We start from the raw sequence: 57,671 nt of genomic DNA, 5'->3' as shown, positions 1-57,671 counted from the left end.
TTTCGCTATCAGAACTGGTATGGCTGGCAGGTAATCTTTTATGCAGTGGTTCCGCTTTACATTCTGGTAGGCGTACTGCTCTTCCTATACCTAAGGCGTTTTCGCAGGCTGCACGTTCCGCTGCGCGATTTCTTTTACCGCAACCTGGTTTTTCCTTTTGCCTTTCTGCTACTGCTGGGTATCGTCTCCTTTATGTTCAGCGCCGATCGCTATAACCAGGAAGAAGACCCGATGCTGCAGGAGTCGCCTATACCTGCAGATGGAGCCGCTGCCGAAGACACCACCGGTATGTGGCGTGCTTACTGATCAGGTATAGGGTTGATTATAAGGAAGAATATTGGTAGTTTCAGATATATGAAACAAGCGCTCCTTTTCTCCCTTTTCTTCTTGCTCACCCTTATAGTGCAGGCCCAAACCTTGAAAGGCCGCGTAGTGGATGCCGCTACAAACGATCCCATAGAGTTTGTGTCGGTATACCTGAACACCACCACACGTGGCACAAATACCAATGAGAAAGGCGAATTTGCGCTGGCAATGCCTGCAGCAGGTACTTACGAAGTCATTGTCTCCTACCTGGGCTACGAGCCGCTAATATACACGGTCCAAGCTGATAGCTTGCCTCCTGCCGTTCTCTTTAAGTTGACTCCCAAAGCCCACATGCTGGGCGTAGTAGAAGTGCAAGGAAAGCGGGATGCCCTGTGGTATGATAACCTGGAGGTGTTCAAAAAGAATTTTCTTGGCAGGAGCTGGATTGCAAGAGGCTGTAAGCTGTTAAACCCGGAAGTGCTGACGATTGGTTTTGACCCACAAAGCGGCGTATTGTCTGTCACCGCCAGGGAGCCGCTGCTGATTGAAAACAGTTTGCTCGGCTACAAGATCGAGTACTTGCTGACGGACTTTACCTACCGAACAAAAGAAGGATATGTGAGCTTTGAGGGATATCCGCGCTACGAGCCGATGACGGGCAGTAAAAGCAAACAACGCCGCTGGGAGAAGAACAGAGAATCGGCCTATAAAGGCTCCGCCATGCACTTTGCCAGAACACTGCAGCAGAAGCGACTGGAAGAAGAGGGCTTTAACTTGCGCCGCCTCTATCGCTTACCTAACCCCAACCGGCCTACAGATGAAGAAATAGCTGAGGCGCGTGCCTTCGTGCGAGCCAACGGCAACACCATCACTACCTCCGACAGCATCGGCGACATCCTCAGCCGGGCCCGTTTGCCACGTTTTATTGAGCAGTTGGACAAAAACCCGGTGCCTTACCGTGAGTACCTGACGCTTGACAATGGCAGAGCCCGCTTGTCTTTTGAGCAGTTTATGCAGGTAGTGTTCACAGGTGAGCAGGAAGAACCCGCCTATGTCAGCAGCACCATTAATATTCTAAATGGGGGCAGCGCCCGTAAGCCTACCTACCAGACATCAGTTTTCTCGCTGCAGGCAGACACTGTAGATGTAGAAGCGTCCGGAAATTTTCTGAACCCACTTGACGTGTTGTTTGAAGGATACTGGGCCTGGGAAAAAGTAGGAGATATGCTGCCCCTCGACTATGGCCTTTAACCCAGCAACTGATTTCGCTTAGGTATGGCTAAACTCTTTGGCTAAACCTGCTACTCAGCACAACTTTGATCCATCATTTGTAATTGCTCTACCGGGAAACCTTTGCTGTTGGCCAATTGCTCCAGTCTGGCATAAGTAGCCTCATCCATCGTCGGAGTGCGGGACAGGAACCAGAGGCTTTCGCGGTCAGGTGAGCCTACCATCACGTAGCGGTAATCCGGATCAAGCTCCAAAATCCAGTAGTCGCCTTTGAAAGGCCATAAGAACTGCACTTTGAGTTTACTGTTGTTACTGCCCTCTACCGGAAAAGCCTTTCCGTTCACATCGCTTACTTCTCCTTCTTTCAGGCAAGAATTATATACCTCCACATAGCCTTTTTCAGCATTGAGTTTATACTCGGCCGTGGTACATTGGCAACCTTTGGAAAAGCGCTGCGGAATGGAGGCGATCTCATACCACTTGCCCATGTAGCGCTCCAGGTCCACACGCGGCACTGTCTCAAGCGGGGCATTTGTGCTGCTGCAACTGCTGATGATGAATGTGCCGAGCAGCACAGCACCGGCAGTAAAGAGTAACTGTTTCTTTTTTGTGAAAGCCATTTCTGTAACGTGTTACAGTTGCTTGGCCATTTTGTAATGCTGAATAGAGCCAAACAACAGGTATGTTTTTTCTACTACTTCATACCCGTTGCGACGGTAAAAGTTTACGGCATTTTCGCGTGCCTGCAGTGTTATGGACGTAGCGCCTAACTTACGTGCACGGTCTTCGAGGTAGCTGATCAACTGGTCGCCGAGGCGCTGACCCTGCTTGTCTCCCCGCACACCCATAAAGCGGATTTGTCCTTCCTGCGGCGTGTTCAGGTGCAGGCGACATACGCCCAGAGCTTCTCCTTCGTCATCCACGAGCATGGCGTGTATAGCCTGTTCATCGTCTTCTGCCCGTTCACTGCCTTCAGGCTGGTCCCACGGTTTGCGCAGGGTGTCGTAACGGAGTTGGTAGTATTGTTTGAATTGTTCGGGAGTAGCGGGTTCTATAACTTTCATTTGGTTTTTTGTCTGATCTGGTAAGCTGGATTGCCTTTAAAAATCTGTAAGCATTTCAGCGAAGCAATTTAGCAACCAACTGCCAACAATCAGCAATTCCACCATTCAACAATTTAACCATTTGGCAATTCATCCATTTAAATAACTTTGTAGGTTATAAATCGTGTAAATCTTATCATTTAACCTAACCCGAAAAACTATGGCATCTTTCGATATCATCAGCAAAGTAGACCCGCAAACGATGGACAATGCGGTGAATGTGGCTCGCAAGGAAATCATGAACCGCTATGACTTTCGCGACACCAAAGGCACGCTGGAGTTCGACAAGAAAAACAACGAAGTGCACATCAGCATGGAAAACGATATGCGCCTGCAGCACACTGAGGACGTCCTGATCGGCAAAATGGTGAAACAGGGCCTTGACGCTACTGCCCTCGACTTTTCCAAAGAGCCCTACGCATCCGGTGCTATGGTGAAGAAAGACATCAAAGTGAAAGCCGGCATCGACAAGGAGACATCCAAGAAGATCATGAAGATCATCAAAGACAGCAAGGCGAAAGTATCGGCTGCCATGATGGATGAAACCATTCGGGTGACAGGCAAAAAAATTGATGACTTGCAGCAAGTCATCGCGCTTCTGCGTACAAACGCCGAAGAAATAGGCATGCCGCTTCAGTATGTTAATATGAAGTCATAATCCCCTCACCTTACTCACCTTATACCTTATGTTTGACATATTCGCTAATCCAGACACCTGGATAAGTCTGCTGACGCTGACCTTTATGGAGGTAGTGCTCGGTATCGACAACATCGTATTCATTTCGATCATTGTAGGCCGGCTACCCAGGGAGCAGCAGGCCAAGGGACGTAACATCGGCTTGACACTGGCACTTGTTTTCCGCATTATCCTCCTGATGTTCATCACCTGGATCGTGAGCGCCAGTAACCCGATTTTCTCCATCAACCTGCCGTTTACCGACGAGGACTTCCCCGTGTCGTGGCGCGACATCATCCTGTTTGCCGGTGGTCTGTTCCTGCTAGCCAAGTCCGTAACTGAGATACACAACAAGCTGGAAGGCGAGGTAGAGGGTCACAATGCCGGACAAGGTACAGCTACACTAGGCAAAGTGCTCATCCAGATCATCCTCATCGATATCGTGTTCTCCTTTGACTCCATCCTGACAGCTGTTGGTTTGGCGCAGGAGGTACTGGTCATGATCATTGCCGTGATCATTGCAATGGGCATCATGCTGATTTTCGCCAAATACGTGAGTGACTTTGTGAACAAGCACCCAACTGTGAAAATGCTGGCGCTGTCCTTCCTGATTCTGATCGGCTTTATGCTGGTGGTGGAAGCGCTGCACCAGCACATTCCGAAAGGCTACATCTACTTTGCGATGTTCTTCTCGCTGATGGTGGAGATGCTGAACCTGAAACTGCGCAAGAAAACCGAGCCAGTGCACCTACGCCAGAACGAGGTATTGCCGGAAGGGGATCCTTCACTGTAGATTTAAACAGAATGCTGTTATTAAAAGCCCTGCCAGGTATACTGGCGGGGCTTTTATTTTGCGTGCTGTAGAGTTGCTGCCACGGTTTTATCAGCACCATCCGAAATAATCATGCCCGTATACCTGCGTCTTTCTTAATCGGAACTGTGGTGGCAAATAAAGGCAGGAGGCTATTATATATAGGAATTTACTATATTAACCGTATTGAACCACCCTATACCTGGCCATGTCAAAAAGACCTTATCTCATCTCGCTTTTTCTATTAGTTGCCCTGGTAGGGCTGAGCATGTATAGCGTAAGCCTGATGCGTGCGCCCGAAGCTTTGCCAGCTGATGCGCCGGATACAGCTTTTTCGGCGGAACGGGCCATGGCGCATGTGCGGAAGGTAGCCAGCCGGCCGCACGCGATGGGTACACCGGGGCATGCTGAGGCACGGCGGTATTTGCTGAAGCAGATGGAGATGCTAGGGCTACAGCCGGAGGTGCAGGAAGAGGTGGTCGTGAACCCAGTAGGCGAAACCAGCAATGTGGGCTATGTATACAACCTCCTGGGACGAATAAAAGGAACGCAACCCGGAAGTAAAGCTGTGCTGGTAATGGCGCATTACGACTCCCAGCCAAATACCCCGGGCGCCGGGGATGATGGCGCAGGTATAGCCGCCATGCTCGAGACGGCCCGTGCCCTGCAAATGGGTAAACCGTTGCTGCACGATGTTATTTTCCTGATGACCGACGGGGAGGAGTATGGCTTGTATGGGGCCAAGGCTTTTCTGAAGCACCCTTGGGCACGAGAGGTCGGCGTAGTGATCAATGTGGAGGGGCGTGGCAACGCAGGCCCGAGCATGACCTTCGAGATAAGCCCTGAAAACGGTTGGATCGTGGAGCAGTTCGCAGCTGCAGTGCCATATCCTTTTGCCAGCTCCATGATGTACGAGGTATACCGCAACCTTCCCAACAACACCGACTTCACCGTGTTTCGCGATGCTGGGTATACAGGCGTGAATTCCGCTTTTATAGATGGCTTTGTGCACTACCACAAAATGACCGACTCACCCGAGAACCTGGATCGCAACAGCCTGCAGCACCACGGCAGCAACATGCTGGCGCTGGTACAGCATCTGGGCAATGTCCCGCTCGACAATACCAAGGCGCAGGACAAGATCTTTTTCAACCCGGCTGGGAGTTGGCTGGTGCAGTACCCAGTTGAAATGAACCTGGTGTGGGCAATGCTTACCACTGTGCTCGTGCTGGCATCCATCGTGGTGGGAATTCGCAAAAAGGCTTTCTCAGGGCTGCAGCTGCTCGGTGGTTTTATGGGTTTCTTGCTGATACTAGGTATAGTAGTAGGACTTTTCTTTCCGATTAACAATTTTGTGAAAGGAATGCTGCCCTACAGCCATGACATGAACGGGATATACAGCGCTGACCATTTCTTTATGGGCTACCTCTTGCTGACGCTCGGCCTCATGCTTTTATTAAGCTGGCTGCTCCTGCGCTGGATGTCAGTGTTTGCGTTGGCTATGGGTGTATGCCTGCACTGGTTCTTGCTGATGGCTGTGGCCTTTGTGCTGGTGCCCGCAGCTTCCTACCTTTTCATGTTTCCATTGCTTTTTTGCCTGATTGCCTTTTTGATTCTTTTCTGGAAAGGGCTGCACCAGCAGCCTGTTGGCTGGGGCTATGTGCTGATCTTACTGGCAGGTATGGTGCCCGCCATCTTTATGGTGATGCCTTTGGTGCGTTTCCTGTTTGTGGTATTTGCCTTGCAGATGCCTGTGGCGATGGTGGCTACCTTGCTATTGCTGGCCGGTCTGGCTATACCTATGCTGGTGGTCATCGAGCGCAGCTTTGGCTGGCGCACCTTGCCTCTGCTACCGGCGCTACTACTTTTTGTAGGCGGCATCCAACTATTCCGGGCCATTGAGGCAGAGAAGCCAAGCGAAACCCAACCATTGCACAGCCACGTGAGCTACTACCTCAACGCCGACAATAGTGTGGCCGTGTGGGCCTCAGCCTTTCAGCGCACCGACGACTGGAACCAGCAGTTCTTTCCTAACCACACCACTGGAGCACTGACCGAAATATACCCAATGGCGGCGCGGCAGTACCTGAAAAATGAAGCGGACCCTATACCTGTGCAAGTGCCTGTCGCCAGTCTCGTGAATGAAGGTATAGCGCCCGGCGAGCGAGTGTTGACTATTCGGTTGCAATCCCCGCGTGGCGCAGCACACCTGGATCTGGTACTGCAGCCTTCGGAAGAAGGTGGCCTGCTGGAAACCTCTCTGAATGGGGAGGCACTCACCCTGGGGCCTATGGAAACAGCGCAAGGACCGGTTTACTTTGCCAAGGTACACGGTCTGCCTGACTCTAAAGAAGTAGAGCTGAAAGTTCGCTTGAAACAAAGCAGTAGTCTGCAGCTATACCTATACGATGTAAGTATTGGCCTTCCGCAGCAGCTGGTGCGTGAGCCGATGCCGACTCATGTTATACCGGAGCAGGGCCGCGAAAGTAACCTGATGTTGGTGCGGAAGTCGTACCGGTTTTAAACTTGTGAAGGGATTGCTGTACTTTTAAGTGTTTTTGAGGGTATGGCATAACTTGTGAAGCATAGCACACGGTATAGCTATTGTCTACACCTTGTGCACCCTTACCTATGCTCACCGATAAACTACTGACACTGGCCTTCGGGCTTCTGCTATTATGCATGATCGCCTGTGGCGATAACTCCAATACTGAACAAGCAGTTACTGATGTACCTCCGTCTGTGAAAGAGATGAGCCGCAGTGCCGCCTTTCTAGACTATGCCGCCAGCACCACTATGTTGCAGGCCGAACTGGCACAACTGGCTACAGAGCGGGCCCAATCCGATGAGGTAAAAGCACTCAGTGCGGAGATGGTGAATTTTTATAATGATGCGATGAAGCAACTGCAGCAAGTTGCAAAAGTAGAGGGGCTTTATACAAGTTTGCCCGATTCGCTGGGTTCAGCTGACAGGGCGACCATCGCTGAGTTCAGAAAGCTGACCGGAAGTGATTTTGACGAGCGCTACAAGCAGTATGTGTACACGTCCCAGCAGTCGCAACTGGACCACTATAGAGAGATGCTGCTAAGAGCGGAGGAAGAGGAAATTCGCAATTGGGTAAATGAGATGCAGCTGCAATTGCGGGCACGCCTGCAACTTGCTACGCAGTATGACACTGCCAGATAGGGAAATAGAGGATGGAGCTTTTCTAGCTCCAGAGGTCAGCTGCTTTACGGGCCATCCGGAAGAAAAGGTCTCGTTCCAGGCCTGCCACCTGACGTGCCTCACACTCCGAGTAGCCGTTTTCGGATGCGTTCAGGTAATCGTAGTACAGCTGTGCCAGCTCAAGCGAGTCGTCTTCAAACTGCTCGGTCATGTTTTCACGCTGCAGTTTTTCGGGCTCAAATATCTTGGAAGGGTATAACTTGTCCAACTGGTAGATCAGGTACTTCTGTGACGTGTTATCAGATCGCTTGTTGCCCCCGCCCAGCAACTGCTCTAGCGGCAAATCGTCATCATCCTCATACTCATCCTCAAATTCATCGTCCACAGCCAGTGGTTCGTACACCACCAGGTCAAAGCCGGTTAGCTCGAGGTAATCATCAAACTGCTCTTTTATTGGCACCAGGGTAGGTGATTCGTGCTCACTGTTAAGCACGTTGGCCATGTGCAAAGCAATCTCTTTGCCCTTATCGCCAGCACCGATCAGGATTTGATTGAACTGCGTGAAGTCACAACCCAGATAAATGAACTTGTACTCATCATCGAGCACGGTAAAGCACCACAAGGTGATGAACTCCGTGTCGTCTATTACGACTGTGTCTATATAGAGCTCATTAATCTGGATATAGTAAGGTGAGTACTGCGGAGAGTCCATGACTGATTCGGCTTTTGTTGTACAGTATTTGCGTATACGCAGTTTGTTTGCACATGGCAAAGTTTCTATATAGAAAATGAGCGAAGGGCCTTAATCTTCGTGTCGGTAAATATAGTACAATACCCCACCAAGCGCCGTGATACCCGCCCGTATACCCCAACCTATACCTTCGCCCCACTGGTTTACCCAGTTTAATGCCAACAAATTGGCTCCTGTAAAACCAATAACGAGCGAAACCAGCCCAGCAAGAAGAAGAAAGAGTCCGATGAATTTCATGATAGCTTTTTATAAGATGAATAACCTGAAATGCAGAAGTATGTTATAACAAAGAAGGCTCTGTTTTAACAGTCTCTATATAGTCCACTTTAAATATAATAAATATTATTTTCAGCACAAGTTTTCTACAAAAAAAGCCTTGTGGTGTCTACTGCCAGGTATAGGACAAAAGCCTGAATCAGGACCAGATGCGCTCCATGAAGCGTTGTGCATTTTTGAAGGCGAGCTTCTCTAGTTGCTTCTGTGAAAGCGTTTCTTGCAGCTTATCCAGCAGGAAACTATAGCTCGTTCCTGCCTGCTCGTGTTCCTGAAAATAAAAAGGAATGCGTGTCGGATCAGGGAAATCGGAGGTATAAAAATAGTCGGCACCAAAAGAGATGGCATCTTCAGCGCCTTTCCCAAATCCATACAGAATGTGCTCCACCAAGGCGTCAGGTTTTTCGTCGTTCACAAAGGCACGCAAGAAGTTCATGCCGATGAGCCCTTTCCTGTGAATGATTTCCTGCACTAATTCATCCGGCAGGTTACGGTTGTGCACCCACACCGGTCTGAAGTTAGAGTGGCTGGCCATGATAGGAATGTCGAGTCGCTCCCGGTCAATATGCTCCAGCATGTCGAAAGCCAGGGCATCGCTGGTATGGGAAAGGTCTACAGCGATGCGGCGGCCGTGCAGGTAATCCAGCAGCATTTTGCCATCACGGGTAATCCCATCTGCGGTTGAGTTGCCTCCTCCGAAGCGATTACCGAGGTGGTGCGTGAAGCTGATGTAAAGCAGACGGCCTACAGTGTCGATGATCTTCTCGAGCTTCTTGAATCCATCTTCCAGCGGTTCGTCCTCTTCGCAAAAGCCCGAGGCGTTCTCAATCGCCGCCACCATACCTATATTGCCTTGGCCTGAGAGCGCTTTCTGTAGTGCGTCTGGGTCAGATACTGCAGTCAGGCAGCTCTTATCATCCTGAGCCAGTTTTTGGAATATTTCAGCCTGCAGATGGGCATAGTTGGTGCTTCCAGGTGCGGTGGCGCAGTAGATGGCCATGGTTTGTAAGCGTACGTTGCCTTGGGTGAGGGCCGGGAGTGCACAGCCGATTTCGGCTACATTGTCAATGGCCGAACCAGGTACATCCGACAGGTATACCAGTAGGTCACAGTGCAGGTCTACAATAGGCAGTCGGGCAGGAGGTGTCATAAAGTTGGTTTTTGTTCGGTGTAAGATACGGAGAAGCAGGGTACAAGGTATACCAACAGGGTTCTCTGACTCAGAACAGAAAAGAAATGAAAAAGCCGGAGATCTCTCCCCGGCTCAGTGCTTAAAGCTATTCTTTAGCTGATTTTAATAATCGAAACCATCGTCACCGCCGCCCTGCTCGTCGCGTTGGCGACGGCGCTCCCGGTTACTGTCTTCGCTATTGAGGCGGTAGGTAAACCCGATAAAGGCAATGCGTGTCTGGCGCTTATTGTTGTTCGTCTGCTCGAAGCCAGGTCCAAAGCTCTCGAAGTTAAACTCGCGTGTGTCGAAGATGTCAGATACCCGGAATGTAAAAGTGCCCTTCTTATTGAGCACGTCTTTCTTCAGGCCCAGGTCCACGGCATAGATTTCCTGCATCTGCCCCTGTATGTCTGCCATTGGGGCGCGGTAATTGGCCGACACCTGTATGGCCAGGTCCTTCCAAACGGTCATGGTGGAGTTGAGCTTTGAGTTCCAGGTCCACTGATCGTTACTCAACTCGGTATCACCACCTGCATCATTTAATTCTACCCGGAAGCCCGATACGCTGGCGTTCAGTTTCCACCACTTAACCGGATTGTAAGTGCCTATTAGCTCCACGCCATAAGACGAGCCGCTGGCAAGGTTCAGGAAAGTAGTGGATGTTACACCAGAAACCGGATCGAACCTGCGGAATCGCTGAATCTGATCGTTAGTGCGGCGATAGAATATGGTGGTATTAAAGGAAGAGTTGTCCCAATACTTGAGGTAGCCCAACTCAAGGGAATTGATGAATTCAGGCAATAGCTCTGGGTTGCCACGTCGTAGGTTAAGTGTATCAGAATAGTCGGGAAAAGGATTGAGTGACCAGGCACGTGGGCGGTTAATGCGGCGGCTGTAGCTGAACTGCAGTTTGTTGTCGCGAGAAAAATCCTTGGTTACAAATAAGCTTGGGAAGAGACTAAAATAATCGTTTCTAAACACACCGTTTTCCCGTGCGCGCTGATCTGATTTGGTGAAGGTTTGCTCTGCCCGTAAGCCTGCCTGAAAGCTCACGCTGCCTATCTTATTGCTATAGTTGCTATATAAGGCGTGTACTTGTTCATCATACACGAAGAGGTTTGTCAGGGTGTCAATTATCATCCACTGGTTAGTTTCAGGCTGGAAAAAGGCAACCCTATTATCATTGTCAAGCAGTTGGAAACTGCTGCGGAAGCCTCCCTCAAAACGGCTGTTCTCATTGATCGGGTGTACGTAGTCCGACTGTGCCACAATGCGGCGGGATTGATCGTCGGTGGTAATGCGCTGCTGGGTTAGGTCATCTACAGGTAATCCCTTGTCGAGTGTCAACCGCTGCATGATGTTGTCCACTTCATCGCTGAAGCGCTCTGTGTAGATCAGGTCGGCGGTCCACTCGCGACCTTTCTGGTCAAAGGTGCGGCGGTAGCCCAGGTTGTAGTCCATCACGCCGTCATCTTCGGTGCCGCGTGTCTCACGCAGATTCAGACGCGTCAGGTTCATCTCGCCATCCAGGTTGCGGTTCAGAATACTGTTAAAACCCCGCTCGTCGCCGGTTCGGTACATGGCAGAAGCGGAGACAGTGTTTTTAGGATTAATGTAGTAGTCTGTTCCAAACCGGAAGCTATGCGAAATATCGGTACGTCGGTTAGTGCCCAGGTCTTCCCGGAAAGTGCCTTCTTCTATATTCGTTAGAAAAGACTGGCGCACACCCGGACGGTAACTTCTGCGGAAATCATAGCCGCCGTTGAAGTTCCACTTGTAGTGGCGGTAGTTCAGGTTGAGGGAACTGTTGTAGTTCTCGTAAGTACCGACGTTTACAGTGGCGGTACCATTGAAACCCGGCTTCATGTTTTTCTTCAGTATCAGGTTGATCACACCGGAAGTACCTTCCGGGTCATATTTGGAGGAAGGGTTAGTGATCAGTTCCACGCTCTCGATCATGCTGGCCGGAATCTGATCGAGGGTCAGGTTAGAAAGTGCCGTACGCTTGCCGTCTACCAGTATGGTCACATTTGTGCTTCCCCTGAGGCTTACGTTGCCATCAAGGTCCACATCTACAGAAGGCACATTCTGCATGGCATCGGCCACACTACCACCCTGAGCGGCAATGTTCTGCTCCATGTTCACCACTTTTTTGTCGAGCTCAAATTCTACCATGGGCCGTTCTGTTACGATCTGTACTTCCTTGAGTCGCGTCGAGCCCCCTTTGACAGGTATGGTGCCAAGCCGAACGTTGCTGTCCGTATTGGTTACGCTGATATTGGAGATGAATCGTGTGGGGTAGCCTACAGAGGAGATGCGGAGTATAAATTGTCCCTGCGGTACACGGTCTAGCTCGAACTTGCCATCCATATCGGAAGTGGCGCCGGTCACCAGGCTAGAGTCGCGGGCAGTGAGGAGTACGATATTGGCGAAGCCCAGAGGAGCTTTTGAATCAGCATCTTGTACCGTGCCGGATACTTTGCCACGGGTACTGTTATTTTGGGTGGATTGGTCCTGCGCTTGCAGGTTGGGCAGTGCGGTTAAGTATAGAAAAGCAATAAATAGAAATGGTAGAACGTACTTTCTCATAATTTGAATGATGGGTATTTCAAAAAGGGCTTAGCTGCTTCAGGGTGAGAAGCGATAGGGTCGTGTAGGAAATTGTGCCGGGGCTGGCTGTTGCTTTCTATGGGTAAAGGTGACAGTTCGCCCCGGCTTCAACTATTAGCCACAAGTAGGACAAGCGGGGAGGGCAAAGGTTTAATCGGGGAGATATATTTTCTTCTGAAAGAAGCAGGCTTAGTACAACTTAGTCGCACTTTTAATGTTAAAAAACTGTAGTACAGTTAGTTGTGAATTAAGGCTGTTTTAAAAAATTGTTGTTAAAACTTCATTTTTAAAAAATGATCATAAAATACCTGCCTTCTATTGAGTAGTCAGCAGGCATTTTATGTGAGAATTACCGCATCACTTTACTTAAAAAGTCCCAAACGACTACTCCTGTAGCCACAGAAATATTGAGTGAGTGCTTTGTGCCAAACTGTGGAATTTCGAGCACAAAATCAGAGTGGTTAATGACCTCCTGCTCCACGCCAAACACTTCATTGCCGAGCACCAAGGCATAATGCTGATCCTGTTCAGGTATAAATTCATTTAGTTTCAGGCTGTTTTCGGCCTGCTCCACCGAACCAATCTTATAGCCTTGTGCTTTCAGTTGCTTGACTAACTCCAACGTGTCAGACACATGCTCCCATTCTACCGAATCCGTAGCGCCTAAAGCTGTTTTTTCGATGTCACGGTGCGGTGGCGTGCCGGTGATGCCGCATAGGTATACCTTTTCGACCATAAAGGAGTCGGCCGTGCGGAAAACAGAGCCCACATTATTGAGGCTGCGGACATTGTCGAGCACCAAGACTAACGGTATTTTTTTCTTATTTTTGAATTCTTCAACCGAGTCGCGGTTGAGGTCGTCCATGGAAAGTTTACGCATTGGGTTATTAGTAATGGGTGTTGGGGCAAAGATACAAAAAGGGTTGTCTGGATCAGGATTTACAGGATTTTAGGATTTGCAGGATTCTCTCAGATGATTAACTCAGCCTGACCCTCCTTTTTAGAGGGCCCCTTCCCCAGACGGGAATTTCTGTGCTACCAGTTGTAAGGTATAAGCTCTGTTCAAAACCACATAAACCACTGGCACGCATTGCCAGGTAACTTGCACTGAACCTATGAAACAGGCGGCTGTGCCAGGTGCACCAACTGACTACCCACTGTTTGAGCGTTCAGCGAGTGGGGGTAGGGGCCCTCGATTTGGGGAGTCTTGACTTTTTTGTTTACTTTTTGTGTCAAGACAAAAAGTGAGTGCCCGCCGTACAGGCGAAACAGCAGCCCGGCTGGTTAAGCCAAGCTATGCAACAAAACAGTAGCTATACCTGGCAACGCTGTACCTGACAAAAGGGCCAGAGGCCTCATCATAGTAGAGACGAGCGAGGTCGTCCCGAATCAAGTCCGGGGTCTTCGGCTCGCGCCATAATGATTTAAGATTAACCGGGATCAGTCCCAACAAAGATATACAGGTATGAAAGGAGGAGACAACGGCACAGTAACCCCACTGATGAAACAATACAACGCCATCAAGGCGAAGCATCCGGGGGCGCTGCTGCTTTTCAGGGTAGGGGACTTTTACGAAACCTTTGGCGAAGACGCCGTTAGGGCCAGCAAGATACTTGATATCGTGCTGACCAAGCGCGGTGCTGGCTCATCTTCTGAGACGGCGCTGGCCGGTTTCCCGCATCACTCACTCGATACCTACTTGCCCAAACTGGTGCGGGCTGGAGAGCGTGTGGCCATCTGCGACCAGCTCGAAGACCCAAAATCGGTGAAAGGCATTGTGAAGCGGGGGGTAACCGAGTTGGTAACACCCGGTGTGTCTTTCAACGATCAGGTGCTGGAGCGACGCAGCAACAATTACCTGGCAGCTGTGCACTTTGGCAAGACCGAAGCTGGTGTTTCCTTTCTGGACATCTCGACAGGCGAATTCATCACAGCACAGGGCGACAAGAACTACGTGGGTAAGTTGCTGCAGAGTCTGGCGCCGGCGGAAGTGCTTTTCTGCAAGCGCGAGAAAGAGACGTTCTTCCAGAGCTACGGCCCCGATTTCCGTTACTATGCGCTAGAGGAGTGGGTGTTTAGTTACGACTTTGCCTACGAATCGCTCACACGTCATTTTAGTACGACCTCACTCAAAGGCTTTGGTATAGAAGGTATGCAGGAGGCCATCACTTCTGCAGGGGCGATCCTCCATTACCTCTCTGAAACACACCACCACGAAATCAGCCACATCGCAACCATCTCCCGACTGGAGGAGGATAAGTATGTATGGCTCGACCGCTTCACTGTGCGCAACCTCGAGCTAGTATACCCGCAAAATCAGGATGGCGTGCCGCTGATCCAGATACTTGATCAGACCACAACGCCGATGGGTGCCCGCTTGCTCAAAAAATGGGTGGTGCTGCCTCTGAAGGATGTGGTGCAGATCAAGCGCCGCCTCGATACGGTAGAGGCACTGACCAAACACTCTGAGTTGCTCGACGAGCTATACCTGCACCTGAAACAGATCAACGACCTCGAACGACTCATCTCCAAAGTGGCCGTGCGCCGTGTGAACCCACGGGAGCTCATGCAATTGGCAAAGGCTTTGGACGCGATTCAGCCGATCAAGAAAATGCTGGCTGCCAGCGGTATACCTGCGCTTGTCAAACTGGCCGACCAGTTGGCGCCTTGCGATGGCCTCCGCGAAGAGATCAAGAACATTCTGAAACCCGATGCGCCAATGCTCACCAATCAGGGCAACATGATAAACGACGGCGTGAACGAGGAACTGGACGAACTACGGCAGATCGCTTTCTCGGGCAAGGACTATCTGGCCCAATTGCAGCAGCGGGAGGTGAAGAACACAGGCATCAGCTCCCTGAAAATCGCTTATAACAAGGTGTTTGGCTACTATCTGGAAGTAACGCATGCACATAAAGATAAAGTACCTGCCAGCTGGATTCGCAAACAGACCCTTGTAAATGCGGAGCGCTATATCACCGAGGAGCTGAAGACCTACGAAGAGAAGATCCTGAACGCCGAGGAGCGCATCTACACCATTGAGTTCGGTTTGTTCAACGAACTGGTGCTGCAGGCCATGGACTATGTTGGGCAGATACAGCAAAATGCCAAAGTGATCGCCGTAATCGACTGTCTAAGCGCCTTTGCAGGTATAGCTGTGGCCGGCAACTACGTGAAGCCGGAAGTGAGCGACAGCCATGTGCTGGATATCAAAAAAGGCCGCCATCCGGTAATTGAAAAGCAACTGCCGCTGGGGGAGGAGTACGTGCCAAACGACATCTTCCTCGACAACGAAGAGCAGCAGGTTATCATCATAACGGGTCCGAACATGGCCGGTAAGAGTGCCCTGTTGCGCCAGACGGCTCTGATCGTGCTGATGGCGCAGATCGGTTGTTTTGTGCCCGCCGAGGCCGCCAATATCGGCATCATCGATAAGATATTTACCCGTGTGGGAGCCTCCGATAACCTCTCCAAGGGCGAGTCAACCTTTATGGTGGAGATGACTGAGACGGCCAGTATTCTAAACAACCTCTCAGACCGCAGTCTGGTGCTGATGGACGAGATCGGGCGCGGCACGAGTACTTATGACGGCATTTCGATTGCCTGGGCCATTGTGGAGCACCTGCACAATCACCCGAAGTTCCGGGCCAAGACCCTTTTTGCCACGCACTATCACGAGCTCAACCAACTGGCCGAGGACTTTCCGCGCGTGAAGAACTTCAATGTTTCTGTAAAAGAAGCGGGTGGTAAGATCCTGTTCATGCGCAAACTGGTAGAGGGCGGCAGCGAGCACAGCTTTGGTATACACGTGGCCCAGATGGCCGGTATGCCGAACAGCGTGGTACTGCGTGCCGACGAGATCATGCATCACCTTGAGAAGGAGAAGGTATCAGAGCATGCGCCGGAGCAGCGGATGAAGTCTGCTCCGAAAAATAACTATCAGTTGAGTATGTTTGAGTTGCAGGACCCGCAATTGCAGCGTGTGAAAGAGCTGATGGAGCAACTCGATATTAATACGATCACACCTGTAGAGGCACTTTTGAAACTCAACGAGCTCAAATTGTTGTTGAAAGATAAAGACGAAGTGGTACGATAACAGGTATAGCCGGCAGTGATCAAAGATTTTTAGAAAATTTTCTCGCTGAAAATCAGTGCAAAAAGGAAAAGTGGTAGAAAATTTTTGGGCTGCCTCTTGACTTCTGAAATTTTGTCTATATCTTTGTATCACTAAATCGCTAAGGGGGTTTAGGAAATGACTAAAAGCGGGAGTAGCTCAGTTGGTAGAGCGCGACCTTGCCAAGGTCGAGGTCGCGAGTTCGAACCTCGTCTCCCGCTCAAAAAGGCAAATTGACAAAGACGTTGTGATAAGCAACGTCTTTGTTTTTTCAAGTCACCCCTCCGATAAACGTTTCGGAAGGCGCCGGGATGGTGGAACTGGTAGACACGCAAGACTTAAAATCTTGTGAGCGCAAGCTCGTGCGGGTTCGATTCCCGCTCCTGGTACGATTAAATTACATTAGCACTAGCTAATACATGTAAAAGCCCGCTTAAGACACTGTTTTAAGCGGGCTTTTGTTGTTATTGATTAATTCGATCGCTTTGTCCTTTGACGCTTCGAATACGTTTATAATAACTGGTTGCCCTAACTCAATATTAATTTATTATACTTGCTGAGTATTAGTCGCATATAAATTTAGTCTAGCGGTAATGCTTAGTGAGGAGCAACCGAAACCGCCTTTGGTTTCCCGTATACTACTCTTGCCTGATAAGTGAGTAGGCACTCCTGATAAATTGAAAACAATTGCTAAACCTAAGCTGTTAAGTGCAGCAAATAAAAGAGGTATTTAGAGCAGCTAATTGGGCCTAAAACCTTGTGATGCAAAGAGGTATGCTGTTTTGTTTGCCTTTGTGATCGAATCCTAACCAGAAATATTAAATTACAATGCATAAGGAAGTTAAAAATATCTTTGGAAGGATTTTCTATAGAATAGAATATAAAGCATCTGCCAATATAGTAGAAGCTGTATGGCATGGTACTGCTACACAGCAAGATCTTAGAAAAGCTATCATAGCTGGCTTAGAACTGCACGAACGTTCACAGTGTGCCTTCAGACTAAATGATAATACTGACTTTTCTGGCCCTTGGGCTGACTCTGTCGCTTGGATAGCAGAGGAATGGTTGCCGCGTGCCTACGCAGCAGGTGTAAGGTATTTGGCCCATGTAGCGCGACCAGGCTCTTTCGGTGAAGTTGCAGGAGAGACCATGCTTCAAGGTAAGATCGGTGCTCAGATTGAGGTTGCCCTTTTTACCGATAAGTCCAATGCAATCAAATGGTTGCATGCAAAACAGGAAGAACAGGCGTCCTTAATCAAAAATCATTAGCAATAATTAGAATCTATTCGCTGGGTTGGTAGTAGTATAGTGCAGCCCTGCACGTATTGACATTGCCTGAGCAAAAGAACATACAGTTTGCCGACATATCTTAAGAGTCCTTGTAATATGCATTGCAAGGGCTCTTTTGCATTTCATGTGTTAAGGCTGCAACTTTGAAGCTTAATAGAGTAAATTTTCCCTTCCAAAATGCGTAAGGACACTACCAGTGATTTTAAGCTGGAGAGTTGCTACTAGTTTTTAAGTTTTTTGCATACATATTATGGCTTCAGATAATACCGGTGATTTTTTCAAAAGAAAACGAAATGTTTCGGAGATCAAATCAAAGGTATTGGTTCCGTTTATAGAATCCTGGTTTGGTGCACTTCAAGCCAGCTCAAAGTCAGGTCCCGTTTCTTCTGCTTTATATCTTGACTTAACAATAGGTGAAGCGAATGTCGATACAGCAACTTCCGCTATACCTGTCAGGCTGTTGCACACTATTTACAAAACTCGCGGATCGCGTCTTGACTTAAACAAGGCAGTCGAAACTTACTTTTACCACCAGGATCTAGCTACTTTGGCTATACTCAAAGAAGAGTTAGTAGCACAATCATTTTATGGGGAACTGGTGCACCTGCCCGTGGTGCTGGATAATGAAACTGCTATCGCACAGTTACAAGAACGCCTAGCCATTGAGATTCCTGCTTTGGTTTTTTTAGATCCTTTTACAGACAGTTTCACACAGGAAATGCTCTTGCAGTTGACTGTGCAAGAGGCCGACCTCTTCATGTTGTTTGAGTTTGAAAAATTAGACAGAATTGTAAAAGGTAGAAAGGTAGATAATCTGATGCAGCAAATTCTAGGGGATCGCCTGGATCTGATCAAAGCTTACTACAAAACGCAGCGGGATGGAGCCAAGAGAGAGGAGTTCGTAATTGACTGTCTCGAAGCAATTTTTCGGGAGAAAGGGTACACAGTTTTTCTCTTCAGGATTAACCTCCCCGATGTGAAGCAAAGCAGCCACTATATACTTTTTGCGTCTAAAAGTGAGTTAGCCTACAGCAAGTTAAAGGAGATGATGCTGCAGTACAGTGACTATCAGGAAGACGGGGTCCCTTTATTTGGAGCCAATCTGCAACACCAGCAGATGACTTTATTCCAGGAGCATTACAAGTTTTCCCTCGAGGTCTTAATTAAAGACCTTGTGAAGCATGCACAGGTATACAATAACATGGCCTTGCAGCAGGTATACGAAAAGCACAGCATCGGTACACACTACATCTTAGAGAACTACAAACAGGCCTATGAGAGACTCCTGAGGCAAGGGAAAGTACGCTTCATTAATCCTAAAACCGGGCAGGCCATCAGCAAACCGACCTATACCTCCAAAATCAGGTATAGCTCCTAGATAAGCAAAGCTCTACCTGTTACTGGTGTCGAGCCGGCAAGATCTTGTGCTCTACCTTCTAATAATCTGGCAATAAACTGCTATGAATTAGTTGGGTTTAAAGCGCTAGGCCGGTTGTTCTGCAGTAACCGGATCTATCATGGCATGCACTTTTTTTACAGAGTTAGCCGGAAAGCCGCCTTGCTTAGCGTGCTCTCGCACTGTCTCTTCGTCCGGGGCATTATAAATACAATAAATCTTATCATCTGTGACATAGCTATGAACCCACTGTATTTTGGGACCCATCTTATCCAATACGCCACATGAGGTTTGTGAAATGACTTGAAGCTGTTCCTGCGACAGGCTGCCGGCGCCCGGAACCTCTCTTTCGATTACATACTTAGGCATTTGATTTTGTTTTAAAGGTGGCTGTTCGCTTTACTGTAAGATGGCTCTGATTGCAGCAGATGAGTAGTACTACGTAGTGGTAACGTTTAGCCTATTCAGCAGGCTGAGCTAAACAGATTCAATTTAGTGAACGACCGATTTTGGAGGACCAAGCTCTAGTAAGTAATAGCAATAAGGAAGGAGATGTAATGAATTTGGTGAAATTCGACCTGCTCTGATTGCTGAGCCTACTAATTAGTAAGCCCGTACAGAACCTCTGCACGGGCTTACTAAAATATGATTCACTATGCTATAGGAAGCTATACCTTACCGTACTAGCTCTCTGTTCCTGTTCGCGTCAATCGCCAGCAGGATGAACAGGAGTATCGTAAACGACCACAGCGAAGAGCCGCCGTAGCTGAAAAATGGTAGCGGTATACCTACCACAGGCGCTAAGCCAATGGTCATCCCCACGTTGATGACGAAGTGGAAGAAGATGACGGAAACCACACAGTAACCGTACGTGCGGCCAAAGACGGATTTCTGGCGTTCAGCCAGGAAAACGATGCGCATCATTAGTAACAGGAACAGCGCGATCAAGACCGTGCTGCCTACCCAACCGTGCTCCTCACCAATGGTGCAGAAGATAAAGTCGGTACTTTGCTCAGGCACGAAGTCGAACTTAGTCTGCGTACCTTCCAAAAAGCCCTTGCCCCAGAAGCCACCGGAGCCAATCGCGATTTTGGATTGTGTCACGTTCCAGCCATAGCCCAGCGGGTCAGCCTCTGGGTTGATCAGTGCCTTGATACGGTTCTGCTGGTGCGGCTGCAGGATATCATTTACAAAGTAGTCTACACTAAACACCATAGTTACTACCAGCACGAACAGCGCGATCATGGTTTTGAAACGGCGCATCAGCCGATAATCCAGGAACATGGCCAGACCCATAAGGGCCGCTATACCTACGAGCAGGTATAGCTTAGGCACCAGCAGCGTCAAAATGAAAATAGCTGCCGCAGAGCCACCGATGATCAGAATGAGAGGAGACATGCCTTCGCGGAAGAATGCCAGGATGAAGGCTCCGAACACGAGTGCCGATCCTGTTTCATTTTGTAGAATAATGATCACAGCAGGCAAGAAAGTAATAGCTGCCAGTATCATCTGGTCTTTCATCTTTTGCTGGCGCAGGCTTACTTGGCTCAGATATTTAGATATGGCCAGCGCAGTAGCAAATTTAGCTAGCTCTGCAGGCTGCAGGCGGAAGCCGCCTCCCAAATCGAGCCAGGAGCGTGAACCAGCCACGGGATTAGCTACAGCCAAAGTAAATAGCAGTAGGAGTATAATGCCGCCATAAATAGGAAAAGCCAGGTGCTCGTATACCTTGTAATCGACTACGAGCAGTATAATCATCAGAATCACACCGGTTGCAATAAACGTGAGCTGCCTACCCGAGTTAATGTCGAAGCTAAAGATGTTCACCACATTATCAGGGCTGTAGACCACAGCGTAAATGTTCATCCAGCCCAAGGCTACCAGCACAAAGTAAATGAGCACCGTTATCCAGTCCAGGTTACCAAACACGCTGGTAGTCTGGCGACGGCTGCTAGGCTGCACAATCTTTCCCCCGAGTACACGATGTTCTGTTGTTGGCATACCTTATTTCGATTTAATGTTCAAATACTCACGGCTCAACACCCACTTCTCCTGCTCTTTGATCGTCACGGTATCTGTTAAGTACTTCTCGATCATCAGACCAGCAATAGGGGCTGCAGACTGGCCTCCCCATTTACCGTGCTCTACGTAAACCGCGATGGCGATCTTAGGATCTTCCTTTGGCGCAAAGGCTACGAATACAGCATGGTCAGGACCTTGTGGGTTCTGGGCCGTACCCGTTTTGCCACAAACGGTTATACCTACCTTAGCCAGATTGGCACGACGGGCAGTACCGGCGCGTACCACTTCAGCCATACCCTCAATGATCGGATCGAAATGGTGAGGCTTCACAGAGGTATAATGACGCTCATGGTTTTCTGCTAATGGCTTTCCGTCATCGCCGATCGAGCGGATGAGGTGCGGCGTCACGTAGTAGCCTTTGTTAGCGATGATTGCCATGAAGTTCGCCATTTGCAATGGCGTAACACCTAGTTCGCCCTGTCCGATACTAAGGGAGTAGATCGTGGAGTATTTCCAGCGGTTCTTACCATACACCCGGTCGTATAAGTCTGTAGAGGCGATAATACCTGACTTTTCTCCCGGTATATCGATGCCCAGCTTCTTGCCAAACCCGAAAGTAAACACATGCTCACGCCATTCTTTCAGGCCTAGCGAAGTATCAGTAAAGGTATTGGGGGACTTACCCTGGTTGATTAGAGCTTTGTAAGCCTGGAAGAACCAAGGGTTGCAGGAGTGCTGCACCGCTCCGTATAGGTCAAGTGGTGAGGGGTGTGGGTGGCAATTCACCAGCGACTTGTTACAGGCGTAGGTCGTGCGCGGATTGATCACACCTTCCTCCAGCGCGATGAGCGCCTGGGTGAGTTTAAAAATAGAGCCCGGCGGGTTACGGTCAGCCATAATCGGCCGGTTGAACATGGTCTTGTCAGGATCCTGCAGCAATTGCATGTAGTTCTTGCCGTAGTCCTTGCCAGTAAATAGGTTCGGGTCGTAGAATGGGGCTGAAATGTAGGCCAGGATCTCACCTGTCTTCGGTTCAATGGCCACAATACTACCTTTGGCGCCATTCATCAGGTGCTCACCATAAGCCTGCAGATCCAGGTCGATGGTGCTCACCATGTTCTGACCAGCTATGGAAAGCGTGTCATAAGCACCGTCCTTAAACGAGCCTTTGTCGATCCCGCGCACGTTCACCATTTTGTACTTCACGCCCCGTTTGCCCATCAGGTATTTTTCGTAGGCCATTTCTATACCTGCTTTGCCGATATAGTCGCCAGGGCGGTAGCCTGCATAGGTGCTGTCCTCGAGCTGTTTCGGGCTGATCTCGGCGATGTAGCCCAGCGCATGCCCCAGACTCTGGTGCGGGTAGCCACGGGCCGTACGGGCGTTGATGTAAAAGCCGGGGAAATCGATCAGGTTGTCCTGGATATGGGCAAAATCCTGCGTACTCAGCATCTGCTGAAAGATGGAAGGTTTCACCCAGGAATAAGCACGGGCTTTCTTGAAGCGCTCGCGGGCATCTTCCAAGGTGATGTCGAGCATGCTGGCCAGCCGCAGCGTGTCGATGTTACGGGCCTCTTTGGGCACGATCATCAGGTCGTATACAGGCGTGTTCTGCACCAGCAGGTCGCCGTTGCGATCATAGATCAGGCCCCGGAAAGGATATTGGATAACCGTCTTGATGGCATTCGTCTCGGCAGCCTGTTTGTAGCTGCTGTCCACGACCTGAATGTAAAACAGGCGAAGGGCGTAGACAATGCCTACTGCCAGGAATATCGCTTGTATGACGTATTTTCTGTTTTCGAGATAATTCATCTATTCGCTCTCTTAAGGGAGAAGAACAGTAATTGTAGGATAACCATAACCACACCAGTGAACAGCACACTCAGCAAAATCTTGGGCACTGCAGCTGATAATCCTTCCAGACTGAAAATTTCAAGCAGGAAAACCGCCGTGTGATGCGCCAAAATCAACGTAAGGGCATAAGCCAGAAACCAGCGCCAACCCATTACGTGTATGTTCACTGAATCATTGGTATCGTAACCATCGCGTGGTGTGAGAAGGTTCAATATCATGGGCCTTAAATAAGCCAGCAGTACGCTTGCCGCAGCGTGTATACCCATGGTGTCGTAGAAGATATCCACTGTAAAACCAGCAATGAAGCCTAAAAAGAGCAACAGTACCCGATTCATGTCGATGGGCAAAAACAGTAAGAAAGCGATGTAAATAAAGCTAAAGCCAGTACTAAAAAGCACCAGGCTGTCCATGAGTAGTATTTGCAAAGCCACAAATACCACAAACTGCACGATATGTTTTATGCCTAATCTGCTATTCATGGGCTTGTATACCTGTCTCTAGTTCTAAAGAATCCTGTTCCGGCTTTCTGGGGTTTTCTACCACATACACATAGGAAAGCTGGGCAAAGTCCACTGATAACTGCACCTCAATTGTGTAAAAGCTTTTGTCCAGCTCCCGTTCCACATGGCTGATGGTGCCGATCTTGATCCCTTCCGGGAATACGGTGTTGTAGCCACTGGTTACAATCGTGTCGCCAATCTCCGGCTTAATGTGTAGCGGAATGTAATCAAGCAGAGCAGTGCGGTAGTCGCCCCCTGTCCACTTGATGGTGCCGAATGTGTTGTCTTTCTTGATCTTGGCCGAAATGAGCATCTGCGAGTGCAGCAGCGAGGTTACGGTAGCGTAATGCCTCGACACGGTCTTAACACGGCCTACCACGCCATTGGGAGAGATCACCCCCATACCTGGTTTAATACCGTCCAGTGTCCCTACAGCCAGGGTCAGGTAGTTGTTCGTGCGGCGCACCGAATTGTTGATGACCCGGCCCGTGTGCAGGATGTAAGGTTCGGTTTTAGAGGAATCATTGGCCGCAAAGAACGTGGTGTCCAGCAGGTCCGTGCTATCCGATTCGGCTTCTTTTCGGTAATACATGAGCTCCTGGCGCAGGACGGCATTCTCCTGTGCGAGCGTGCTGTTGACAGACGCTAGCCGGAAGTAGTCGGTTACACCACTTTGGAACTCCAGTACACGTCCTACATAGGTGTTGGCGGAGTTGAACATGGCAGCCCCCTGATACGTGTTGTAGCGCACGATCAGGAAAATACACAGTGCCTCCAGCAGCACGAATATAAGGAACGCGCGGAACCGGTAAATAAAAGCAAATAGATTCCGCATGCGCTACTCTTAGGTCAGCAGGACGTTCTTAAAGCCTTCCAGATTTTTGATAGCCGCACCTGTGCCACGCACCACCGCTCTCAACGGATCTTCGGCGATGTGGATCGGCAGCTTGGTTTTAGCAGCCAAACGCTTGTCAAAGCCGCGCAACAAGGCACCGCCGCCCGTTAAGTGAATGCCGTTGTCGTAGATGTCAGCTGACAGCTCCGGTGGCGCGATTTCCAGCGCCTTCAGTACCGCTTCCTCGATCTTTGACACTGACTTGTCCAGCGCGATGGCGATCTCCTGGTACGTTACCTTGATCACCTTCGGTATACCTGTCATCAGGTCACGGCCACGAATCTCGTAGTCAGCTGGTGGGTTCTCCAGCTCAGTCAGAGCAGAGCCAACTTCAATTTTGATCTTCTCGGCAGAACGCTCACCGATCAGCAGGTTATGCTGGCGGCGCATGTAGTCAAGAATGTCTTTGGTGAACACGTCACCCGCGATGCGGATAGACTGGTCGCACACGATACCGGAAAGGGCCACAACAGCGATCTCCGTCGTGCCACCCCCGATGTCCACGATCATGGAACCGATCGGCTGCTCCACGTCGATGCCTATACCTATCGCGGCTGCCATTGGCTCCTGGATCATCCAAACCTCTTTGGCGCCTGCGTGCTGGGCCGAGTCACGTACGGCACGTTTCTCCACCTCCGTTATACCTGAAGGTATACAGATTACCATGCGGTGCGATGGCTGAAACAAACGGCGGCCCGTATCGATCATCTTGATCATACCCCGGATCATCTCCTCGGCAGCGTGGAAGTCGGCAATCACACCGTCTTTCAGCGGACGTATGGTCTTGATGTTTTCGTGGGTTTTTTCGTGCATTTGCATGGCATTGCGGCCAATGGCCAATACACGGCCCGTGGTGCGGTCCACGGCGATGATAGACGGTTCGTCCACCACAATCTTATCGTTATGAATGATAAGGGTATTGGCGGTACCCAAATCAATGGCTATATCGCTGGTAAGAAAGTTAAATAGTCCCATTCTTATTTTGTGAAGGCGTGCGGCTGCCTCGTTATATGTTTAATATACAATATTTCTTGTCAAAAACTAGCCGCAAAATTAGTGATTTTCAGCGGAATTAATAATGCTGGTGCGGAAGAGGCGAAAGTTTTAAATTTTTTTCTAACCCATTTAACATACAATTTTCTACATACTGCCCCTGATAACGCTTATCATCGGGTAAAAATTGGATAGCTTGTTTGTTTTCATCCTGTGTCGTCCTACAGGAAGTTGAGCTTACAATAGGGCTTCAATTTTCCCTTTCTGCTTAAGTTAATTAACAGCAGGACAGTAAAGATACTGAAATGCATCCAGCTTATAGGTATAACCGGCAGGTATAAAAAAAGCCCCATTCGCTAAGAATGGGGCTTTCTACACAGATGCTATACCTTAGTGCTTGAAATGGCGCACGCCCGTCATGACCATCGCCATGTTGTGGGCGTCGCAGTAGTCGATGGAGTCCTGGTCTTTGATAGAGCCACCCGGCTGCACAACTGCTTTTATACCTGCCTGGTCAGCGATTTCCACGCAATCCGGGAAAGGGAAGAAAGCGTCGGAAGCCATCACTGTGTTGCTGAGGTCAAAGCCGAAGCCCTTTGCTTTTTCGATGGCCTGGCGCAGGGCGTCTACACGCGAAGTCTGGCCAACACCGCTCGAAATCATCATTTTGTCGGTAGCAAAAACAATGGTGTTAGACTTGGTGTGCTTGCACACCTTGGCAGCAAATACCAATGCCTTTTTCTCCTCCGCAGAAGGCTCACGCTTGGTAACTGTTTTGAAATCAGCTTCAGTTTCGGTTTTCAAGTCTTTGTCCTGCTCGATTACACCGTTCAGGAGCGTCTTGAACTGCTTGGCTGGCAACTCAACCGGCTTCTGCTTGAGTAGAATGCGGTTCTTCTTCGTGCGAAGCAAGTCGAGTGCGTCCGCGTCGAAATCAGGAGCGATCAGTACTTCGAAGAACAGCTTGTTCAGTTCTTCCGCAGCCCCCATATCAATGGTTCTGTTCGCGATGATTACGCCACCGAAGGCTGAAACCGGGTCTGTGGACAAGGCAGACAGGTAGGCTTCTTTGATGGTTTCGCCGGTAGCGCAACCGCAGGCATTGGTATGCTTCAGAATGGCAACAGCCGGTTCTTCGAATTCTGCACCCAGTGCTACGGCAGCGTCCACGTCTACGAGGTTGTTATAAGACAGCTGCTTGCCGTTCAGCTGCTCAAACAGGTCTTCTAGCTTGCCGTAGAAAGTGCCTTGCTGATGCGGGTTCTCACCGTAGCGCAGTGGTGTAGCTTCACGTACGCTCTGCTTGAATACATTGATATCCTGCTCTTTGCTGAGGTAGTTGAAAATATGCGTGTCGTAGTTTGAAGAAATATCGAACGCTTTGGCAGCGAAACGCTTGCGGTCTGCCAGCTCTGTTGCGCCATTCTTCTCTTTCAGCAAGTCCACTACCTCGTCGTACTGCTCGCGGGATGATACGATGAGCACGTCCTGGAAATTCTTGGCTGCTGCTCTGATCAAAGAAATACCACCAATATCAATCTTCTCGATCACATCCGCCTCTGAAGCCCCCGATGCCACAGTCTCCTCGAATGGGTATAAGTCTACCACCACCAGGTCAATCGGAGGAATCTCGTACTGCTCACGCTCGGCCAGGTCGCTTTCGTTGGCACGGCGGTGCAGAATGCCGCCGAACACTTTCGGGTGCAGGGTCTTCACACGGCCTCCAAAAATAGAAGGATAGGCAGTCAGGTCTTCTACGGCCACTACGTCAGCACCCTGCTCTTCCAGGGAGGCTTGTGTGCCGCCTGTGGAGTAGATGGTAACGTTGTGCTGCTTCAAGAGCTCTACCAGTGGCTCGAGACGGTCTTTGTAGTAAACCGAGATAAGTGCGGATTTGATTTTGACAGATTGCATAGGGTATGGGTTCTTAATGTGCTATATCTTTAATGTGTTTATATGCCAATACTCGCGCAACGTACCTGACTTGCGCTAATGCTTTTCAAGTATGAGACGTTCCACTACTTCTGGCAAATATTTGTGTTCCAGTTGCAGCACGCGGGCGGCAAGGTCTTCCGGGGTGTCGCCTGGATAAACAGGGCAGCGCTCTTGCAGCACAAACTCGCCCTTGTCGTATTCCTCGTTCACGCGGTGGATGGTTATGCCTGACTCCTTGTCGCCAGCCGACACCACTGCGGTGTGCACGTTAAGGCCGTGCATGCCTTTGCCACCGTATTGGGGCAGCAGGGCAGGGTGGATGTTGATGATGCGATCAGGGAAAGCCTGCAGGAAGTTCTGCGGTACCAGCCACAGGAAACCTGCCAGCACGATGAGGTCAGGCTGGAACGATTGCACCTGCTCCAGTACTTTGCTGGAGTTGTAAAACTCGTCACGGGAAAATAAAAAAGCCGGGACGTGGAAGGTCTCGGCTCGTTTTAGGGCATACGCTTTCGGGTTGTTGGCAAACAGGGCGGCCACACGAATGTCTGGGTGGTGCTCGAAGTACTCCATCAGGCGCTGTGCGTTGCTGCCCGAACCCGAAGCAAAAATGACTATATTCTTTTTAGCTGTTCGTTCCAAAGTAAGGCTTTGTAATGAAGCTGCAAATATAGCGGGTTTGGGTATACAAGCCAGCAAAAGAATGCAGAAAAGCTATGGCTTTTATCGCTTAAGCTTACTTTCGTATACCTCTATCCACGTCTGTGGGGTCATCTTCGAGGCCAGCTCACCGATCAGCGCCAAAGGCACATGCTCGGGCTTTTTAAAACGAATACAGCTCTTTCCCATATCCAGCTTGGTTTTGCTATGTCTCGGGTATTCTTCCCTGAACCAATTGAGTAAACTTTCATCCGCATACATGCCCATATGGTAAACAGCGATGTGATTCTTCTGCGAGGCGATGCCCATGAACGGCAAGGGCTGCTTCGGGTCGCAATGATAACCGGCCGGGTATAGCGTGTGCGGTACCGCGTAGCCCAGCATACCATAGCCCATCACCTCTTCAAATCCCGTAGGTAGGTTCTCGAGAATCACTTCTCTTAAGTCGTGTATGATCTGCTGGCGTGCTTCAGGCAATTCGGTTAGGTATAACTCGGGGGTAGGGGCGGTTGATTGCATGGGAGGTATAGCGGTTATGTTATTTTTCAGTCCACTGCCGGAAAGCTGCGGCATTACGTTTGCTTTTATAATATGAAATTGGCTATCTGCAAACTTTGAAGCGACGATGTTAAAGTGCTTAGCATAGCTTTACAATAGTTTATTTTGAGTAACGAGCTGTTGTAGGCGCCACATACCAGTCAGTTTACTACCAGTATTTCTCGATCGCCACAGCTACTCCGTCTTCTACGCTTTTAAGTGTAATCTCATTAGCGATTGCTTTTACCTCTTCGCGAGCATTACCCACGGCTATCCCCATACCTACGGCCTGCAGCATGTCGATGTCGTTGTAGTTATCGCCGAAAGCCATCACCTCTTGCATGCCAATGTCGAAGCGCTCTTTGAGCAACAACTCAAGGGCGGTGGCTTTTGATATGGCACGCGGCGCAATCTCCAAGTAAGTGTCTTTAGAGCGATACGCGTGCACCTGGTCAGCAAAGTTGCTGGTCAGCTCATTTTGCAGCGCGTCAATTTCATCGGCAGGGCCCATGCACATGACTTTATGTGCTCCGGTTTCTGCCTGATGCCAACTTTGAAGGATGTGCTCCAACTCAGCCTGTTCTGGTCTTACCTTCGTGTTGCGGGCTTCCCGCTCAGCCCAGTAATCGAATGCAGGTACATACCAATTGTCCTGCGCATACAAACTCACATGTGTGTCAGTGCCCTGCGCAAAATCGTGTATGGTCTGGCAAACCGTAGCTGGAATCTGCACTGAATCCAATGGCAAAGCTTCTGTTTTGCCGTCCTCAAAACAGATAACATAACCCCCGTTAAAGCAGATAAGCGGGTGGTGCAGTATGTTAAGCTCCTGCTGCAAGTGGCGCATGGCGGCGGGCATCCGAGACGATGCCAGTATAACAGGAACGTCTTTCTCTAAACTTTGAAAAGTATGAATAGTGCGCTGTGACAGTTGACGATCGCTGTTAAGCAGTGTGCCGTCTATGTCGGTGCATATGGCTCGAAATTTCATGCGAGGGTATAATAGCTGATAAAAGGCTGCAAGTTACAGGTATACCTCCCCAAATACTAATGAAATCAGGAGCTGGACTGCTGCTTCGCCTTCAGCGACCACGTAAACCGAAACTCCGCCACTTTGTCTCCGCTCTCGTCAGTGCCTTTACTGGTGGCAACCACTGTTACGCCGGCACCAGTAGCTTTGGTCTGGTCTGCTGCTGCCTTTATAATAGGGCCGTCCTCACAGGTAAAGGTGATTTTGCCCACTGCTTTCTTAGAGAAGTCTCCTTCCATGTGCACCACCAGCATCGACACGGCCGGCTCTGATTTATAGGTCTGCGCCATGCACAGCAAGCCTGTCGATAATTCAGCAGCCATGCTCAAACTGGCAAAGTAGATAGAGCCAAAAGGGTTTTTGTTGAGATACTTGTAGGGAATCGTCACTTCAGCCCGTTCCTCTGAAATAGAGCGCACCCGCAAGTCAGCCATATACGCCATAGGAAGCTTGGCCAGCATAAATAGCCGTAGCTTGTTGGGGGAAGTAGCTAATTTGCGGAATTGGTCAGCAGTGGACAGGGTGGTTTCGGCCATAACAAAGGTTTAGATACAAATTCTGCATACGAAATAGAAGGTGTCGGGTATAGCTTTAACTTATACTCCTACCAACTGACTTGCCGGCTGCAGCTCGCATTTATTACATACGCCTTGCACACAAAACCGAAATTCCTCTATCCGATAGCCTTCTGGCAGTCGTAGTGTGGGTACGTATACCTCGTTCAGGCAGTAGGTGTGTCCACAGGTAGTACAACTGAAGTGAATATGATCGTGTTGGTGCCGCTGCCGGCTGCATGCTTGCTGGCAAAGCGCATAGCGTGTAATGCCGTCGGTGCTCGGGATACTGTGCAGTAAGCCATGCTCCTCAAATGCATGCAAGGTACGGTACAGTGTGACCCGGTCAAACTGTGGGCCAAGCTGCTGCTCAATTGCGGCATGTGCCAATGCGTGGCGATGTTCAAGAAACATGCGAAGCACCTCAATACGGCACTTCGTCTTCCGAAGCCCATAAGCTTCGAGAAACTGGTGAAGTTTGTTCATAAGATAGGGTAGGTTCAGGTACGGTAATCCACTTAATAGAAAAGCGGACTATGTAAATAACAAAAAGCAATTATAAAACGCAAGCTCTAACGGCTTGGTAATCCGTTGCTTTCGGTTTGTTAGTCTAGATTTGTACACTGAATTATAATCCAACACTCCTTCAGCCCATTTTTTGAGAGGAATTTTATTGGGAGTTCTGCCATGAGGGAATGGTTACACTGGGAAAGGCTAACCCCTTCCTGAGCTTGCAGGATATACAGGTTTATGAAAGCACAGCAATGGCTGAATTAGTGGGCTCTGGTGATACGTTTGAGTTGAATCGAGCCATTTGGAATAGGCCCACCCCAGACCGCGAAATAATACTGGGATTTTATGTTGGTCAGTTGATCAGCAGCATCGACAAGATGCCGGTCAGCATGATCAACTTACCGAGGTTGCTCAGGAAAGTGAAGTCACGTTTGCGGTCGGCCCGTACTAGCTTTACTATCATCCAGATACTCGGGACAAGTACCAGTAGCAGCATGTAAATATCGAATCCTATACCTGTCACGGGGTGAAAGATGACAAGCAACAAGAACGCCTGAAACAGTGCAATAATCGGGTACAGCACATACTTGGCGCGGCGCATACCTAACACGATCGGAAGTGTGCGACAGTCAAAAGAAGCGTCACCACGCACATCTTCCATATCTTTGATGATCTCCCGGATAAGCGATATCAAGAAGGCAAACACAGCATAGCTAATGGTGATATTATTTAGTACACCTGCATACACTGCCACGATTAGCAACATAGAAGCCGAGAGCAGCGCAATAACCAGATTGCCAATCAAAGGCATTTTTTTGAAGGTAGCAGAGTAACCCCACAGCAGCAGAACAGCGCCTACGTTTATCAGGCCTACCGGCAACGAAAGCCAGAAACCAAGCGCAATGCCTATAAATGAAAGTACCATGTGTGTAAACATAGCTGGCCTTCGGCGTATAGTTTTGCCTACCACCACCCGGTCCGGTTTATTGATGGCGTCTATTTTGATGTCGTAGTAGTCGTTGATGATGTAGCCTGCGGCGGCAATGCATACCGTGGAAATCGTCAGCAGCAGAAAACCAGACTGGGCTATACCTGAAAAATTCACGCCCTTACTGAGCAAACTAGCTTGCACCAGCGCCTGACTCAGTATGATGAGTAGCAGATTCGGGAAGCGGACAAGGTATAGGAAGTCTTTCAAGACAGGATAACAGGTATAGCCGTTGCAAAGTTAGGGCAGGTATGTGGCTCCTCAAAAAAAGGGCATAAAAAAACCCCTTGCATAAGGGGTTTTCCTATCGGTGTAGAGCTACTACAGGCGCTGTACGTTCACCGCGTTGATTCCCTTTTTGCCTTCTTGCGTATCGAAAGCTACTCTGTCGTGCTGCTGAATTTGCAAGCCATTCAAGCCTGTTACATGCACAAAGAAATCTTCATTCGTTTCATCTTCGGTGATGAATCCGAAGCCTTTTGACTCAATAAAAAACTTTACTTTTCCTGTCTTCATAAAAATGAAAATAAATAATTTTTAAATAAACTGTCTGTAAGATTAAAAAATAATTATATATATGCAAATAATTATGTAAAAGAAATTTGCTATTTGATTTGAGAAAAGTATAATGTAATTACCAAGTGTCCTGCACCTTCATTATTTTTTCAATCAACTCACGCACAGCACCCTTACCTCCCTCCTTTGTGGAGATATACGTGCATACTTCCCGTATATCATCAGCAGCATCAGCAGGGCAGGCCCTCAATCCGCAACGCTGCATAGCCTCCAGGTCTGGCATGTCATCGCCCATGTAGGCCACTGTAGCAGGATGGATGCCCTGCATGTACAGGTAGTTTTCCAGCGTCTCTACTTTATCCTCCGCTCCCAGGAAAATGTCTTGGATCTCAAGTTCCTCTAAGCGCACGCGTACCCCAGGCTCGTTTTTGGCAGAAATAATGGCCACATTGTAGCCTTGACGGATGGCATGCTTGATGGCAAAGCCGTCTTTGATGTTGAAGGCTCGTACTTTCTCCCCATCGGCAAATACATAAAGCAAGCCATCGGTTAGTACACCATCCACATCAAAGACGAAGGTATTGATGCGCGATAAATCAGGTTGTGTAATAGACATAGGATAAAAGAAAAAGGCCCTCTCAAATGAAAGGACCTTTAAAAATATAGATTTATTTTAATATTACGAACTTTTCAGGTCTGAATGTCAGCTTAGTCCTGGTTATCACGCCACTCATATACCCAAGCGGCCTGGATCTGCTCCAGATGCCCTTCATTGGACTCTTCGCGTTTGCCAGCAAAGTTAGGCAGTGACAGGACCCACTCCAGTAGCTCTGTAAAGCGGATGCGGTATATTTTCGACTCGTTGAAATCATCGCCAAATTTCTCGTACAGGGCCATGGCTATGTCCTCGTAGTCATTCCAGTGAATTGGCGGTTCATAATTCTTATCCATGTCTTCTTTCTTTTCGGTGTTGCTATATGTTTGATCGTTCCTTCTTAGTGACCCAGGAAGTCTTGTGAAGGGATGGTTACTACAACGTCTTCGTTGCCTTGTACAACGCACTGGCAACCCAGTCGTGAGTTAATGCGCGGATCTACGGCACGGTCAATGTAATCTTCTTCCTTGTCCGATATCTCCGGCAGGTCATTCATGCCAGACTCAATGTATACATGGCAGGTACTGCAGCCGCAAACACCACCACAGTTATGCTGCAGTTTGATATCGTTGTTAAGGGCCACGTCCAACACCGACTCACCTTCTACCGCCGGATGAACCTGGTCGGGTGAGCCATCGCTAAACTTAAATGTTATATTTACAACTTTCATCTGTCTTACTATTTAAGGTGCAAAGTTATGAAACCCGCCTTCCGATTCAAAGCCGGGCGCTTTATACCTTCTTGGAATAAAACAGCAAGCCTGCAGAATAGGTTACAAGCCGCACAGTTACCCTTTCAGATGTTGGTCTTGTATGCTTTGCGTGAGCAGCCGGTATACCTGTTGATAAGCAGGTTGTTCTTGCAGCAACTTTAAGTGCTCCGCTATCACATTATGATCGTGGCGTACTGCTGGTCCTGTCTGCACCTCAAAGGGATGTTGTTGCATCGCTTTGGTTATCGTTTCTTGAATAAGTGGCTGAAGTAAAGCTGTTGGAAGGTCTGCCTGCTCCAACAACTCCCGGCTTATGCCCAGCAAATGATTGGTGAAGTTGCAGGCGAACACAGCCGCCAGATGAAGCTGTTTTCTCTTAGAGGAACCTACCTCGTGTACCTGTTCTGAAATACTATTTGCTACTTGCTGCAAACATCGTAGTGTTTCTGGTTCAGTAGCTTCCAGCAGGATTGGGATATTTTTGAAGTCGACCGTTTTAGACTTAGAGAATGTTTGCAACGGGTAAAACACCCCTGTCTGTGCGCCTGCTATACCTTGCAATGCTGCTAGCGGCTGAGAACCTGAGGTATGAACCACAATCGCATTTTGAGGGACCTTTAACTGTGCTGCCACGGAAGCCAGTGCCGCATCAGGCACCGCAATCAGGAACAGTTCAGCGTCAATGTTACTGAAATCCAACGAGTCCAGTACCAAAGCGGACGCCAGCTCTTTTGCCAGTTCTTCCCGATGGGACGGGGTTGGGCTATACACTGCTACTGTCTTATGTCCAGCGTGTTGTAAGGCTTTGCCCAAGTGCCAGGCCACGTTGCCAGATCCTATAATAGCTGTGTTCATGGGTTTGAATCAAAATTTGTTTGAAGCCATTTTTCCACTTCTGACAACGGGACTGTGTAACACTCCATATCATCCCCTTCAGAACCTACGATAGCTGTATAGTCAAAATCTAGTCCCTTGCTCAAGAGCATGTAGTGCGCCTTCATGATTGTGGCTGGGTGAAATTCTAATACTTGGCATTTTTCAGCGAAAAGAATATTCGTAAGGCCAGCGCCATGCGAAGAAACGACGGCCTCAGCATCATAGAACAATTGGATTTGATCTTTGTAATCGAGCTCTTCAGCCCATACCGTCATGAATCCAGATTTTTCCAATAGAAGGATTAAGTCATGTTCATTCAAGATACGTCGAAGCCTGGCCTTCGAACGGCTGACGTAGACGCGCTTCTTAGGGTTATTGCGCTTTATGCCATAGCCATCCCAAAGCTTTTCCCTTAGCCAATGACTGACATTGGGTGGTAGATAAGCGCTAAAAGTTGCCGCTACAAAAGACGGAAGATAAAAGTTAGCTATTTTGATCTTATGGTGCTTACTGATATACTTTAGTCTGATGTGAGGATAATCCCGCAGCAAATAATTCAGCATTTGTTTTTGGTAAGGGTGTGCCCCGCTCCACATCAAAAGCGTGACTGGCTCCTTTATCAGCTGCGTAATAATATAGACACGTGGCAGGCAGTCAATCAACCAGTGTGAGATATTGTTGTCAGCCCAGTGGCTATGTTGTATGGTCGTGTATACTCCGTCTGTGTAGGTATGTGGAAACAGCAAACTGAAATCCCGAAAAGCCTTCGTTTCTGTAAGTCTTGTTACACTAGAGGCAGACTCAATAATCAATTTATGGTTGAGCATAATAGCTCCGGTATGACTCAGAAAGGTGACATCTTTAAGTTTAAAGACCGAAAGCTCTTTTTGCCTGTGCCCCAAAGCATAATCTGATTCAAAATAATTATAGGAGGCTGCACAAGCTTTCAGAAACGCCCTTTCTTCTTCTGTAAACTCTAATTCGTATTCTTCTGTCAGGTTAATTTTCTCTCCGCGGCCGTGGAGGTAAGAGAAGAAGGGATAATAATTGAACAGGCGTAAGGTCACGTAAAAGGCACTGTTAATTTTACGTTCGAGTATTTTGAAAAAAGCAGATGCCATACCTTGCCTAGTGAATTGTAATTTCTTCTATACCTGAAATCTCAGCTGCCACTTGCGAGAAAGAGCTGTAATAGGAGCCTAGTACTTTGTTGGTTTTAGACAAGCAATATAAATCAATCAAAGCTTCCTGTATGCCTTGGGCAGAACTTCTGCTATAGCTGCTTTTCGGGAATGTTGTAATCCTGTTGGGGTATCTATCTAGCAATTTTTTTTCCGTTTCTTCACAATCTGTGGCCAAAAAGAAGTTCGCGTTGCTTTTATCAATTTCATGGTCCATCGCGCTGATGAAACTTTGCATTGGGCTGTGTCTGGTGGCTATTATATGGTCGCTACGGCGTACATGTACACCCACTGTATGTGAAAAGCGTTTGCTCAGTTCATCTATCTGACTTTGTAGCTTGTCGATTGGTATGAAGTTCTGTGCGTAACATTGGCCAGGGGCCAGTTTCCAGGCGGAACAAACGAAAGCACTCCCTTTGGCCTGTAGTACCTGAACCAGCGGATTGATGTATTTGAAAGATTGGACCTCATAGTCCTTCATATCCCGAATATGTTCAGGCTGTACAGCCATGTCTAGTTGAGCTACTGCATACTCAATATCCTCATACCAAACTTCTGCCGTGATATCTAGCGCTGTTTTAGTCAGTGTATACAAGCTTTTCTTAATGATGCTTTTCGGCTTAGTGCCCGGTAGATAAGGGAACAAGGCCTTTTTCCCTACCCACTGTTTTTCTTCTATTATGTCGAAAGTTGGAGACGGCTGGAACAGATCAGAATATCTGCAGTTTAACCAATGGTCTCTTCCCCAGAATACAACGAGTCTTTTCCCAATTTGAGCTGCCAATGTAACGCCCGAATCTATGGCTCGCATTCTATTGCAAAGCCCTCCTACAGGTTTAAGGTATAGTTTGTCGACACTGTTCATTAGAAGGCTAAAGGTAATCAAATGATTGGCTTTCTGTCAATTTTCAGGGCATTGCAAACAGCTTAAACAAATAAGGCAGGCTTTTACAAGCCTGCCTTATCCAATGATGGTTCAGTATGATTACGCCACCTGTGCTTTTCTCTCTTCTTTCACCTTCGCAGCTTTCCCTTCACCACCATTGCCTTCTCTGTTACGGCGCAGAATCGCCATTACAAAGCCGATGGACATGATGATAGTGCCGATCCAGAGGATGTTCACAAATGGTTTTTCCATTGCTTTCAGGATGATGTAGTCCTTCTGCGTTACATTCACACCGATTTTGAATTTGTGGTTCTCGGTGTCGATGTTCAGGAAGGTGATGCGTATGCCTAGGTCTTCAATCACTTCAGGCACGCGACCCATCATTTGATCTTTGATCATCAGCACGGGGTGGGCATGGTAGTTCTTGCGCTCGCCCATGATCTTCATGGCAGCCTGAACCGCTACGTCGCCTTCGGCTAACTGTACGCCGGGTACTTGCTCGATTTGCTCAATGCCGTTGAATACTGCGATGTAATCGTTGATCACAAGCGTGTCACCTGCTGAAACTTCATACTCCTGGAGTTCGCCCCAGTCCTTTTCTTCATTCGGGTCTGGCACGGTGGAAACGTGGGTATACAAGTCTTTACCTAGGAAGTGCTTGATGTCAGGAGAAGCAAGAAGTCCCATGTTCGGGTTTACCTGCGCTCTTGGGTATAGCACGAAGTTTTCCTTTTCGCTGGCATAGCTTACTTCATAATAGGTGTTTTCTGGAGATACAAGCTCCAATGTGTCACCAGTCTGGAAGTATACCTTGTCCTTCACCTGAATATTGCCACGGGCGATGGCCGTGTACATGTCGTCCGTCTGGTACAGGAGTTCCTTGTTTACATAACCTGGCACGCCTTTCACTTCCTGGAACTGACCGTGGTAGCTTACCTTGAAGCGGTCCATCTGCACCGGTGTGTTGCGCCACAGGAGCACGTTGTCGCGGTTGATTTCATCCGGAAATTCACGTGAGTAAAGCAGACCCGAATTGTTCTGCGAGATGATGTTGGAGTAGCCTGACGAGAACAGAATGCCAATCAGCATAAGTGCTATACCTATGTGCGCTACAGCACCGCCTGACAGGGTTATTTTCTTCTGCAATAGACCGAGTATGATGCTGAAGTTAGCGAACACCGCGAACAGTGATACCACAAACAGTAGGATGTATACTGGGTTATCAAGCTTGAATGTGAAGATATCAAACTTGTTAGACAGGATAATCACTAAGCTGGCGAACAGCAGCGTGAGCATCAGCGGCATAGTAATAGCGTCTTTGAAGCTCTTCTTGTTCGCTTTTTTCCACCAGAGTAGCTGGCCTATACCTGTTAGGATGGCGATGGCTACACCCGCCCATAGCTGGAACTTGGTGTAGTGTGCAATCTGGTCGGCAGGCAGGGCAGCGTTAGACTCTATACCTATGAAGCCAAGGAACGAGTTATACACAGGTATAGACGTTGTTACAAGTACTTGGAAGGCGGCCAAGCACAGTACGGCAGCACCGATAAATACCCAGAACTCCGCACTGTAAGTTGATAGCTCTTTCTCTGTCGTCGGGATTTTCTTCCAGTTGTATACTAAAAGTCCAATAGCTAGTACGGTGAAAGCCATCATGTACGTGAACAGCTGACCTGACAGACCTAAGTCAGTGAAAGAGTGCACCGAGGCATTGCCCAGAATACCACTTCGTGTCAGGAAAGTCGCGTACAGAATCAGAACAAAAGAAGTGATTACCAGGATGAACGTAGCACGCAAACCTTGCTTGCTGCGGCGGTAGGCAATCATGGTATGGATACCACCCACCAGCACGAGCCACGGGATGTATACCGCGTTTTCCACAGGGTCCCAGTTCCAGTAGCCACCAAAGTTCAGCGTTTCGTAAGCCCAGTAAGCACCCATCATGATACCGATACCCAACGTTACGGCAGCAAAGTGTGACCATGGCAATGCAGGACGAATCCACTCACTAAATTTGCCTTTCCAAAGACCGGCTATAGCAAAGGCAAACGGAACAAGAGAAGCGGCATAACCTAAGAACAGGGTTGGAGGGTGAATCACCATCCAGTAGTTCTGCAACAGCGGGTTCAGGCCTGTGCCGTCAGCTGGCTTAAAGTTCGGGTCCATGGCAAACACCGGAGCGTCAGCCATAAAATCGCGCATAAGAATGAAAGGGGAGGAGCCCAGCTTAAAGTCGCCAATCACCACACCCAGAATCATAGACGAGATGAAAATCTGTACGAAAGAGAAGATGGCCATTACAGGCGCTTCCCATTGTTTGTTCTTCTTACCAGCATTCATCAGCACCACGCCCAAGGCCACGTGCCAGAACATCCAAAGCAGGAATGAACCTTCCTGACCTTCCCAGAAGCAGGAGATCATGTAGTGCACCGGCAGGTGGTTTGACGAGTGGCTCCAAGCGTAATAGTACTCGTAGCGGTGCTCGTAAATGATGTTGAAAAGGCTGAAGATAATGGCCACAACCGCTAGCGCGTGCACATAAAAGGCACCGCGGGCCAGCTTGCGCCAACTCGTATCACCGCTCTCTTCGGTTTTCTGGCGCGCGGCCATAAAATAAGCATAGGAGGCTACGATGGCCGCTACAAAAGCAACAATCACACTGGCGTGGCCAAAGTCTCCAATTAGCGTATTAATCATCTTGGTAAGTTAGAAAGTTAGAAAGTTAAAAAGTTAGAGAGATTAACCGGATGGTGACACTCTCAACTATTAACTGATTTATATACCTGCGGTGTTGGTTTGGATTTCGTTCTCGGTGTACTTAGACGGGCACTTAAGAAGTATCTTGTCGGCCACAAACACTTCATTCTGCATGTTACCTGTAATCACAACTTGCTCAGAGCGTTCGAAGTCCTGTGGTTTTGGGTTGAAGTAGACCACACGCTGTTCAAAGCGGTTGGTGTCCACAAGGGTAAAGGAAAAGTAATTCGGGTCTTTCAGTGGGTCGTACTGCATACCTACAATGTGGCCCTGGTCATCTTTCTTGAGGCGACCTACTACGTGAACTTTAGTAGAACTGCCGTCTTTGGCTAACTCAATAGCATCGCCAAATGAAACGTAGGTACTCGCATCGCCAGCCGTGGTCATGATAATGCCGATGGCCATGGCGATAACGATAATGCCGATGATGTGTGACTTTTTCATCTTTATCTGAATATAGATACTCTGTTTCTGTTAGCCTAACACACGATTGGACGTTTTAAATCCATCGCAAATAGGGATATTTATCATTTTTTGCCCTGTCAGCGCAAAAAATAAATTAGCGGTTCACGTACTCGTCTTTCAGCTGTTTTTCCAGTCGGCCCACCTTGCGGTCGAGCGCGATCAGGTAAAACAATACACCTGCCAGCACAGTCAGTAGCACGGCTACCACCACGTAGATTTTACCATCCTGGCGCAGGGTGTCGGCCATTTCGATGTTTTGCTGCGGAGCCGACGAAAACTCTACCATTTGATCTTGCGCCATGGCTGGCTCAAAGGCGATCAACACGCCGAGCATAAAGCAGCAAATGGCCAGTATTCTAAACATTTTCATATATGCGATGTCTCAGTAATTCGAATCTTGATTTGACGTTTACTATCCAAATGCCTAGCAGCGTCCAGGCGAGCACAGCAGGGTAAAACACCAGCCGCAGGCTACTATCGAGGTCGTAGGCGTTAAAACCGGGGTTGCCACCATTGCCCGGGTGAAGCGAATCAGTCAGGCGGGGGAGGATGAACAGCAAAGGGATAAGGGCCGCAAAAGCGAAGATGTTATACACGGCGCTGATACGGGCACGTTGCTGTTGCTCAGCAAAAGAGCTGCGCAGCACGAGATAGGCAAAGTAAATCAGCAGGCCAATGGCCGCACCGTTCTGTTTTGGGTCGTTGCTCCAGTACTCGCCCCACGTAAACTTGGCCCATTCCATACCTGTTACGATACCCAGCACGCCGAACAGTATACCCACTTTAGCGGCTTCGTGTGCGATGATGTCGTTTTTGATGCTCGGCTTCCGCAGGTATTTAATGGAATATACCACTGATACCAGCAAAATCAGAATCATTCCGAACCACATGGGTACGTGGAAGTACAGGTTGCGGATGGTTTCATTGAGGATGGCTAGTCGGGGAACATCCGACAGCATACCCACCGCTACAGTAAACACCAGCAGCAGCACAGTCAGTATTTTCCACCAGTTCTTCTTCATGTTCCTTCTTCTCTTATTTTGATGGAGTCAGCCTGCGCCTTCTCCCATCTTACTTTTTATTTCTAACAGTCCTGTAACCTAAATTGTCGCAAAATTTTACCTGAACTGCCTATTAATTTTCATTGAATCAGCTATTTATACCTTGTTTTGGTTCAGCTATACCTTATTTGCCGAAGCCATTCCTTACGAACGCCAAAGGTACGGGAACAAAATATAAGAAACAGTGACAACGATCATGTTTATGGCAAGCAAAGTAAGTAGTTCGTCGAGGCTGGCAGCCCGCTCCAGCCCATCCATGGCGTTTTTGGACATCTTAATGAGCATGAGCAGCATAGGCACAATCACCGGGAAGCTGAGCACTGCCATAAGTGTGCTGCTGTTCGCAGCTTTGCTGGCTATACCTGAAATCATGGTCAGCGATGTGGAAAAACCAATGGCTCCCAACAGAATACTCAGCAGAAACATAGGGGTGTCTTGTACAGGGTTTCCTAGCACAAAGGCGTAGAATACAAAACAGATGAGCGCCAACACCAGCATCAGACAGGCATTGTATAGAATCTTGGCCAGAATGATACCTTGCGGACTCACAATGGAGTAGAAGTACAGCAGTCTGCCACGGTTCTCCTGCATAAAGCTCTTGGCAATGGCATTCACCGACGTGAACAGCAGGATAATCCAGAACAAGGCGTTCCAAACGGGTACTTGTAGCGCATTCGAGCGAAGCCCGAAGCTGAGGTAGCAGACGAACACCGTGCTGCTGACGTAGAGCAGCATGCCGTTGAAAGCATACTTCTGCCGCCACTCCAGCAGGAAATCTTTCTGCATTAAGTATATGACTTCTTTGAACAGCACCTTCGTAATTTTGCGCAAAGGTACGACACAAATTGTATAATTGCTAAACTGGGGGTGGTGAGGGCCGATGTGTTAGGGCGGGAGTCATTATAGTTGGCTACGTCGTTTGTCGTCTTTCAGAGCCCGTCGGAATATCTTTCCTGTAATTGTGAGTAAAGCCAACATAAAAAAGGCGCAAGTTTGAAAACCTGCGCCTTTAAGAAAAGTCTTTTACTAATGGAAGCTACGCTACGCGAACCAGCAATTTAGTCCTCCTTCTTTTTCTTCTTCTTTTTGTGTTTCACCACCTTGGCTTCGCGGTAGAAAATGATTTCTTCTGCTATGTTGGTTACCTGGTCACCCACTCTTTCCAGCTTTTTGATAATGGAAAGCAAGGCAAGTGACTCAGGTATACGATCTGGGTGGGCTTTGATGTACTTAGTGATCACAGTGTCAGACTTGCGGTAGATCTTGTTCAGCACCTTGTCACGCTTGATCAGGTCCTTGGCTTGTTTCGGATCATCTTCTTTGAAGGCCGTGCGGCACTCTGCAAACATGGCTAAGGCTTCGTCATACATAACCAGTACTTTGGTAAGTTCAATCAGTTCCGGGTCAAGTGGATGACTGAGCTTGCAGGCAAAGCGGGCTATGCCTTCAGCCGTGTCGCCAACACGTTCGAGGTTGGTGTTGATCTTCAATATGGCTAGCACGGTGCGCAAGTCCACGGCAACAGGAGTGAAAAGAGCAAAGAAGTTTTCGCACATACGATCGATCTTGATGTCGTAGTTGTTCACCTTCCGATCAAGCTTAATGATTCGTTGCGCTAGTTCAACGTCGCCGTTTACAACAGCTTCGCGGCCACTGTTCAGTTGGTACTCCACCAGATCCCACATCTCCAGCAATTTTTCCCGCAGGCGGTTGAGTTCTACATCTATATGAGGCATTCGTGTATAGGTTTATTTGAGTGAGACTATATTTATACGTGAATCATTAGTGGACGCCTATCAACCGAAGCGGCCTGTAATGTAGTTTTGGGTGCGGGTGTCTTTCGGGCTCGTAAATATGGTTTTGGTTTTGGCGTATTCCACCAACTCCCCCATATAAAAGAAAGCGGTATAGTCACTCACACGGCCTGCCTGTTGCATATTGTGCGTCACGATCACGATGGTATAGTCCTTTTTCAGGTCATAGATCAACTCTTCAATCTTGGCAGATGAAATAGGGTCAAGCGCCGAGGCGGGTTCGTCCATCAGAATCACAGAAGGCTGTATGGCCAGAGCACGCGCGATACAGAGCCTCTGCTGCTGACCACCCGAAAGCGCCAGCGCCGATTTGTCGAGCTTGTCTTTTACTTCGTCCCAGATGGCGGCTTGCTTCAGTGATTTCTCACAGGCCTCCTGCAGGATTTTCTTGTCCTTTATACCCTGGATCTTCAAGCCATAGACCACGTTTTCGAAAATGCTTTTCGGGAAAGGGTTGGGCTTCTGGAATACCATGCCTACTTCCTTGCGTAACTCGTCCACCCGGATATCCTTCTCGTAAATATCGCGGCCGTCCAGCAAAATCTGCCCATCAATGTGAAAGGCGTCGATGTAGTCGTTCATGCGGTTGAAGGTGCGCAGGAACGTGGACTTGCCACAGCCTGACGGACCGATAAAGGCGGTCACGGCTTTCTCTTCCATGGCGATGTTAATGCTTTTGAGCGCATGGAAATCGCCGTAGTAGGCGTCGAGGTTAATGGCTTCTAACTTGCTGTATTTTTTAGTCATGGGTGATAACTTACCATTTTATTTTCTTTTGCTGACGGTAGCGCAGGTATACTGCAATGCCGTTGAGCAGGAAGGTAATTAATAAGAGAATAATAATAGCCGCTGCCGCATTGGTCAGGAAGGCTGCCTGCGGACGTGACGTCCAGTTAAAGATCTGAATAGGCAGCACCGTGAACTCGTCCATCGGCGAACTCGGCACGAACGGTACGTAAGCCAAGGCGCCGATCACGATAAGCGGAGCCGCTTCACCCACTGCCCTGGAGAGCGCCAGAATCACCCCGGTGAGGATGCCGCCAAACGAAGCAGGTAGCACCTGATACCACACCGTTTGCCACTTGGAAGCGCCCAGCGCGAAAGAGCCGTCGCGGATTGTGCGGGGCACGGCACGGATGGCTTCGCGGGTGGTCACGATGATGATCGGCAAAATAAGCAACGAGAGCGTGAGTGCGCCAGCCAGCAAAACGCCACCTAGATTCATGAAGCGCACAAAAAGCTCCAGACCCAGCAATCCGTAAATAATGGATGGCACACCCGCCAGGTTGGCGATGTTGATTTCAAGAAAATTGGAAAGCCTTGTCTTTTTCGCATATTCTTCCAGGTATACGCCAGCGGCTATACCTAGCGGAAAAGCAATTATAGCAGACAATACCAATATCCAAAGCGTGCCTGCCCAGGCGGTAAGTATACCTGCGCTGGCGGCACGGCGTGACGGCAGGCTGGTCAGGAAGTCCCAGTCTATTCGGGCTACCCCTTCAATTACGATGTCGATCAGGAAGATGGCCAGCACCACCAGGCCGATGAGCGTACAGAAGACGCCAAACACCTGAAAGGCCTTGTCCTTGAGGCGGTTTTTCTCGGAGTTAGTCATACTTTTCCTGATATTTCTTTTTGATCCAGAAACTGAGGTTGTTCAGCAGAAACGTAAACACAAACAGTGTCATACCTGCCGCGAAAATGGTGCGGTACTCCAGCGAGCCGTGCGGCACGTCACCCAAACTCACCTGAACGATATAGGTGGTGATCGTTTCAATCGGTACCAGCGGATTCAGCGTGAGGCGTGGTTGCTGACCTGCGGCAATGGCCACGATCATGGTCTCGCCAACTGCTCTGGATATAGCCAGAATCACTGACACCAGTATACCTGACGAAGCAGCGGGTACCATTACCCCAAAGGCAGTTTGCAGTCGGGTGGAGCCCATGCCATAAGCGGCTTCGCGCAAAGAACGGGGCACGGCACTAATGGCATCTTCACTCAGCGAGGAGATCATGGGGATGATCATAATGCCCATCACAATACCTGCCGACAAGGCGTTGAAACCAGCCAGGCCAGGTATAAACGATTGCAGAAACGGTGTTACCACGGTCAGGGCAAAGAATCCATAAACTACTGTGGGGATAGTAGCTAGTACTTCCAGCAAAGGCTTTACGAATGTTTTAAAACGGGCGTGCGCATACTCGTTCAGGTATATAGCAATGGTGAGGCCGATCGGCAACGCCACCGCAATGGCGATGATGGTGGTCAGAAAAGTGCCTGCCACAAGTGGCATTATACCAAACTTTTTGTCGGCAAAGAGCGGCGTCCATTCCTTTTCGGTAAGAAAGCGCACAATAGACACTTCGCTGAAGAACAGCACTGATTCCGAGAGCAATACCCAGATAATGCTGACCGTGATCAGGATGGTGATGGCTGCCGACAGCCACAGCAAGCCTTCGATAATTTTCTCCTGTACTCTCAAGGTGCTTATGGTTTTAGCGCAGGTATAGCCTTTGTCTCCGCGGGCTATACCTGTGCTGTGTATTTCAGGAAATTATTGCTGATTGGTGGCAGTTGCAGCAGCGCCTTTAACAAACTGCTCGAACTTCTGCTTCTGCTCTTTGTAGAGGTTATCGGGCATGCGGATGTAGCCTACTTCTTCGCTCAGATCACCCGCATTGTCGAGGTAAAAATTAACGAAGTCTACTACCTCTGGTTTTTCAATGGCCTTAGAACTTACATAGATGAAAAGTGGACGTGATAGCGGAGCGTAAGAACCGTCTTTCACCGTTTCCAACGATGGCAGAATAGCGCCAGCGCCGTTGTCTACAGGTATAGCTTTCAGCTTGCTCTTATTCTCCTCGTAGTAAGCGTAGCCAAAGAAGCCAAGTGCCAGTGGGTCTGTTGATACGCCCTGTACCAACACGTTGTCGTCTTCGCTAGCCGTATAGTCGCCGCGGCTCGAGTGGCTCTTGCCTACGATAGCCTCCGTGAAGTAATCATAAGTGCCAGACTCAACACCCGCACCGTACAGGTGAATCTCCTGATCAGGCCACTCCGGGCGAATCTGGTTCCAGCGCTTGATGGTGCCCTGTGCTTCAGGCTCCCAGATTTTCTTCAATTCAGCTACTGTGATGTCCTGTACCCAGTTGTTTTCAGGGTGCACAACCACTGTCAGGCCGTCATACGCTACCGATAGCTGCACAAAAGAGAGCCCGTTTTCAGTGGCAACCTTCTCTTCTTCGGCGTTCATAGCGCGGGAGGCATTCACAATGTCGATTTCGCCACGAGTGAATTTCTTCATGCCGCCACCTGTACCAGACACGCCCACGGTTACTTTTACATTCGGAGCTTCGCGGCGGTACTCTTCGGCCACAGCTTCTGTAACAGGGTATACCGTAGATGAACCGTCAATCTGGATGGAACCTGACAGGTCGTTGTCGCCTTCCTGGCTATTGCCGCCACATGAGGTAAAGGCAAGCGAGGCGCCCAATAAAAGCGCTGCACTCAGTTTAAAATTGGTAAGGCTAAGGTTGAGCATACAATTCGATTTTGGTTTATAAGTTGAGTGTGTTTGGTTGGTTTGTATTGAATTGTGCTGTTAAGCGGGTATACTGTTTTGGTAATCAGGTAGTTGTTTATAAAGCTAATTCCATCTGTAGTCGGAACTGGGTCCTGTTTTCAAGTCCCGCTTCCTGTATCAGGGTTACATCACTCTGTACTTTAAGGGAATGCCCCACGATGTATCTAGAAAGACCCAAGGTATACTGATCCTGATTTCGCAAGCCTGTTTCGGCTGTTGGATTGTAGTCGGTGTAACGCCCTGCCACTTCCCAATTGCTTGGAAAGAGGTAGCCTGCCTGCAGGTTCAGGGCAGTGCCCGTCACGAAGGTTTCCTGCACACTGCCTAACTCGTCGCGCAACACCACTGGGCCGTTAGGGGCTTTGCGATTGGCATATTCGCCCATGGCCGAAAAGCCGCGGTACTTAAACATGCCATCCACAAACCAGGTGCGCAGATCGCGCGTGTCACTTAGGAAGTCGCCGAGTTGGGCCTGTTCGCGTGCGGCGTTAGTGTTATAGTCGAAGGAAGCGGCCAGGGAGAGTTTGGGCGTTTGCTCCCGTTCAATGTCACTGCTTACATAGTCGCCGCTACCTTTAAACTCACCGAAAGGAAGTAGTTCAACTCTGCCTGTGTAGTCATACCCGCCTGTGTTGTTCACGGTAATGTCACGGCCTTCCCCCATCGAAATGGAGCCTATCTCTCTTAACACTACTTGTCCTAGCTGGTGCTCGTGATGTAGTTGCAAACCCGCATCACGGTCCAGGTTAAAGCGTGAGTTGAGTATGCTGCGATCCACAAACTGAAGTTTCTGCGAAGAAATGACACGCTCCCGGTTGCCAGGCAGTTTGGTCTGTCCCACCCACAGTTGCAGGTTAGGGGTAAGGGCCCATTTGGCCACGGCGTCGAGTATGATGTTGTCGGCATTGTTGGTGACATCCGGCACGTCGCTTCCGATGTCGCTATTGCTCAGGCCAAGCTCTATTTTGTATACCAGTCTGGGGGAGAAAGCAAAACCATCGAACTTAAGGCGGGCCCGTCGAACAAGGAAACGGTCTTCCCAGTTTTCTGTGCTCGGGTCGTGTCCACCCTGGTAAAGCAGCTGAAAGCGTGCGCCAAGTTGCATGCTAAAAGAAGAGTCGGCAGCTATAAATTGCAGGCCTTTACCAAATCTGTTGTTGATGACGGTTTGGGCTTGTATGTTAAAGGTGCTGAGGCAAATAAAAAAGAGCGCAATGAGCGCACTTTTGGTGTAGTGATTCACGTGCTGTATTAGTTAAGGTGAGAATTAAGCTAATGCCATGCAATTGTTCTGGGTTAAGCTGCGGTAGTCTAAGCCGCGCCTTGTTTTTGCTTTTTCAGGATTCACAATGGGTAGTCAGGCCATTTATGCTGTTCCTGAATCACGCTACAAAATAACGCCTCTAGTATTACCTGAAGGTTATGGCCATATTACGAATATGTTAAGGTTTGGGGTGTGCGGAGGAGTTTACGTATAAAACACTACAGCCGCTGGTTCTGTAGAACCAGCGGCTGTGTAAGTTAAAAGTTAAACTGGGCCTGCAATCTTAGACGGTTGCCGTGCTGGCGATTGTCGAAATTCTGAGCGTTGCGGATCGTGCGATCGCCGATGCTGTAGTCAGCTGTCAGCTCTACACTCTTGTGTACGAGCCACTCCACGCCAATCTCTGTTTCATATACGCTGTAGCTTGGCGCGTCGCGTTCGTGCTTCTTGCCACCTTCGTAGTGCTGCAGCTTCACGAAAGGGATAATTACCTGCGAGCCGACTTCTTTGCGGTACATGGCTTGAGCGTAACCGCCATGCAGACTCTTCACTTCAATTGCGTTGGTCTCCGGGTTGAACTCCGGGCCACGGCCTACGTTGTATTCTGCCTGAAAACCGAAGGGCTGCGGGTATAAAACGAGTGTGGCTGCGATGCGCTCATCATCAAAACCGTCTTTTAAATATTTCTCGGCTATACCTACACCTGATGAAACCTGATCTGGCGTTACTACATACTTGCCTTTGTAAGCCTGTAGGCCGGGCTCAATGATTTGCTTACTGCCCACAAGCAAAGGATAGGAGAGACGGGCTACAACGTGCTGTGTATTATTGGCCTCTGGACGGTTGGCCGTCTGGCCGTTAAAGATACCGATGCCGAACACACCATAGTTTCCGGATCCCTTCAAGCCTGCGCTGGTCAGCATTTCAAAACGATCCTGTATAACCTCAGGCGTCCAGTAGAAGAAGATTCCCAGGTCACGCTCGTTGGCCACGGCACTGTTCAGGCCGTCATTACGGTCCAGGGTCAGGCGGTTGCTACTCGATTGCAGGTTCTCGAAGCCGTAAGGAATCTTACTCTGGCCTACGCGGAAACGGTATACCTTGTCCTTGTCGAGCGACACGTCAAAGTAAGCGTCGCGTAGCTGCAGGAAGTGCAGGGCATTAGAAGAAGCAGAGGAAGCGAAGTCAGGCTGGATGTAGATCGAAAGACGGTCGCTTACGTCACCGCTGAAGATCAGACGGCCACGACGCAGAAACACGCCACCACCCTCACCGAGGGATTTGTCGCACTGGTCGCACTTAAGGTTGGGGTTTGTTTCCAGGAGGCGGTTGTAGCGCACCTGAGCATAGCCACGCAGCGAAATCTTGTCGTACCACGCCTTCTTTTTCGGAGCCTCCTGCACAGCGGTAGGGGCTGGCTGCACCACCACTGATGTGGCTTGTGTGGTAGAGTCTGTTGTTTGGGCCTTTACTTCCTTTGAAAATAAAAAGCCTGTGGCTAGTCCTGCTGCCAGGATAGCACGTGTTACTGTCGTTACCTTCATTCTTTGGGTGAGTATGGTTTACTAAAGCCCTAGTCTGTTCCCGCCGCGGAGTCTAATCGCTTGAGGAAGGCTTTATTGAATCTAAAACAAGGGCTATGTCTTTGATTTATAGCACTGTCTTATTTTCAACACCACAAAGGTCGTGTGGCAATGTTACTCGTCTGTTATGGCTATGTTAAGTTAGTGTTAAGAATTGTCGGGCCTTGGCGACGGGGAGGGGTTAATTATAATTGTATCAGCATGAAGCCAGGCTAGCGGCAACATGGTGAATCATGGCCTTTTACAGCTCCAGCAAAAAAAAAGGCTGCCACAAATCTACATTTGTGGCAGCCCCAATCTATTTTAAAACTGAATTAGAATCTGTAACCAGTCCAGCCGAATACTGATGTGTTAGCACCTGTAGCAGCAGCGTTAGTTCTAATGTTAGCGTTGTCAGGGTTCTTAACTTCCGCACCTTTGATTGTCATGCCATCATTCTTGTACTCGATCGAAGATGCTGCATTGCCATTGCTCTTACCATCTGTCATGTCGATAAGGTCTGTGGCAGTACCGCCTTTAACAACGAGGTTAGTGATAGTAGCTTTAGCGCCTCTACGCACTTTTACGGCATCCTGCATCTCGAAATTTGATTCGTTTACAATTGTGATGTTCTTCAGGATGAAGTTAGACTGGTTCGCATCAGCTGGAGTGTTGCCATCCAGGTTGCCATCAGCTTCAACACCACGTGGGTCAGCTTCTGTGCTTGTATATCCGCTCTTCCAAACACCATAGGCGTTATCCAGTGTGCCAGTCCAGCCTTGCGTAACATCAAACATGTCGTCGTCAGAATCAACTACTAACAAGTTCTTGATGTTTACTGAGCCACCAAACCATTCTACAGCATCATCAGAACCGTAAGGAATGTAGATGTTCTCGATTCTAGTGCCGTTACCTACACCATTTAGAGTCAAGCCATTGTGCTCGATGTCAGCTGAAGATTTAGCACCTGTGTATTCTAAGATAAGATACTCCAGAACACCAGAGTTATCATTGTCAACGTTACCACCATAAGCGATAGAAGGGTTAACTTCTGTAGTGCCTGTAGAAACTACGCCAGTTGGGCCAGAGATTCTAGCTCTACCGTTGATGATCAAACCACCCCAGTCGCCTTGGTTAGGCGTAGCTGCACCAGAAGTTATTTTTACCGGCTTCTCTGCTGTACCGTTTGCAAATATCTGCCCACCTTGCATAACAAGGATATACTTATCGAAGCCCTTGTCAGCTTTGATAACTGTACCAGCAGGTATGCGTAGTTTGCCACCCTCTGCTACGGTCAATGTGCCTGTTAGCCTGTATTCGGTACGTGCATCAAGCGTTACGTCTGTAGTAATATTACCACTCAGCTCGCTGCTCGCAACAGGACCTGGTTCAGTAGTATCATCATCCTTGCATGAGAACAATACCATCGGAATCAGTAAGAAGTAAAGGAGTGTCTTTTTCATTTTTGTTTGTTTATTTATTCAAATTTAGAAATGGAAAATCACCTGAATATGAACGGAACGTTAACTAATTGTTAAAACTGATAGGATACACCTAAATCAAAGGCAGCACCTCTTTTGTAACTGCGGATGATCACGCTTTGAGCATCTCTATCAGAACCAGCACCTTCTCTGGTTAGCTTGTATTCCGGATTTAAAAGGTTTTTAGCTTTCAGAGAGAATTTGAGATGATCGTTGATGCCCACTGAAGTGATAAAGTCTAAGGTTGTTAAGCTTTCTTCAATCAGGTTGTTAAAGCCACGTGTGCCTATCGTATGCACTTTGTCGCTTAGGTAGTTTAGTACCAGTGCCGATGTCAAGTTGAAATTCCTTTCGGTTACCAGGTTATAAGTTAGATCGGCATTAAGTATATAAGGTGCAGCACCTTCCAAAGCAGATGAAGTGTTTTGTACAAAGAATATCGGATCCAGGTTTTTTACTCTTGTATAGATGTATGAAGCATTCAGACCAGCGTTAAAACGGTGCTTCTCGTCAAGGTTCATGAGCGATTTTCTAAGCTCTACTTCAATACCTGTGGCAGTTGCGTGGTCTGTAATGTTATCGTAGGTTCTTAATCCTGCTGAGTTACCCTGATCTACTCGCGCAATGGGGTCTAAGATATGCTTGTAAAAGGCGTTTACTGACAAATGATCACCTTCTGACAGGTAGTGGTCCCACTTCAGGTCGAAGTTGTAGTTGGTAGAAGGCTTCAGATTTGGATTACCGCTTTCTTTACCATCAACAGCCAGGTAGATGAAAGGAGATATCTCTTTATCCTGAGGCATGGTGTAAGTGCGGCTAACACCTGTTCTGATGTGGTTTTTCTCGTTAAGCTCGTATTTAGTGTTGAAGCTTGGCAATATGAATAGCTTATCCATCATATTAGAGCCAATGTTTGCACCTCGGTTTACATTATAATTAATCTTCATGTAAACGTCATCTGCTCTCAAACCTGCATTTAAAGTAAGTTTGTTGCCTACTTTGTGCACCATGTCAACATAGGCGCCGTGGTTTATTCTTTTAACATCGTAGGTTTCTAAGTATTGCTCAAGAATGAAACTGCGGTTATCTAAATTCTCCTGGTTTAAGAAAGGATCAAGGCGTATGTCATCTAATGGGAAAGTAGGGGCAGAAGCCTGGCCTCCTGGCAATATCAAGTTATAAATAGGGGCCCCGAAATTTTTAGAGCTAATCCTGCTGTCGTAACCAACTTCTATGTAGGATAACTTCTCAGAATCTGCTGAAAGCGCATATTGCAGACTGGCTTTAGGTAGTAAAGCAGTTTCCGTAATTCTATAGTTGAATCGCTGAACTCTTCCTTCTCCCACACCCAGTTGCACCCTTTCGTTTCCTATAGAAGGAGACATAATGATGCGGCGGTCAGGCTCACGGCCAATTACACGGTTTACCGAGGCACCTACACTATACTTTAGTCTGTCAGATATATCTCCGCTCCAAATGAGTTGGTTTATAAGAGCCGTGTTGTCATTGATCTGCAAGCGTCTGGTATGACCCTCAGAGTTATATTCATCTGCTGCCTGAAATATCTCTGTTTCTCTGCCGTAGAAGCTCATGGCCGCAGCTGTAGCTGTATGCAGGTATAGGGAGTTAAAATGCAGTTGGCTGTTGTTGAGGTTAAACTCCAGGTTTGCGCCTAACATATGCGACGCACTTCTGTAAGATTCCTGAGATTTAAAATCCCTGAAAGGAGCTTTAGTGTTGGTCGCCGTAATCATACGTGTAACTCCCTCCTGATAATGGTACTTGTTATCCATGGAGCCAACAATAAAAAAGCGGTGCTTATCAAGAAATTTACTGCCACCTGCTATAGAAATTCCGGTGTTGGGTGAAAGGGTTTTCTTTACCGGGTCAAGTGACGTATTAAAGGAGTAATCATTAGAGAACCCAGCGACATCTCTTGGGTTGCTTTTGGGATCTATCGGTCCAGTTGATGCATTGGCATAGCCTAAGCTGTTCATTCCCTCAGGAAGGTAAAAGTCACTGCCTATCACCTGTGTATTTATACCTGTTGTAATACCGATCTGAAGTGCATTGTCATCAAGAAGCTCTTTCGAATTGATATTGATTAACGCGCCCCCGACATCGCCATTCATAGAGGAGGTAAACACTTTGTTTACATTAACCGACTGAATCATATCGCTCGAGAAGAAATCAAGTGACATATTCTTGAACTCAGGGTCTTCAGATGGGATGGCAAAGCCATTCAGCGTAGTCGTGTTATAACGGTCGCCCAATCCGCGGACAAATACGTTCTTTATACCGTCCCGCTTAGATATGCCTGAAATTTTTGTGACTGCAGCCTCAGCGTTACTAACCCCTTTTCTGGAAAGTTCTTGCGCACCAATGGCTTGTGTGGCGATAACGGCTTTTCTCTGATCTAAAAAGAGAATTTGTTCGGTTTCTCTGTTTCCTTTTGCAGTGATGGTTACCTCTGCCAGTTGCGAAGTATTCTGCTCCATCGCCACGTCCACGGCTGTGGTCTTGCCTGCCGTTACAGTTACATTAGCTATTGTCTTTGGCGCGTAGGAAAGACTTTTGATCTCCAAGGTATAGGTGCCTTCCTGCACATTGTCGATGCGGAATTTGCCGAACGCATCAGTAGGAGCGCCATGGGCAGTTCCCTGCACTTTTACAATGGCTCCAATAAGCTCTTCGTTAGACTTGGCGTCTTTAACAGAACCCTGTATGCTACCAGTTTGCGCTTGCACACTGTTAAAAGCAGATAGCAGGAAAAATAGAACGATGGTGAGAATTTGTCGCATAATATTTTAGTCTATTTGATGCGACAAAAGTAGGGTGGCTATATTACCCCATTATTAATTTGAGGTTAAGTTTCCATTAACCTCTATAAATATTAGGTTGTAATCGTCTGATACACATTGTTTTATTTGTGAATCTGAAATTCAGGTCAAAATATATGAGGAGCAAGCGAAGGAGAGAAGGTCTTAAAGACACGCTATTAACAAATATTTAACCTTGCAGTAATCTGCAGCTAATATTACCGCCTTAGATTTGTTGCATAAATCCTGCCTTCATAAGAAATTGATTGTGCATAATGGGTGAGAACATTGCTGCAATCAATAGTAGTGTGGCTTAGTCTCCCACACTACGCTCAAGACCCGCCTCGTAAGAGCGGGTCTTTTTTTATGCTTATACCTGAAGCATCTCGCCAACACAGGTATGGTTAATGGGATACAGCTGCGTAGCAGGCTATACCTTAAAAATCAGTGGCAGATCCAGTGTCGCCACCCAGGTACTGAAACAGGAAATAAGCCAGCACGGCCAGCACAATGATACCTAAGCACCCAATGCCGCCACATCCACCGCGGCCCCTGCCACCAGTGCCACCACGGCCACCGAACAATTTACTTAATATCCAGAATTTGAATAAGCCTCTTAACATAGTTTATACTTTAGATGGAACACAGGAAACCCGACAGGCAGATGGCTGTCAGGAGTTAAGACTTACGCGAAGGCTAGGCAGGGAGTTCAGGAGGCAGGTATAGCCAGCCTATGACAGGTATAGGTACGGTACAGGTATACTGCACGCAGGTTATATATAGAGAGTAGGTATAGCTGGATCAGGTATAACCTAGCTGATAGGTACTTTGCGCAGGATCGCCTCAATGAAGTCTTTAGTGCGTATACCGTCGGCCTCCGCTTCATAGTTCAGGATGATGCGGTGATTCATGACGTCATGCGCCACTTCCTTAATGTCTTCGGGCAGCACATAGTCGCGGTCGTCGAAATAGGCGATGGCCTTGGCGGCACGGTTAAGGGCGATGCTGGCACGCGGCGATACGCCGAACTGGATGTAGTCGGCAAACTCGTTCAGATCGTACTCGGCAGGGCGGCGGGTCGCAAACACCAGCTCGATGATGTACTTCTCGAGCGTCTCTGATATCTGTACCTGGTTGATTTCGCTGCGGATGGCAAAGATGTCTTCCTTGGAAAGGACCTTGTTCACGTTGTCGTTAAACGCCATGTTAGCCATGCGACGCATGATTTCCAGTTCGTCTGCTTTCTTTGGGTAGTCAATGTATACCTTCATCATGAAGCGGTCCACCTGCGCCTCGGGCAATGGGTAAGTACCCTCATGCTCTACCGGGTTCTGCGTAGCCAGTACTAAGAAAGGCAAGTCGAGCATGTAGGTTGTCTCGCCGATCGTTACCTGTTTTTCCTGCATCGCTTCCAGCAAAGCTGACTGTACCTTGGCGGGAGAGCGGTTCACTTCATCCGCCAGAATCAGGTTAGCGAAGATGGGACCTTTCTTCACTTCGAAACGGGAAGCGTTCTGATTGTAGATCATGGTGCCGATCAGGTCGGCAGGCAGGAGGTCAGGCGTGAACTGGATGCGCTGGAAATCGAGGCGCAGGGCGCGTGCCAGTGAGTTAATGGTAAGTGTCTTGGCCAGGCCAGGAACGCCTTCCAGTAAAATGTGGCCGCCGGTGAACAGACCGATCAACAGACGGTTTACCATATAGGACTGTCCCACTACTACTTTCCCTACTTCCTGAAAAACCTGTTTGATCTTTTGCTGATGGTCTTTCACTTGGTCCTGGTATACTAATTCTTCTGCTGGCATAGCTCAATGGCATTTAAAGGCCCTAAATATAGTGATTCTAAGGGACGGGCGCAATTAATTGCCTTACAGCTATGCCGCTGTGATGTGGAAAAGGTATAAAAGCGAAAAGAGCGCCTAAGCGCTCTTTTTATGTTCTGTCTCAAATGCAGGCGTGACGTTCGCCTGTCGCTTCAGGACTTCCATGCGTTCGCGCTTGGCCTGTCGCACCAATTCTACCATGCTACTGAGTCGGTTCTCCTCTACTTCTTCAATCGGCAGGACCATGGTGGTATTGGGTGCTTCGATGTGGATGCGGTGCTGCCGCGTCATCAGGTATAGCATCAGGAAAAATCCGCTCAGCAAGGCAAAGGCATCGTTAAAATAAACGAAAAAGGCCGAGGCCACGCTAAAAGCAAGGTATAGGGGTTTTCCTGTGGCTTTGATCTGCCATGAGGTGATATCCTCAAGCATCACAGACTGGTAGCTTCTGAAAAGCCAGTTGTTCTGCCGTAGAATAACGCGGTGAGTCGTAAGTACCAGCTTCTTATCCACTGTCTGGATAAGGTGCCTTTCTCCGCCAAGAAGTCGTGTTACTGCCATTCCCGATGGAGTATTAAGTTTGTTTATCTTCGTATTGAGTCGTAGCGAGTGTATCACAGCTAATAATTGGTGTAGTCTATAACCAGGATTCCCGGAAGCACCAAAAGGTTGCATGTAAGTCCGGTGCAAAGTTAAATAAATAATAATTCTTATACGAAGCCAATTAGTCGTGTATCGGTTTTATTATAATTCAAGACCATTGGTACTATACCTACGGCGATTAACATAGTAGGATAGTAAATTAGTTAGCAAAAAGTTTGCCTTATTGAGGATTCTGTAATATAAATTAAAAATAATTTATATTTATATATAGCAAAAGCCGCCTTGGCTGTCCAGGGCGGCTTTTGCTATTAGTGCTTTTGGGTTATGGGTTAGGCAGTTAAGTAAAACTCTCCTTCGTGGCCATGCGCACGCTGGTTTTTGAACCGCCCGATATCAGATTGCATATTCTCGTAAATCTCCAAAATTTCTTCAGAATCCTGCGTAAGCGGTTTTATGTGCTCAAGCAGTAATTTGGCCGCCAGCGGATAGAATTTAGAGTCGTCCGTGTTCTTGGCGTTTACCTTAAAGCTGGTCACGTGCGTTTCTAGTTTTTTCAGGCTAGGATAATCGCTCTTAAACTCCTGTATGGTGTCGCGGAGTTTCTCCCGTATCATCAGGTACAGGTCCTCTTCGAAGGTCATCCCGAAGTCATCATCCTCCTCTTCATCATCGAAGCTGTAATCTAAGTCGTCATCGTAATCGAAATCGTCTCTCATGGCTGATAATAAGGTTATTTTGAATTGTTAGTACGCACGGTTGTTCTCTGGGTGTTGCATAAAATAAAAGTTTTCTTTCCAGGTAGCTACACGAAAAGCAGGTTTCCAGTCACTCTCTCTCCCAAAGAAAATGCATAAATAATGTTTGAAATCCGTATTTGCAACGGCTCAGGGCATACCTCTATTGAATTATTTTGCTGCAGCAAAAGATGAGGCGGGATATTGAATTGAGTCTAAAGCCAATAGGCATAAAAAAAGACCTGCTCCCGAGGGAGAGGCCTTTCTTGAAAGGGGTATTGCCTGTAATCAGGCGAATTTGCGCTCGATCAGGCGAAGCAGTTTGCTTACACTGTCCTGCTTTTTGCTCCAGTCATACTTGCGAGCCAGGTCATTGGTCACATAGTGCGTGGCCTCCTGTGGTGAACTGAACTGATCCAGTTGCTGAATCGTGTTATAATAAGTCATGTTATCGCCATCGAACAGCTCGTTGATGAAGCTAAAGCGCTGGTTGATCGAAATAGAGTTTTTGAGCGACTCTATTTTACGGTTGCTCAGCGAATCTCCAATAGAAGAGGAGGCCGGCTTGCTGAACCTTTCGTTCATGGTAGGGCGCTCTGCCTTAAAGCGCTCGTTCAGGTTATTATCTCCGACAGCGACAGGCCGTGGAGCAGCTGCCACTGGTGCTGCTACAGACGCCACAGGTGGTGCAGCTACTGGTACAGAAGCCTCACGCTGAGCCATATGGATAGGCGCTACCACATCTTTTTCCTCTACAGGAGCGGCAGGCGTTGGCTTGGAGAGCGAAGCGGCATAAGCTGCCAAAGGCGAAATCTGCTCTTGCCTGATCTCTTCCTCTGAAATAGGCAGCAAACTGTTGAATGCTTCCAGAACCTCAGCCAATGGGGCAATGCTGTCGCGGTTGGCGTTCAGGTACAGTCTGAAGCGGCTCAGGATATAATCGCGGTCACGGTTCGAGGGAGAGAGCGTACCCACAAAGCCAGCAAATAAAGCTTTGTCCAGGTCGATATATTTCAAGTTCTCCTGCAGCTTAGGCAGGGTGATGTCTTCCTGGATGCGTAGGAACTTCTCTTCGAAGGTGGCTACAGGTGCTAGCTTAAGCAGGAATGTGTCGTAAATCGCCTTCTGTAGCAGCGGTTCAAAAGCGTCGCGCTTGATCAGGATCTTGCGCGATAGCACATTCATAAAGTTGAGCAGCGCCTCCTTTACCTCTTCATGTTCATAGTCAAAGTAGGGGCTGCGCAAGTTAGCCATTTCATGGTGCCACTTGAGCAGCAGCTCCTTGATCACAAACAGATTGACCTGTTTAATAGGCGTAAAGCCAATTAGTTGTGGTCCATTAATCGTGTCGTGCGCAGCAAAGTGACGGTCACAAAGTACATTTGCCAGTTCTTTGCTGTAACGTTCAAGCCTTAATTGATTATATTTGTCTTCCATTGGTATACCTTTCTTTCGTAAAGTTAATAAATAATATGCCAAACTTAACGGTGCAAAACCTGTT

The 57,671-nt window shown here is 48.4% G+C and carries 56 protein-coding genes and 2 tRNA genes (2 of these 58 cut by a window edge); 12 read left to right on the top strand and 46 right to left on the bottom strand.

The features are described 5' to 3' along the window. Positions 1–306 carry the end of a hypothetical protein gene (locus AC5FX6_RS17170; RefSeq protein ID WP_493598185.1) on the top strand. The gene continues 318 nt to the left of window position 1, outside the view, so 306 of the gene's 624 nt are visible here — the last part of the coding sequence; its start codon lies off the left edge, out of view; the stop codon is at positions 304–306. A 48-nt stretch (positions 307–354) separates the two neighbouring features. Further along, complete coding sequence (locus AC5FX6_RS17165; protein ID WP_493598184.1) at positions 355–1,557, top strand: carboxypeptidase-like regulatory domain-containing protein; 1,203 nt, start codon at positions 355–357, stop codon at positions 1,555–1,557. A gap of 50 nt (positions 1,558–1,607) precedes the next feature. Here AC5FX6_RS17165 and AC5FX6_RS17160 read toward each other — a convergent pair whose 3' ends face one another. Together AC5FX6_RS17160 and AC5FX6_RS17155 are read right to left on the bottom strand one after the other, a co-directional pair. Next, positions 1,608–2,156 carry a lipocalin family protein gene (locus tag AC5FX6_RS17160; protein ID WP_493598183.1) on the bottom strand — a complete coding sequence of 183 codons (549 nt, stop codon included), beginning with the start codon at positions 2,154–2,156 and terminating at the stop codon, positions 1,608–1,610. 12 nt (positions 2,157–2,168) lie between these two features. Beyond that, the gene (locus AC5FX6_RS17155; protein ID WP_493598182.1) at positions 2,169–2,600 is read right to left on the bottom strand and encodes a GNAT family N-acetyltransferase; all 432 of its coding nucleotides are present in this window, start codon (positions 2,598–2,600) and stop codon (positions 2,169–2,171) included. Positions 2,601–2,799: 199 nt separating this feature from the next. On the opposite strand from AC5FX6_RS17155, the gene AC5FX6_RS17150 reads away from it, so the two are divergent. The 4 genes from AC5FX6_RS17150 to AC5FX6_RS17135 all read left to right on the top strand — a co-directional run bounded on the left by AC5FX6_RS17150 (position 2,800) and on the right by AC5FX6_RS17135 (position 7,312). Next, a complete protein-coding gene (locus tag AC5FX6_RS17150) occupies positions 2,800–3,297 on the top strand; it encodes a YajQ family cyclic di-GMP-binding protein (protein ID WP_493598181.1) in 498 nt (165 codons plus the stop codon). A gap of 28 nt (positions 3,298–3,325) precedes the next feature. Further along, positions 3,326–4,108: a TerC family protein gene (locus AC5FX6_RS17145; RefSeq protein WP_493598180.1), complete on the top strand. Its 783-nt coding sequence runs from the start codon at positions 3,326–3,328 to the stop codon at positions 4,106–4,108. Between the two features lie 226 nt (positions 4,109–4,334). Then, a complete protein-coding gene (locus tag AC5FX6_RS17140) occupies positions 4,335–6,650 on the top strand; it encodes a M28 family peptidase (RefSeq protein WP_493598179.1) in 2,316 nt (771 codons plus the stop codon). Between the two features lie 107 nt (positions 6,651–6,757). After that, the gene (locus tag AC5FX6_RS17135; protein ID WP_493598178.1) at positions 6,758–7,312 is read left to right on the top strand and encodes a DUF4142 domain-containing protein; all 555 of its coding nucleotides are present in this window, start codon (positions 6,758–6,760) and stop codon (positions 7,310–7,312) included. Between the two features lie 22 nt (positions 7,313–7,334). On the opposite strand, the gene AC5FX6_RS17130 is transcribed toward AC5FX6_RS17135, so the two are convergent. From AC5FX6_RS17130 to AC5FX6_RS17110, 5 genes are all read right to left on the bottom strand, one after another. Further along, positions 7,335–8,003 carry a hypothetical protein gene (locus AC5FX6_RS17130; RefSeq protein WP_493598177.1) on the bottom strand — a complete coding sequence of 223 codons (669 nt, stop codon included), beginning with the start codon at positions 8,001–8,003 and terminating at the stop codon, positions 7,335–7,337. A gap of 90 nt (positions 8,004–8,093) precedes the next feature. Continuing rightward, the gene (locus tag AC5FX6_RS17125; RefSeq protein ID WP_493598176.1) at positions 8,094–8,279 is read right to left on the bottom strand and encodes a hypothetical protein; all 186 of its coding nucleotides are present in this window, start codon (positions 8,277–8,279) and stop codon (positions 8,094–8,096) included. 178 nt (positions 8,280–8,457) lie between these two features. Further along, a complete protein-coding gene (locus tag AC5FX6_RS17120) occupies positions 8,458–9,465 on the bottom strand; it encodes a dipeptidase (RefSeq protein ID WP_493598175.1) in 1,008 nt (335 codons plus the stop codon). A 144-nt stretch (positions 9,466–9,609) separates the two neighbouring features. Continuing rightward, on the bottom strand, positions 9,610–12,075 hold the full coding sequence (locus tag AC5FX6_RS17115) for a TonB-dependent receptor (protein ID WP_493598174.1): 2,466 nt from the start codon (positions 12,073–12,075) through the stop codon (positions 9,610–9,612). Positions 12,076–12,445: 370 nt separating this feature from the next. Beyond that, entirely contained in the window at positions 12,446–12,976 is a 531-nt protein-coding gene (locus AC5FX6_RS17110; RefSeq protein WP_493598173.1) for an RNA methyltransferase, read from the bottom strand. A 585-nt stretch (positions 12,977–13,561) separates the two neighbouring features. Here AC5FX6_RS17110 and mutS point away from each other — a divergent pair. The 5 genes from mutS (at position 13,562) to AC5FX6_RS17085 (ending at position 18,878) form a co-directional block, all read left to right on the top strand. After that, positions 13,562–16,192, top strand: a complete 2,631-nt coding sequence (mutS, locus tag AC5FX6_RS17105; RefSeq protein ID WP_493598172.1) for a DNA mismatch repair protein MutS — start codon at positions 13,562–13,564, stop codon at positions 16,190–16,192. 166 nt (positions 16,193–16,358) lie between these two features. Further along, positions 16,359–16,431 (top strand) — tRNA-Gly (locus AC5FX6_RS17100). Between the two features lie 84 nt (positions 16,432–16,515). Beyond that, a tRNA-Leu gene (locus tag AC5FX6_RS17095) sits at positions 16,516–16,599 on the top strand. 439 nt (positions 16,600–17,038) lie between these two features. Then, positions 17,039–17,479 carry a hypothetical protein gene (locus tag AC5FX6_RS17090; RefSeq protein WP_493598171.1) on the top strand — a complete coding sequence of 147 codons (441 nt, stop codon included), beginning with the start codon at positions 17,039–17,041 and terminating at the stop codon, positions 17,477–17,479. A gap of 271 nt (positions 17,480–17,750) precedes the next feature. Further along, positions 17,751–18,878, top strand: coding sequence for a class I SAM-dependent methyltransferase (locus AC5FX6_RS17085; protein WP_493598170.1), 1,128 nt, complete (start codon positions 17,751–17,753; stop codon positions 18,876–18,878). Between the two features lie 105 nt (positions 18,879–18,983). On the opposite strand, the gene AC5FX6_RS17080 is transcribed toward AC5FX6_RS17085, so the two are convergent. The 39 genes from AC5FX6_RS17080 to AC5FX6_RS16890 form a co-directional block, all read right to left on the bottom strand. After that, a complete protein-coding gene (locus AC5FX6_RS17080) occupies positions 18,984–19,265 on the bottom strand; it encodes a DUF4242 domain-containing protein (protein ID WP_493598169.1) in 282 nt (93 codons plus the stop codon). 306 nt (positions 19,266–19,571) lie between these two features. Further along, entirely contained in the window at positions 19,572–20,897 is a 1,326-nt protein-coding gene (gene rodA, locus AC5FX6_RS17075; protein ID WP_493598168.1) for a rod shape-determining protein RodA, read from the bottom strand. A gap of 3 nt (positions 20,898–20,900) precedes the next feature. Then, entirely contained in the window at positions 20,901–22,730 is a 1,830-nt protein-coding gene (gene mrdA, locus AC5FX6_RS17070; protein WP_493598167.1) for a penicillin-binding protein 2, read from the bottom strand. After that, a complete protein-coding gene (locus AC5FX6_RS17065) occupies positions 22,727–23,251 on the bottom strand; it encodes a hypothetical protein (protein WP_493598166.1) in 525 nt (174 codons plus the stop codon). The genes mrdA and AC5FX6_RS17065 overlap by 4 nt, the downstream gene beginning before the upstream one ends. Further along, positions 23,244–24,107 carry a rod shape-determining protein MreC gene (gene mreC, locus AC5FX6_RS17060; protein WP_493598165.1) on the bottom strand — a complete coding sequence of 288 codons (864 nt, stop codon included), beginning with the start codon at positions 24,105–24,107 and terminating at the stop codon, positions 23,244–23,246. The genes AC5FX6_RS17065 and mreC overlap by 8 nt, the downstream gene beginning before the upstream one ends. 9 nt (positions 24,108–24,116) lie before the next feature. Further along, positions 24,117–25,142, bottom strand: coding sequence for a rod shape-determining protein (locus tag AC5FX6_RS17055; protein ID WP_007652384.1), 1,026 nt, complete (start codon positions 25,140–25,142; stop codon positions 24,117–24,119). A gap of 408 nt (positions 25,143–25,550) precedes the next feature. Continuing rightward, positions 25,551–27,074 (bottom strand): bifunctional phosphoribosylaminoimidazolecarboxamide formyltransferase/IMP cyclohydrolase, encoded by a 1,524-nt coding sequence (purH, locus tag AC5FX6_RS17050; protein WP_493598164.1) that lies wholly within the window; start codon positions 27,072–27,074, stop codon positions 25,551–25,553. Positions 27,075–27,149: 75 nt separating this feature from the next. Beyond that, positions 27,150–27,737, bottom strand: a complete 588-nt coding sequence (gene purN, locus AC5FX6_RS17045) for a phosphoribosylglycinamide formyltransferase (protein WP_493598163.1) — start codon at positions 27,735–27,737, stop codon at positions 27,150–27,152. Positions 27,738–27,818: 81 nt separating this feature from the next. Continuing rightward, a complete protein-coding gene (locus AC5FX6_RS17040; RefSeq protein WP_493598333.1) occupies positions 27,819–28,274 on the bottom strand; it encodes a DUF1801 domain-containing protein in 456 nt (151 codons plus the stop codon). Between the two features lie 187 nt (positions 28,275–28,461). Then, positions 28,462–29,283, bottom strand: a complete 822-nt coding sequence (locus tag AC5FX6_RS17035) for a Cof-type HAD-IIB family hydrolase (RefSeq protein WP_493598162.1) — start codon at positions 29,281–29,283, stop codon at positions 28,462–28,464. Positions 29,284–29,348: 65 nt separating this feature from the next. Then, positions 29,349–29,858, bottom strand: a complete 510-nt coding sequence (locus AC5FX6_RS17030; protein ID WP_493598161.1) for a PaaI family thioesterase — start codon at positions 29,856–29,858, stop codon at positions 29,349–29,351. A gap of 60 nt (positions 29,859–29,918) precedes the next feature. After that, entirely contained in the window at positions 29,919–30,362 is a 444-nt protein-coding gene (locus tag AC5FX6_RS17025) for a Fur family transcriptional regulator (RefSeq protein ID WP_493598160.1), read from the bottom strand. A 379-nt stretch (positions 30,363–30,741) separates the two neighbouring features. Then, positions 30,742–31,587 (bottom strand): geranylgeranylglycerol-phosphate geranylgeranyltransferase, encoded by an 846-nt coding sequence (locus AC5FX6_RS17020; protein ID WP_493598159.1) that lies wholly within the window; start codon positions 31,585–31,587, stop codon positions 30,742–30,744. A 111-nt stretch (positions 31,588–31,698) separates the two neighbouring features. Beyond that, a complete protein-coding gene (locus AC5FX6_RS17015) occupies positions 31,699–31,893 on the bottom strand; it encodes a cold-shock protein (RefSeq protein WP_076669063.1) in 195 nt (64 codons plus the stop codon). Between the two features lie 118 nt (positions 31,894–32,011). After that, complete coding sequence (locus AC5FX6_RS17010) at positions 32,012–32,509, bottom strand: KdsC family phosphatase (RefSeq protein ID WP_493598158.1); 498 nt, start codon at positions 32,507–32,509, stop codon at positions 32,012–32,014. A gap of 92 nt (positions 32,510–32,601) precedes the next feature. Continuing rightward, entirely contained in the window at positions 32,602–32,844 is a 243-nt protein-coding gene (gene iscX, locus AC5FX6_RS17005; RefSeq protein WP_493598157.1) for a Fe-S cluster assembly protein IscX, read from the bottom strand. A gap of 44 nt (positions 32,845–32,888) precedes the next feature. Then, a complete protein-coding gene (locus AC5FX6_RS17000; RefSeq protein ID WP_493598156.1) occupies positions 32,889–33,218 on the bottom strand; it encodes a 2Fe-2S iron-sulfur cluster-binding protein in 330 nt (109 codons plus the stop codon). A 117-nt stretch (positions 33,219–33,335) separates the two neighbouring features. After that, positions 33,336–34,115 (bottom strand): Rossmann-like and DUF2520 domain-containing protein, encoded by a 780-nt coding sequence (locus tag AC5FX6_RS16995; protein ID WP_493598155.1) that lies wholly within the window; start codon positions 34,113–34,115, stop codon positions 33,336–33,338. Next, positions 34,112–35,257: a glycosyltransferase family 61 protein gene (locus tag AC5FX6_RS16990; protein ID WP_493598154.1), complete on the bottom strand. Its 1,146-nt coding sequence runs from the start codon at positions 35,255–35,257 to the stop codon at positions 34,112–34,114. The genes AC5FX6_RS16995 and AC5FX6_RS16990 overlap by 4 nt, the downstream gene beginning before the upstream one ends. A 7-nt stretch (positions 35,258–35,264) precedes the next feature. Next, positions 35,265–36,128, bottom strand: a complete 864-nt coding sequence (locus AC5FX6_RS16985; protein ID WP_493598153.1) for an O-fucosyltransferase family protein — start codon at positions 36,126–36,128, stop codon at positions 35,265–35,267. 174 nt (positions 36,129–36,302) lie between these two features. Then, positions 36,303–38,900, bottom strand: a complete 2,598-nt coding sequence (gene ccsA, locus AC5FX6_RS16980; protein WP_493598152.1) for a cytochrome c biogenesis protein CcsA — start codon at positions 38,898–38,900, stop codon at positions 36,303–36,305. 78 nt (positions 38,901–38,978) lie between these two features. Beyond that, on the bottom strand, positions 38,979–39,404 hold the full coding sequence (locus AC5FX6_RS16975) for a cytochrome c maturation protein CcmE domain-containing protein (RefSeq protein WP_493598151.1): 426 nt from the start codon (positions 39,402–39,404) through the stop codon (positions 38,979–38,981). Between the two features lie 115 nt (positions 39,405–39,519). After that, a complete protein-coding gene (locus AC5FX6_RS16970; protein ID WP_493598150.1) occupies positions 39,520–39,795 on the bottom strand; it encodes a CcmD family protein in 276 nt (91 codons plus the stop codon). Beyond that, the gene (locus tag AC5FX6_RS16965) at positions 39,782–40,447 is read right to left on the bottom strand and encodes a cytochrome c biogenesis protein (RefSeq protein WP_493598149.1); all 666 of its coding nucleotides are present in this window, start codon (positions 40,445–40,447) and stop codon (positions 39,782–39,784) included. Before AC5FX6_RS16965 ends, AC5FX6_RS16970 begins: the two co-directional genes overlap by 14 nt. Before the next feature lie 183 nt (positions 40,448–40,630). After that, positions 40,631–41,272 (bottom strand): heme exporter protein CcmB, encoded by a 642-nt coding sequence (locus AC5FX6_RS16960; RefSeq protein ID WP_493598148.1) that lies wholly within the window; start codon positions 41,270–41,272, stop codon positions 40,631–40,633. Between the two features lie 272 nt (positions 41,273–41,544). Continuing rightward, positions 41,545–42,222, bottom strand: coding sequence for a phosphate signaling complex protein PhoU (gene phoU, locus AC5FX6_RS16955; protein ID WP_493598147.1), 678 nt, complete (start codon positions 42,220–42,222; stop codon positions 41,545–41,547). Between the two features lie 60 nt (positions 42,223–42,282). After that, the gene (gene pstB, locus AC5FX6_RS16950) at positions 42,283–43,047 is read right to left on the bottom strand and encodes a phosphate ABC transporter ATP-binding protein PstB (protein ID WP_493598146.1); all 765 of its coding nucleotides are present in this window, start codon (positions 43,045–43,047) and stop codon (positions 42,283–42,285) included. Between the two features lie 10 nt (positions 43,048–43,057). Continuing rightward, positions 43,058–43,915, bottom strand: coding sequence for a phosphate ABC transporter permease PstA (gene pstA, locus AC5FX6_RS16945; protein WP_493598145.1), 858 nt, complete (start codon positions 43,913–43,915; stop codon positions 43,058–43,060). After that, positions 43,908–44,783 carry a phosphate ABC transporter permease subunit PstC gene (gene pstC / locus AC5FX6_RS16940; RefSeq protein WP_493598144.1) on the bottom strand — a complete coding sequence of 292 codons (876 nt, stop codon included), beginning with the start codon at positions 44,781–44,783 and terminating at the stop codon, positions 43,908–43,910. Before pstC ends, pstA begins: the two co-directional genes overlap by 8 nt. 72 nt (positions 44,784–44,855) lie before the next feature. Then, positions 44,856–45,842: a PstS family phosphate ABC transporter substrate-binding protein gene (locus AC5FX6_RS16935; RefSeq protein WP_493598143.1), complete on the bottom strand. Its 987-nt coding sequence runs from the start codon at positions 45,840–45,842 to the stop codon at positions 44,856–44,858. A gap of 97 nt (positions 45,843–45,939) precedes the next feature. After that, positions 45,940–47,127 carry a porin gene (locus tag AC5FX6_RS16930; RefSeq protein WP_493598142.1) on the bottom strand — a complete coding sequence of 396 codons (1,188 nt, stop codon included), beginning with the start codon at positions 47,125–47,127 and terminating at the stop codon, positions 45,940–45,942. 278 nt (positions 47,128–47,405) lie between these two features. Further along, entirely contained in the window at positions 47,406–48,692 is a 1,287-nt protein-coding gene (locus AC5FX6_RS16925) for a porin (protein WP_493598141.1), read from the bottom strand. Positions 48,693–49,045: 353 nt separating this feature from the next. After that, positions 49,046–50,173, bottom strand: a complete 1,128-nt coding sequence (locus tag AC5FX6_RS16920; protein WP_493598140.1) for a beta-helix domain-containing protein — start codon at positions 50,171–50,173, stop codon at positions 49,046–49,048. Positions 50,174–50,244: 71 nt separating this feature from the next. Beyond that, positions 50,245–52,992 (bottom strand): TonB-dependent receptor, encoded by a 2,748-nt coding sequence (locus tag AC5FX6_RS16915; protein ID WP_493598139.1) that lies wholly within the window; start codon positions 52,990–52,992, stop codon positions 50,245–50,247. A gap of 455 nt (positions 52,993–53,447) precedes the next feature. After that, positions 53,448–53,633, bottom strand: coding sequence for a hypothetical protein (locus tag AC5FX6_RS16910; protein WP_493598138.1), 186 nt, complete (start codon positions 53,631–53,633; stop codon positions 53,448–53,450). Between the two features lie 189 nt (positions 53,634–53,822). Next, the gene (locus tag AC5FX6_RS16905) at positions 53,823–54,815 is read right to left on the bottom strand and encodes an AAA family ATPase (protein ID WP_493598137.1); all 993 of its coding nucleotides are present in this window, start codon (positions 54,813–54,815) and stop codon (positions 53,823–53,825) included. A 114-nt stretch (positions 54,816–54,929) separates the two neighbouring features. Beyond that, a complete protein-coding gene (locus AC5FX6_RS16900) occupies positions 54,930–55,394 on the bottom strand; it encodes a hypothetical protein (RefSeq protein ID WP_493598136.1) in 465 nt (154 codons plus the stop codon). Positions 55,395–55,765: 371 nt separating this feature from the next. Next, positions 55,766–56,152, bottom strand: coding sequence for a hypothetical protein (locus tag AC5FX6_RS16895; protein ID WP_493598135.1), 387 nt, complete (start codon positions 56,150–56,152; stop codon positions 55,766–55,768). A 306-nt stretch (positions 56,153–56,458) separates the two neighbouring features. Further along, complete coding sequence (locus AC5FX6_RS16890; protein WP_493598134.1) at positions 56,459–57,607, bottom strand: DUF8457 domain-containing protein; 1,149 nt, start codon at positions 57,605–57,607, stop codon at positions 56,459–56,461. Between the two features lie 35 nt (positions 57,608–57,642). Between AC5FX6_RS16890 and AC5FX6_RS16885 the strand changes: the two genes are divergently transcribed. After that, positions 57,643–57,671: the 5' end (the start) of a 2Fe-2S iron-sulfur cluster-binding protein gene (locus tag AC5FX6_RS16885; protein WP_493598133.1), read on the top strand. The gene runs 295 nt beyond the window's last position; 29 of the gene's 324 nt are visible here — the first part of the coding sequence; its start codon is at positions 57,643–57,645; the stop codon falls past the right edge of the window.

This window comes from Pontibacter sp. LHS2 (assembly GCF_058932845.1).
The sequence above is the reverse complement of the archived record's forward strand: the minus strand, read 5'-3'. Positions and strand labels throughout refer to the sequence as shown.

Excerpts from the sequence above, each read along its gene's own strand:
- AC5FX6_RS17165 (WP_493598184.1), top strand. The coding sequence starts at position 355 with ATGAAACAAGCGCTCCTTTTCTCCCTTTTCTTCTTGCTCACCCTTATA.
- AC5FX6_RS17030 (WP_493598161.1), bottom strand. The coding sequence starts at position 29,858 with ATGGCCGAAACCACCCTGTCCACTGCTGACCAATTCCGCAAATTAGCT.
- AC5FX6_RS17130 (WP_493598177.1), bottom strand. The coding sequence starts at position 8,003 with ATGGACTCTCCGCAGTACTCACCTTACTATATCCAGATTAATGAGCTC.
- AC5FX6_RS16995 (WP_493598155.1), bottom strand. The coding sequence starts at position 34,115 with ATGAACACAGCTATTATAGGATCTGGCAACGTGGCCTGGCACTTGGGC.
- AC5FX6_RS17150 (WP_493598181.1), top strand. The coding sequence starts at position 2,800 with ATGGCATCTTTCGATATCATCAGCAAAGTAGACCCGCAAACGATGGAC.
- AC5FX6_RS16935 (WP_493598143.1), bottom strand. The coding sequence starts at position 45,842 with ATGCTCAACCTTAGCCTTACCAATTTTAAACTGAGTGCAGCGCTTTTA.
- phoU (WP_493598147.1), bottom strand. The coding sequence starts at position 42,222 with ATGCCTCATATAGATGTAGAACTCAACCGCCTGCGGGAAAAATTGCTG.
- AC5FX6_RS16990 (WP_493598154.1), bottom strand. The coding sequence starts at position 35,257 with ATGGCATCTGCTTTTTTCAAAATACTCGAACGTAAAATTAACAGTGCC.
- AC5FX6_RS17145 (WP_493598180.1), top strand. The coding sequence starts at position 3,326 with ATGTTTGACATATTCGCTAATCCAGACACCTGGATAAGTCTGCTGACG.
- AC5FX6_RS17125 (WP_493598176.1), bottom strand. The coding sequence starts at position 8,279 with ATGAAATTCATCGGACTCTTTCTTCTTCTTGCTGGGCTGGTTTCGCTC.
- AC5FX6_RS16975 (WP_493598151.1), bottom strand. The coding sequence starts at position 39,404 with ATGAAAAAGTCACACATCATCGGCATTATCGTTATCGCCATGGCCATC.
- mrdA (WP_493598167.1), bottom strand. The coding sequence starts at position 22,730 with ATGAATTATCTCGAAAACAGAAAATACGTCATACAAGCGATATTCCTG.
- purH (WP_493598164.1), bottom strand. The coding sequence starts at position 27,074 with ATGCAATCTGTCAAAATCAAATCCGCACTTATCTCGGTTTACTACAAA.
- AC5FX6_RS17025 (WP_493598160.1), bottom strand. The coding sequence starts at position 30,362 with ATGAACAAACTTCACCAGTTTCTCGAAGCTTATGGGCTTCGGAAGACG.
- AC5FX6_RS16910 (WP_493598138.1), bottom strand. The coding sequence starts at position 53,633 with ATGTTAAGAGGCTTATTCAAATTCTGGATATTAAGTAAATTGTTCGGT.
- AC5FX6_RS16890 (WP_493598134.1), bottom strand. The coding sequence starts at position 57,607 with ATGGAAGACAAATATAATCAATTAAGGCTTGAACGTTACAGCAAAGAA.
- AC5FX6_RS16905 (WP_493598137.1), bottom strand. The coding sequence starts at position 54,815 with ATGCCAGCAGAAGAATTAGTATACCAGGACCAAGTGAAAGACCATCAG.
- mreC (WP_493598165.1), bottom strand. The coding sequence starts at position 24,107 with ATGCGGAATCTATTTGCTTTTATTTACCGGTTCCGCGCGTTCCTTATA.
- AC5FX6_RS17000 (WP_493598156.1), bottom strand. The coding sequence starts at position 33,218 with ATGAAAGTTGTAAATATAACATTTAAGTTTAGCGATGGCTCACCCGAC.
- AC5FX6_RS17015 (WP_076669063.1), bottom strand. The coding sequence starts at position 31,893 with ATGAAGACAGGAAAAGTAAAGTTTTTTATTGAGTCAAAAGGCTTCGGA.
- AC5FX6_RS16895 (WP_493598135.1), bottom strand. The coding sequence starts at position 56,152 with ATGAGAGACGATTTCGATTACGATGACGACTTAGATTACAGCTTCGAT.
- AC5FX6_RS17160 (WP_493598183.1), bottom strand. The coding sequence starts at position 2,156 with ATGGCTTTCACAAAAAAGAAACAGTTACTCTTTACTGCCGGTGCTGTG.
- AC5FX6_RS17090 (WP_493598171.1), top strand. The coding sequence starts at position 17,039 with ATGCATAAGGAAGTTAAAAATATCTTTGGAAGGATTTTCTATAGAATA.
- AC5FX6_RS17035 (WP_493598162.1), bottom strand. The coding sequence starts at position 29,283 with ATGAAATTTCGAGCCATATGCACCGACATAGACGGCACACTGCTTAAC.
- AC5FX6_RS16970 (WP_493598150.1), bottom strand. The coding sequence starts at position 39,795 with ATGAAAATGTTTAGAATACTGGCCATTTGCTGCTTTATGCTCGGCGTG.
- AC5FX6_RS17055 (WP_007652384.1), bottom strand. The coding sequence starts at position 25,142 with ATGGGACTATTTAACTTTCTTACCAGCGATATAGCCATTGATTTGGGT.
- AC5FX6_RS17085 (WP_493598170.1), top strand. The coding sequence starts at position 17,751 with ATGGCTTCAGATAATACCGGTGATTTTTTCAAAAGAAAACGAAATGTT.
- AC5FX6_RS17135 (WP_493598178.1), top strand. The coding sequence starts at position 6,758 with ATGCTCACCGATAAACTACTGACACTGGCCTTCGGGCTTCTGCTATTA.
- rodA (WP_493598168.1), bottom strand. The coding sequence starts at position 20,897 with ATGCCAACAACAGAACATCGTGTACTCGGGGGAAAGATTGTGCAGCCT.
- AC5FX6_RS16965 (WP_493598149.1), bottom strand. The coding sequence starts at position 40,447 with ATGAAGAAGAACTGGTGGAAAATACTGACTGTGCTGCTGCTGGTGTTT.
- AC5FX6_RS17140 (WP_493598179.1), top strand. The coding sequence starts at position 4,335 with ATGTCAAAAAGACCTTATCTCATCTCGCTTTTTCTATTAGTTGCCCTG.
- AC5FX6_RS17120 (WP_493598175.1), bottom strand. The coding sequence starts at position 9,465 with ATGACACCTCCTGCCCGACTGCCTATTGTAGACCTGCACTGTGACCTA.
- AC5FX6_RS16915 (WP_493598139.1), bottom strand. The coding sequence starts at position 52,992 with ATGCGACAAATTCTCACCATCGTTCTATTTTTCCTGCTATCTGCTTTT.
- AC5FX6_RS17040 (WP_493598333.1), bottom strand. The coding sequence starts at position 28,274 with ATGCAATCAACCGCCCCTACCCCCGAGTTATACCTAACCGAATTGCCT.
- AC5FX6_RS17010 (WP_493598158.1), bottom strand. The coding sequence starts at position 32,509 with ATGTCTATTACACAACCTGATTTATCGCGCATCAATACCTTCGTCTTT.
- AC5FX6_RS17115 (WP_493598174.1), bottom strand. The coding sequence starts at position 12,075 with ATGAGAAAGTACGTTCTACCATTTCTATTTATTGCTTTTCTATACTTA.
- AC5FX6_RS17110 (WP_493598173.1), bottom strand. The coding sequence starts at position 12,976 with ATGCGTAAACTTTCCATGGACGACCTCAACCGCGACTCGGTTGAAGAA.
- AC5FX6_RS17080 (WP_493598169.1), bottom strand. The coding sequence starts at position 19,265 with ATGCCTAAGTATGTAATCGAAAGAGAGGTTCCGGGCGCCGGCAGCCTG.
- AC5FX6_RS16925 (WP_493598141.1), bottom strand. The coding sequence starts at position 48,692 with ATGAAGGTAACGACAGTAACACGTGCTATCCTGGCAGCAGGACTAGCC.
- iscX (WP_493598157.1), bottom strand. The coding sequence starts at position 32,844 with ATGGATAAGAATTATGAACCGCCAATTCACTGGAATGACTACGAGGAC.
- AC5FX6_RS16985 (WP_493598153.1), bottom strand. The coding sequence starts at position 36,128 with ATGCGAGCCATAGATTCGGGCGTTACATTGGCAGCTCAAATTGGGAAA.
- pstA (WP_493598145.1), bottom strand. The coding sequence starts at position 43,915 with ATGACTAACTCCGAGAAAAACCGCCTCAAGGACAAGGCCTTTCAGGTG.
- ccsA (WP_493598152.1), bottom strand. The coding sequence starts at position 38,900 with ATGATTAATACGCTAATTGGAGACTTTGGCCACGCCAGTGTGATTGTT.
- mutS (WP_493598172.1), top strand. The coding sequence starts at position 13,562 with ATGAAAGGAGGAGACAACGGCACAGTAACCCCACTGATGAAACAATAC.
- AC5FX6_RS17155 (WP_493598182.1), bottom strand. The coding sequence starts at position 2,600 with ATGAAAGTTATAGAACCCGCTACTCCCGAACAATTCAAACAATACTAC.
- pstB (WP_493598146.1), bottom strand. The coding sequence starts at position 43,047 with ATGACTAAAAAATACAGCAAGTTAGAAGCCATTAACCTCGACGCCTAC.
- AC5FX6_RS16920 (WP_493598140.1), bottom strand. The coding sequence starts at position 50,173 with ATGAAAAAGACACTCCTTTACTTCTTACTGATTCCGATGGTATTGTTC.
- AC5FX6_RS16960 (WP_493598148.1), bottom strand. The coding sequence starts at position 41,272 with ATGCAGAAAGATTTCCTGCTGGAGTGGCGGCAGAAGTATGCTTTCAAC.
- AC5FX6_RS16900 (WP_493598136.1), bottom strand. The coding sequence starts at position 55,394 with ATGGCAGTAACACGACTTCTTGGCGGAGAAAGGCACCTTATCCAGACA.
- AC5FX6_RS17065 (WP_493598166.1), bottom strand. The coding sequence starts at position 23,251 with ATGAATAGCAGATTAGGCATAAAACATATCGTGCAGTTTGTGGTATTT.